Source organism: Streptomyces sp. NPDC088794, from assembly GCF_044750545.1.
GTDB lineage: Bacteria > Actinomycetota > Actinomycetes > Streptomycetales > Streptomycetaceae > Streptomyces.
The window spans coordinates 1-57671 of sequence record NZ_JBIVKB010000003.1; the positions used below are offsets into that span (position 1 = coordinate 1).

The window sequence follows — 57671 nt, forward strand, 5'->3', positions numbered from 1 at the left end:
TCGGTCCGGCCGCACTCACTCGCCTGCGCTCGGCGAGAGCCGTCGCCCGGGAGATCGTCTGGCTCCAGGCCGCCGAGACCACCGGGGGCATACCCGCAGCCCGCGCCGGTGGCCGCGACCTACCGAGCCTGGTCCTGGACCTCGACGCCACCCTCGTCACCTGCCACTCGGAGAAGGAACAGGCAGCGCCGACCTACAAACGCGGCTACGGCTACCACCCGCTGCTGTGCTTCCTGGACAACACCGGCGAAGCCCTGGCCGGGGTGCTGCGGCCGGGCAATGCCGGCGCCAACACCGCCGCCGACCACATTGCAGTCCTGGACGCTGCCTTGGCCCAGATCCCCGACGCCCACCGCCACGGCACCGACATCCTCATCCGCGCTGACAGCGCCGAAGGCGCGAAAGTCTTACTCGCCCACGTCCGAGCGCTGCGCGAGCGGGGAATCCACACCTTCTTCTCCGTCGGATAGGCCGTCACTGAACCAGTCCGCCGCGCAATCCGTGCCCTGCCCGACCACCTGTGGCACCCCGCGCTGGAGCAGGACGGCACTCTGCGCACCGGCGCCGAAGTGGCAGAACTGACCGGAACGGTGGACCTGGCCGACCACCCGGACGGCACCCGGATCATCGTCCGGCGCGAGCGCCCACATCCCGGCGCCCAGTTGTCCTTGTTCGATCTCGACGAGGGCATGCTCCACCAGGTCTTCCTCACCGACACCCCCCAGGGCGAAGGCTCCCTGCAGCATCTGGAGGTCCGCCACCGTGCGCACGCCCGCGTCGAGGACCGCATCCGCTGCGGCAAGAACACTGGTCTCGGCCGCTTCCCTCCCGCCACTTCGCCATCAATGCTGCCTGGCTCGAGCTGGCTCTGACCGCCGTCGACCTACTCGCGTGGACCCAAGTTCTGCTACTGGATGGCGAATTGGCCTCCGCCGAGCCGAAGAAGCTCCGCTACCGGCTGCTGCACGCAGCCGCCCGCATCACCGCATCCCGCGGAGCCTTCCGCGCCCGCGGCAATCGACGAACGACGGCCCGTTGATCCTCGTCACACCCCGGCCGAGCCCGTAAACCATGATCCAGCACCCGCCCCCGAGCACCGCCAACTACCCCGCCACCAGGACATATACCCAGCGAAAGAGGAACCCCGCACTAGGACCTGAAGGTCTTCTTCACGGTGGTCTCCAAGGAGCCCGCCGAGGTCGTCACCGCAGACATCTCGGCGTTCATCACTGCGCGGAAGAAGCCACGACGAAGGACGAAGGTCGTCCGACTCGAGTACGGTGAAGCGGCGCTCTCAGCGCGGACAATCAAGCGTCGGCCAGCTCGGCGCCTGGCCTCTGGGGCGGTAGAAACTGGGCTTCTGTCTCAGGGCTCACGCACGTGGATGGTGCTTGGCGAATCGATGCCCTATTGGGTGAAATCCATCCTCAGCCGGGTCTGGACGAGCTTCGAGATCTTCCACACCCCGTCGACCTTCTGGAAGTCGCAGCGGTAGTGGCCGTAGCCCTTCACCGAACGGAACTTCACGTCCCCGAGCTGTGTCACCGCGGTCGCGGGGTCATCCTCTGCGGGGATGACCATGTCTTCCATGTTCACGACGATCGACGCACTCGCAAGGGAGTGTACGTCGGCGGTGTAGGAGAACAGGTGGTGGATCGCCTCGGCGTTGCCCACGCTGGCCCTGATCGTCTCCTCGATGGCTTCGGGGCCTTCCAGCTCCAGATAGAGCTCGCCCTTGGGGCCGTAGGCCGCGAAGTGGACGGTCGGAGTAAGGGCTTGCCGGGAAACAAGTCGTGGCTTCCAGCTGCGGGACTCGTTGTTCTGGTATGGGGGGACCGGAGGGGATCGAGGCCGTCCTGGCTGCGAAGTTCCAGGTGTTGTTGCCGCATCTGGACGAGCGCCAGCGTCGGCTGGCCATAGGGGCGGAGGCCCTGTCGCTGGGTCATGGTGGGATCAGGCTGGTCGCTGCCGCAGCGGGGGTTCAAGAAGGTACGGTCTCGCGCGGAGCGGCTGAACTGGACTCTGGTCAGCCTGTGTTGGGGCGGGTCCGTCGTCCTGGCGGGGGCCGGAAGAAGGCTGTGGACCTCGATCCCGGGCTGCGACCGGCGCTGCTTGCGCTGGTCGAACCCGACGAGCGGGGCGACCCGATGTCGCCGCTGCGGTGGACGACGAAGTCGACCCGGAAGCTGGCGGTGGAGCTGACCCGGCAGGGCCACCGGGTCTCCGCCGACACGGTCGCGGGCCTGCTGCGGGAGGAAGGCTTCAGTCTCCAGGCCAACGCCAAAACCATCGAGGGTGCTCAGCACCCGGACCGGGACGCCCAGTTCCGCTACCTCAACGAGCAGGCACGAGACCACAGGGATGCCGGTGACCCGGTGATCAGCGTGGACAGCAAGAAGAAGGAGCTGATCGGCCACTACAAGAACGCCGGGCACCAATGGCGGCCCGCGGGACAGCCCGTGAGGGTCAAGACGCACGACTTCCCCGGCCAGGCCGAGAAAGCGATTCCGTACGGAATCTATGACATGGCGGCGAACACCGGCTGGGTCAGTATCGGCACCGATCACGACACCGCGGCGTTCGCCGTCGCCTCGATCCGGCGCTGGTGGCAGGCCCGCGGCCGGCACGATTACCCCCGCGCCCGCCGGCTGCTGATCACCGCCGACGGCGGAGGCTCCAACGGCTACCGCACCCGCGGCTGGAAGACCCAGCTCGCCGACCTCGCTGCTCAGACCGGTCTTGAGATCACGGTGTGTCACCTGCCGCCCGGCACATCGAAGTGGAACAAGATCGAGCACCGGCTGTTCTCCCACATCACCATGAACTGGCGCGGCAGACCCCTGACCAGCCACGAAGTCATGCTCCAAACCATCGCCGCGACCACCAGCCGCACCGGCCTCACCGTCCGTGCCGAACTTGACAGCAGGGAGTACCCCACCGGCATCCGCGTCAGTGACAACGAGATCGCTGCCCTGCCCATCACCCGCCATCGCTTCCACGGCGACTGGAACTACACCCTCCATCCCCAGGGTCCGATGGACGCGGCGACCAACAACAGCACATCGGACAAGACCAGGGCGAAGACACCGACTCGCCTCACGCGGCGTTCGCTCCAGAACCCGGAACTGACGGGGATGACCCGCCGGCAGCTCAGCGACCTCATCGACGCGTTGACCCCAGCGATGGAGGTCCAACGCGAGCACGTGCTCCGCACACGTCGAGGCCACGAGCGCCTCGTGGCCCCCGGCGCAGGCGCCAAAGCCAAGCTCACCTCAGCCGACCGGGTCCTGGTCACCGTGCTCCATCTGCGAAAACTCGCGAACATGGACCTCCTGGGCCAGCTCTTCAACACCACCGCCATGACCATCAGCCGCGCAGCGAAAGACGTCCGCCCGCTCCTGGAAGCCCATGGTGTTCATATCCCCGCCTCAACGGCCCGTTTCCGCACGCAGGAAGACATCGCCAGGTTCCTCGATCTCGACACAACCAAGATCAAACCAACGTGTTGATTCCCGGCAAGCCCTAAGCTTGGCGTTTATGGTCCGTGGTCGAACATGGCCTCGAACTTGGTGATGGTTTCGGCTGACTGCCGGACGTGAGAGCGGCCTTCGTCTGATCCTGTGCTCCGTCACAGAGGCACTTGACCAGTACGAAGGCCGTAGCGATGAGTCTGCTGCAGCGGGATGTCCCGCGGGATGCGTTTGCCGAACTGTCATTCTTCCGGATGGAGTTCTATGCCTGCCTGACCCAGCGACCCGACGCCTTGTTCGAGCTGAGTGATGCCTTGCTGTGTGCTGACGGCCCGGTGAGGACGTTGGTCGAGCTGTCCCTGGCGCCTGAGCATCAGCGTGGGCATGGTGCGTTGTACGGCGGCCTGAACCGCGGGCAACTGGATCTGTCCCGGCTGCGCAGAGCACTGGCAGGTCTGCCGCTTCCCCGGACGGCGGAGGGGCGGTTGGTCCTGGCGGTCGATGTCAGCAACTGGCTGCGGCCGGATGCGAATACCAGCCCGGACCGGCTGTTCTGCCATACATACGGTCGGGGCAGGGGCTCCGCCCAGATGATCCCCGGATGGCCCTACTCCTTCGTCGCCGCTCTCGAGCCGGGTCGGACGTCGTGGACTGCCATGCTGGATGTGGTCCGGCTGTGTCCGTGGGACGACGCGATCGCCGTCACCGCCGTCCAAGTCCGGGAGGTGTTCCAGCGGCTGTGTGTGGCAGGCCAGTGGCAGATCGGTGACCCGCCCGTCCTGATCGTCGTCGATGCCGGCTATGACGTGACCCGCCTGGCTTTCCTGCTCGCGGACCTGCCGTTGGAACTGCTGGGCCGGATGCGTTCGGACCGCGTCCTGTACTTCCCACCCCCGCCGCAGCCGCCGGGCAAGCGCGGGCGCAAGCCCAAGCGCGGGGCGGAGTTCAAGTTCGAGGATCCCGACACCCAGCCGGTCCCGTCCGTCACCACGGCGACCGACACCACCCACTACGGGAAGGCCGTCGCCACCGCCTGGGACCGCCTGCACCCGCTGCTGGTCCGGCGCTCGGCCTGGGCCGACCACCCCGAAGGACAGCTTCCGGTCATCGAAGGCACCGTCATCCGCCTTCAGGTCGACCACCTCCGCGGAGACCGCAGCCCCAGACCCATCTGGCTGTGGTGGTCGGCCAACACCGCTACTGCCGGGGATGTGGACCGACTCTGGCAGGCATTCCTACGCCGATTCGATCTGGAACACACCTTCAGAATGTTCAAGCAGACGCTGGGCTGGACCGCTCCCAAACTCCGCGAGCCGGCCGCCGCCGACCGCTGGACCTGGCTCATCATTGCCGCCCACACCCAACTCCGCCTCGCCCGTCCCCTCGCAGAAGACCTCCGCAAACCCTGGGAACGGCCCGCACGCCAAGGGCGCCTCACACCCGCGCGGGTCCGCCGAGGATTTCGCCGCCTCCACAGGAAAACCCCTCAGCCGGCCAGTGCACCGAAACCCAGCACCGCAGGCCCCGGCCGGCCAACCGGCAAGAGGAACAAGCACCGTGCACGCGAGCACCCCGTCGGGAAACAGGACAAACCAAACCTCGCGGCAGCCACCACAAGCAGCACAGCTGCATAAACGCCAAGCTAAGAACTCCTAACGGAATGGTGTACGAGGGAGTTGGAAGGCTGTTCGTCCGTGCGGCCGGCCAGGACCTTTGCCGCCCACTCGGGGTCCTGGTTCTAGATCTGTGAGTGGCGCAGCCCAAGCCGCGGGAAGCCGGTCACGGGCTGTGCGGTGGAGTGTCAGTCCTCTACGCGACCGTCGGGCCGGTAAACGGGCACGCCGAAGCGGTCGGACATAGCCTCAAAAGCGCGCTGTTCGGTGGCGCGCTGTTCGGTGAAGTCGGGTGCGGCAGTCGGGCCGAAGCCGACTTCCGCGTGGGAGCCGTCCAGTAGGGGGAAGACGGTGTCGCAGAATTCATCCAGCTCAGCACCGTGTGTCTGGCCAGGGCCGGCGAGTTCGGTGGCCACCGCCGGGGGTATGAGTTCCACCACTCGGACCGGCGTTGCTTTGAGGGCGTGGCGGAGGTTCACGGTGTAGCTGTGCAGTGCGGCTTTGGCCGCGCTGTAGAGCGGGGCGAACGGCTGTGGGAAGAAGGCCCCGCCGGAGGTGACGTTGATCAGCGCGCTGGGACGACCGTGGGCCAGCATGTGTGGGACGAGCAACTGCCCGAGGTGGACCGGCGCGGCGAACAGGATGTCAATCTCGTTCTGCGCTTCGGCCCAGGGGGATCGGTCCGAGGCAATGCCCAGCCGTCGCTGGATACCGGCGTTGTTGATCAGCACATCCAGCTCCGGCATGGTCTGCCGGACGTGATCAGCCAGGCGCTGCCGTCCTTCAGGGGTGGCGATGTCGTTGGTGAGGGTTTCGATGCCTGGCAGGCGTTCGGCCACCGCGGTGAGCCGACCGGAGCTGCGGCCGGTGATCATGACGCGGTGTCCGGCGGCGAGGTGCCGTTCGGCCAAGCCGAGCCCGATGCCCGAGCCGCCGCCAGTGATGAGCACTGAACGCTTCCCTTGAGTTGCCATGTAAACCATCATGGATGACGTATGTTTACATGGCAACTCAAGGGAAGGGGGTTCCATGACGCAGCCCCTCAACGACGCTGAGATGGCGCGGTGGACCGCCTGGAAGCGAGCGAATGAGGTGGTACTCGCTGCGGTCGCACGAGAGATCCACAGTGCGGCCGGGCTGTCCGCAGCCGACTTTGCCGTCCTCTCGCGCGTGATCGAGAACGGCGATGGCCGCATGCCCCAGCAGGACCTCGGCGCCATGCTGAGCTGGAAACGCGCCCGCCTGTCGCGTCAGCTCTCCCGTATGGCCGCACGCGGACTCCTGCAGCGCGAAGACGGACATGGCAGGCGCGTGCTGATCACCGCAACGGACGACGGCCGGACCGCCCTCGCTGCGGCCCGCCCGGCCCACGCGCGGGCAGTCCGTCGCGCTCTGTTCGAGCACTCCCTCACGCCGGGCTCCGATGACTTCTGGAATGTCATCCGGGAGATCTCCTCAACTCCTGAGGGGACACCGTAGGCACCCGTCGCCGGGACTTCAGGCGCCGCCAACAAATGAGCGCGCATCCGAGGGTGAGGAAGGCTTGATGAATGTCGTCGCGTATCTCCCCGCGGATGCGTAGGCGGCGGAACCAGTACAGATGGGCGAACGCACGCTCGACGACCCAGCGTTGGGTGCCCAGGCCGGAGCCGTGCTCGGTGCCGCGGCGGGCGATCAGCGGCTTCACGCCGAGATCCCAGACCAGGCGGCGGTACTTGTCGTGGTCGTAGCCGCGGAACGGGGGTTCCATGATCCGGCCGCTCCTACGACGCCGCCGTGCGGTCACGGGCGTCCCGGTCCCGGACCTGTGCACGCCCGGCCGACACGCCCTGGCCACCGAGCACCTGCTGCTCTACACCCCGGTGACCCAACTCGACGCGGTGGCGGCCGTTTCCGCGGGAGCGGACCCCGAAGCCCAGCGCTGGCAGGGCAACCACATGGACCAGCTCGTACCGGACGCCGACATCAGACGGGCCCTGCTGCGCATGGGCCCCACCATCGCCGCCCCCGCCGGTTCATCAAGGCCAACCCTGAGCTGACCGAACCCTTCGAACCCAGCCCCGGGACGTCCGAGTTCATGGTCTGCGTACACCGCGACAGCGGACGCTACGCCGGATACCTCGAAATCCACCACGACACCGGTGAGATCGGCGGCATCCTCGCCCCCGACCACCGAGGCCAGGGCCTCGGCGCTGAACTGTTCCTGGCAGGCGCCGAGTTCGCCCACACCCACGCCGGTCTGCCGACCGTCCGGGCCGGCACCGCTACAGCAAACCTCGCATGCCGCCGCGCCCTGGAACACGCCGGCTTCACCCCAGCCCCCGGCCCCACCCGCCACACCCTCCCCGACGGCCGAGAACTCGACACCGTCTGGTACCAACACCAAGCCACCACATCAACCTGCACGAAACCCTGAAACACAAGCCGAGAGACGAAAGGGCGAAGAGGCAATTCCGCATGTCCTGACCACGGCCGGCGCCAGGTCGGCGGGGTATGCCAGGGCGCGATCGGCGTCGCCGAGTTCCGAGAGGTCTCGGCCCCTCGATGCCCACAGTGCATCTCTTTTCAGCCATGCCCCTATGACGTCCCTGCGCGGAAAGGTACTTCCGCACAGGAGCATGCACCTGACATCTTGCATCCACCATTCGTTTCGTACGGCCCCCCGCTGCCCTCAGCGCGGCCGGGCCGTCTCAGGAGGACGCATTGAGACCCCCCATATCCGGCCGCCCCAGACGCACGCTGGTGCTGGCGGCCACGCTCGGCGCCGTCCTCGCGTTCGGCGCCCCGGGCGCCCTCGCGGGCACGCTCCCCGTCGTCCCCTCCACGGCGTCGGCCGCCAAGGCCCCCGCTCCGGCCGCCGTGCCGGCTTCCCGTAGTGCGGCCTGGGTGGCCGGTACGCGTGCCTACCTCGTGATCACCGCCCCCGGTGACAACTCCGCAGTCCGTTCCGCGATCGAGGCCAACGGCGGCACCGTCTTCTCGAACTTCGACGCCATCGGCGTGATCGTCGCCCACTCGGCGTCCAGCGGGTTCGCCGCCGCCATGCGCAGCGTCGCCGGCGTGCAGCAGGTCGGCGCCACGCGCACCTCGGACGTCCCGGCCGCCGCCTACAACCCGGCGATCCCGGCCAGTCCGGCTCAGGCCTCGACCCCGGCCGGAGAACCCGTCCGGGCCGACATGAGCCAGATCAAGGCCGACCAGGCCTGGGCCGTGAACCCGGGCTCCGCCTCGGTCAAGGTCGGCATCCTGGACACCGGTGTCGACGACCAACACCAGGACCTCGCGCCCAACTTCGACGCGGCCGACTCTGTCTCCTGCGCCTACGGCAAGCCCGACACCCGTGCCGGAGCCTGGCGGGACGTCGACACGCACGGCACCCACGTAGCGGGCACCATCGCCGCGGCCAAGAACGGCAAGGGCGTCGTCGGCGTGGCCCCCGGGGTGTCGATCGCCGCGGTCCGGGTCGCCGAGCCGGGCAACGCCTTCTTCTTCGCCGAGAACACCATCTGCGGCTTCGTCTGGGCCGGTGACCACGGCTTCAAGGTCACCAACAACAGCTATTACACGGACCCTTGGCAGTTCAACTGCCCGGACAACATCGACCAGGCCGCCATCATCGAGGGCGTCAAGCGCGCCCAGGAGTACGCCGAGGGCAAGGGCTCCCTCCAGGTCGCCGCCGCGGGCAACGAGAACTACGACCTCGCCCACAAGACGACCGACTCCGCGAGCCCGAACGACTCGACGCCGGTCACCCGCACCATCACCAACGCCTGCCTCGACATCCCGACCGAGCTGCCGGGCGTGGTCACAGTCGCGGCCAACGGCACCGGCGTCACCAAGGCCTCGTTCTCCAACTACGGGCAGGGCGTCATCGACGTCGCGGCGCCGGGCAGCAACGTGTACTCCACCGTCCCCGGCGGCGGCTACGGCAGCAAGAGCGGCACCTCGATGGCCACCCCGCACGTGGTCGGCGTGGCGGCACTCCTCGCCAGCGCCGACCCGGGCATCACCCCGGCGCAGCTCCGCGCCAAGCTGGCCGCCCAGGCCAACGACATCGCCTGCCCCTCGGACAGCCGCTGCACGGGCACGACGGCCAACAACTCGTTCTTCGGCGAGGGACAGGTCGACGCCCTCAAGGCCGTCGGGACCACCCCGCCGGCGGGCACGTACTTCGAGAACCTCACGGACTTCGCCATCAACGACAACGCGACCGTGGAGAGCCCGATCGCCGTCACCGGCGTGACCGGCAACGCCCCGGCCACCCTCAAGGTGGGTGTGGACATCAAGCACACCTACACCGGGGACCTGAAGGTCGACCTGGTAGCGCCGGACGGCACCGTCTACACGCTGCACAACCACACCGGCGGCAGCGCCGACAACATCGCCCAGACCTACACCGTCAACGCCTCCTCGGAGATCGCGAACGGCACCTGGAAACTGCGCGTCAACGACAACGCCGCCTCCGACACAGGCAAGATCGACGCCTGGAACCTGACCTTCTAGCGCAGGGCCCGGCAACGCCCGCGTACAGCACGCACTGCGCCGGCGACAGCTCCCCGACCGCGGTCGCGGACAAGGCGGGCTACGGTCTGTTCGGCCAGGGCCGCGAACTGCTGGGCGGCAGAGGGCATATGGGCCCCGACGGCGGCGTACGCCCCCGTCGGGGCCACCCTGCCGGAGGCGTCCCCAGGAGGCCCCGAGGAGTGCCGGCCGGCCCGTTCCGCATCTCTTCGTCGTGCTCATGGGTCCAGCGGGTGAAACTGGGCGTGGACATGAGCAGGTGCAGCTCGGCATAGGCCAGAGCAATCGGTTCGGGTTCGTTGTCAGCGGACAGCCTGGTCCGCCACCACGGGAGGGCGACGGGCCTGTCCCGTCTCGAAGGATCTGGCCTCCGTCTCAAGTGACCTGGTCTGATGCGTCGTTGATCCCGGTTGATCCGGTTCGTCATCCTGATCACCGCACTACTCTGTCGAGCCATGAACGCAGACCGCTGGTTGGCGGACACCCGGACCTCGTACGACACGGTCGCGGCCGACTATGCCGACCAACTGCGCGAGGCCCTGGCCGGGGCCCCGTATCTGCGGGCGGCGCTGGCGCTGTTCGCCGACTTGGTGCACGCCGCCGGCGGCGGACCGGTGGCGGACGTGGGCTGTGGGCCCGGACACGTCACCGCTCACCTCCACGAGCTGGGTGTGGACGCTTTCGGCATCGACCTCTCCCCCGGCATGATCGACATCGCCCGGCGCGACCACCCCCGCCTGCGGTTCGAGGTGGGCTCGATGACCGACCTCGACCTCGCCGATGCTTCAGTCATCGGCCTGCTCGCGTTCTGGTCGTTGATTCACGTCCCCGACGAAGCCGTCCCCACGGTCTTCGGCCATTTCCGGCGCGTATTGCCTCCCGGGGGACCACTGCTGATCGGCTTTCACGTCGGCAACCAGTCAAACCTGAAGACGCAGGGCTACGGCGGCCACCCGATGAACGTCCACGTTCACCGCCGCCGGCCCGACCAAGTGGCGGCCTGGCTGCGCGACGCCGGGTTCACCATTGAGGCCCACATGCTGATCGACCCCGACGAGAGCGTCCCAGGTGCGGTCCTCTTCGCGCGCCGTAAGGCCTAGCCACATCAGCCGGTTGTCATGCGGGGCTCACACAGCTTCTGAGCTTGTTCTTTAACCTCTGGTGCTTCTCATGGCCTGCGACATGTACGGTCCGTGGTGACAGGTGGGCTGTACCCACGACTTGCGGATGCGTTCCCGGCACTTGCTACCGAGATCGTGAACTGCTGCGTGCTGAGGGTGAACCGCTGGCCGAGGTGCTCGCTGACCTGCCCTACTACGGCCCGTGCACCGGTACCTCAACCTGCTGACCGCGCCGCCCGGTTCGTCGGGTTCCTCCAGGCGGGGAGATCGGGCACATCCGAGTACGCGACCTCGACGTCGGCCGTCAGCTCAAGCAGTTCCTCGACTCGACGGGTGGCCTGTGACAGCAGGGCGAAGCCCGCCAAGTAGTGAGCCGGTCAGGTCGCCTGAGTAGGTCGCTCGAGCGCTGCGCTCGAGTAGGTCAGAATCTGTCCTATAGGGCCTCTAGTCTGCGGTTTATGCAGAAATACGAGGACGGCGTCGAGATCCTTGTCCCCGCGAGCCCGGTCGAGCTTGAGGCCTGGCTCGACACGCATCACGGGGAACGAACCGCGCTCTGGGTGAAGATCGCCAAGAAGCGTACCGGCATCCCGTCGCTCACCTGGGAAGAGATGGTCGACACGGTGCTCTGCTTTGGCTGCATCGACGGTCAGCGGCGGGGCTTCGACGACTCGTACTTTCTGCAGCGCACGACACCCCGCAGCCCCCGCTCCGCCTGGTCGCAGGTGAACGTCGACAAGGCCGAGGCGCTGATCGCGGCGGGTCGGATGCGCCCCCGCGGCCTTGCCGAGGTCGAGGCGGCGCGGGCAGACGGCCGCTGGGCGAGGGCATATGCCTCGCCGAAGAACGCCACCGCACCACCGGATCTCATCGAAGCTCTCGATGCGAACCCGGCAGCGCGGGCGTTCTACGACACGCTCGGCAAGTCCGACCAGTTCGCGCTGTACCTCGCTCTGGTCACCGCCCGTACCGAGAAGACGCGGCTGGCCCGCTTGGAGCGGATGCTGGCGTCGATGGCAAGGTCTGAACGGCCGTCATGATCGACCGCTCGGTCGCGCGAAGAGTTCGCGATTCGACAACCCGAACCGTCTTCGGGAACTTCACCTAATCCCAATCACCCCGAAAGCAATAAGGGAACACGATGGCCAATTCTACCGATTTCCCCAAACCCACCATTATTCTGGTCAACGGCGTGGAACTCGAAGTCTTCGAAGCAGGACGAGAAAACAAGGGAAAGCCCATCGTGCTCTGCCACGGCTGGCCTGAGCACGCGTACTCCTGGCGCCACCTGATGCCCGTCCTCGTCGAAGCCGGCTACCACGTCATCGCACCGAACCAGCGGGGTTTCGGTAACTCATCCTGCCCGGCCGAAGTGACGGACTACGACATCGACCACCTGTCGGACGACCTCGTCGCGCTCCTTGACCACTACGGATACGACGATGCCACCTTCGTCGGCCATGACTGGGGTGCATTTGTCGTCTGGTCGCTGGCCCTGCTGCACCCCAACCGTGTGAACAAGGTGATCAACCTGTCCTTGCCTTACCAGGTGCGCGGTGAAACGCCGTGGATCGAGGTCATGGAACAGTTCCTCGGCGGCGACTTCTACTTCGTCCACTTCAATCGACAGCCGGGCGTTGCGGACACCGTGTTCGATGCGAACACAAGCCAGTTCATCCGCAACCTTTACCGGAAGAACGTGCCCCCGGCGCCCCCTGAGCCAGGCATGGCGTTTATCAACCTCGCCCTGGCGGAAGCACCGCTCGGTGAGCCTGTCATGAGCGACAGCGACCTGGCCGTCTACATCTCCGGGTTCGAAACGTCGGGATTCACGGGCGGCATCAACTGGTACCGGAACCTCGACCGCAACTGGCACCTGCTGGCGGACGTGGACCCGATCATCCAGCAGCCCGCCCTCATGCTCTACGGCGACCGGGACTTGGCGGTCCCGAGGTCCGAGACCCTGACAGAGTTCGTGCCCAACGTAGATGTGGTCGGCCTGGACTGCGGTCACTGGATTCAGGAGGAAATGCCTGAGGAAACAAACCAAGCGATTTCAAAATGGCTGGAACAGCAGGATGCCACCGTCTGAGCTTGATTCTGTCGGGGATCTTGGAGTTTCCCGGTGCGCCGACGTGATCCGTGGGCCTGCTCGGAGTGTTCCGAGAGCCCGTGCAGTTGTTGAGGTGTCCGTTGTCGCTCCGTCCTCGTTTCGGTGAGCAAGTCACGCTTCTGAGCGTGTTCTTCACGGCCTGAGGCCGAATTAGGCCTCGAACTAGGCCACTCACCTGGGTGTTCACCGGGACGCTGGGGCGGCCTTCGTCTGATCATGTGCGCTGGCAGGCGTTCCTGAGAAGGGTCGACATCGAGCACCTCTTCAGGCTGATGAAACAGACCCTCGGGCGGACGCGGCCGAAGCTTCGCACCCCCGAGGCCGGCGAGCGCTGGACCTAGCTGGTCATCGCCACGCACACCCAGATTCGCCTTCCGCGCGGGGCCGCCGCCGACTTGCGGCGGCCGTGGGAGAAGCCCGCCGAGCCCGGCCGGCTGACCCCGGCCCGAATCCGCCGGGGGTTCAGAAACCTCCGCCCACATCTCACCTGCCCGGCCCGTGCACCGAAACCCTCAACACTCGTACCAGGCAGGCCACTTGGCTCGAAGAACCAGCGGCCCGCCACCCGCAACGACGTGGGCAAGACCGTGAAACGACCCGAGAGCATCGCCGAACGAAACCGACTCAGACCATAAAGAGCAAGCTGAGCACTGCTATGCGGCCCTTCACGTCTCCCTGCCGCCGCGTCGGTAGGCTCGGGGTGGTCTGGGTAACTGGTGTGCGGAGACGCGGAGTTGAGTGGCAGGATGTGGCTGTGTGAGCGACTCCAGCGCATTCATGACCATCGCCAAGTCAGCCGCGCCGCTCTATGTGACCACCCTCGCCGCTTCGGCGGGCTCGCTCGTCGACACCGCGCTCCTGGGCCGCCACGCCACCCTCTCACTGGCCGCGTTCGCCGTGACAGTGGCCGTTTTCAGCCCGGCTACTGCCACCGTGGCGGGTGCGCTCCGCGGGGTGATGCCGTTCATCGCGCCGCACCGCAACGACCCCGGGAACCTGCTGCCGTTGGTGCGCAGCGGTATGTGGCTGTCATTCGCTGTGGGCGGAGTGTGTGCCGCAGCGGTGGCGGCAGTGCCGCTGCTCGGCACAGTGTTCGGAGTTCGGCCCGGCGTCCTCTCCCAGCTGGGTACATTCCCGTGGATGCTGGCGGGCAGCGTACTGCTGATCGCGGTCGGCCAGTCGGCGACGTCCGTGCTGGTCGCCCTGGGCCAATCCGCTCAGGTGATGCGGTCCGGTCTGGTGGGCACTGCGGCGTCGGTGACACTGTCTGTGCTGCTCGTCGGAGGCCCAGGACCGCTGCCGAGCTATGGGCTGACCGGTGCGGGCCTGGCCATGCTCGCCTCCAGCCTGGTCAGTACCAGCCTCAACCAGTACGCACTGCGCCGCCACACGGTGCTGGCGGGAGGACGGATACGGCCCGGGCGGCCGGAGCTGGGCCAGATACTGCGTCTGGCCCAGGTGGGACTCCCACTTGGCGGGACTGTACTCGTCAAGTTCTCGGTGCTCGGAGTACTGACCTTCGCGGCCGCCCGGATCAGTACCGACAGCGCCGCCGTGCACAGCGTGTCGGAATCACTGGTGAACGTCATCTTCACCGCGGCGGTCACGGTCGGCCAGGCCACGGTCCCGCTGATCGCCGCATACTCCGAGGCACAGGACACCGTGCGCATCCGGCGCAGCGTGTGGGCCGGGATTCGGGTGGCCCTGTGCGCAGTCGCCGTACTCGGAACCGTCCTGCTCGTGCTGCGAGACCCGATAGTGGGCCTGTTCACCAAGACCCCGGCACTGGAGAACCAGGTGATCCGGCTGTTGCCACTGATCCTGGCAGTAGTGGTCACCGACGCTCTTCAAGCAGTGGCAGGCTTCGGCCTCGTCGGACTCAAACGCACCGGGCCAAGTCTGGTGTCCACGGCGCTGTGGTTCGGGATCCTGGCCGCCCTGTCCGTGCCAATCGCCGACACAGCCGGGTTGCCCGTTCTGTGGACCGCCCTGGCTTGTGCGAATGTGCTCCAGGCCGTCAGCAAGTTGGTGTCTTTCCTTCGCCTCAGCGCCCAGATCGGCACGCCCGTCTCATCGACAGCGCCGGGCGGGAACGCCATCGCTGCACCACGACCGGGGCCAAGGCACTGAACGCCTCCGGGCCTTTTGAACGCCCCGGTGTCGAGACGGTGCTACCGGTCGGTCACGTGGTTCAAAGGCGGCATGCCGGCCCTCGTTGGTAGCGGTCGTGGATGAGCACGCTCGTACTGGTCGTGCCAAGCAGCGATCGTGAAACACAGCGCGATGGCTGCTACAAGGAGTTGGACCGCACCCGCGAACGGATGTGCCGAGTACAGGAAGAAAACGGCGATCACGAGCACGCCCAATGTGAACCCGCCGAGCCAGAGGACCGGAACCCAGTCCATCGGGGATGCCGCGGCTTGCTCGTCCACACGGCCCCACCCATGGATGACCGACGTCAGCCCCAGCAGAAAGGCGACCGGGATTTCGATGAGCAGCGCGATCAGGCTCATGCAGCCACCCGCGAACCCGTCGCCTCGCGAGCCTGCCCTCGAACTACAAGTGAAGGCACTCGCTCGTACGAGTGTTCCGGGGACGTGAACTCCTACCAGCTTCCTCAACGCCTCAACCCCCACGGCGCAAGAGGTGGTTGGAAAGGGCCATCGCAGTACGCAGCGGCCCGGCCCCTGCCCGGGCCGGACGAGGAAACCGCGCAGCGGGAGAGGCAGACCATGACGGGAGTCTTCCAGCCGAACCGCCGTGTCAGGTCAGGACCAGCCAACGCCGGCCGTCGATGAGTTCCCGTGCCGCGTCGAGGTGACCGGCGTGGCACGCAGTCTCGGTGATGACGTGCAGCAGGACGTCGCGCAGGGTGTGCAGATGCGGCTCGCCGAACAGGTCGTGAGGCCACCACGCCAGGGCGGCATCGGCGGCAGTGGCGGTGATGACGGCGTCGGCAAGCTCTGCCTCCTGCCGGTATGAGTCGAGGACAGCGGCAGCCCGTGTTTCCGGATCCACCTTCCAGGCTTCGTCGCCGCTCGTCAGAGCGTGGATGGTCGTTTCGTCCCCGGCGACAACAGCGCGGAACCAGAACCGCTCGACGTCCAGCGCAAGGTGCTGGACCATTCCCAGGCAGTGCCATCCGGATGGCAGCACCGGCCGTCGCAGAGCCTCTTCGTCGAGCCCGTCAAGGGTGCCCAGGACATGGCGGCGCTGCCCGTCCAAAACCCGGAGAAGTGTTCTGACCTCCCTGCCGGGAGCCGTTTCGTATGCACTTTCGGTCACGACACCCAGGATTCCCCAACACCGCTGGAGTCGCAGGACGTTCCCTGATCGTCCGGGACACCACGCCGTCCAGGACACAGCCCGCACCCGCCGTCGAACTGCCCGGGAGACGGCTCTCACATCCGTTGTCTGCGGGGCTCGGTGCGAGGGCCGGTGTCCGGCCTCGTGCGAGGTCAGCCGTCAGCCGGTCCGTTCTAGGTGAGGGTCCAGGTGGCGGTGTCGGTATGTGTCGCGCCTTGAATGGAGGCCGTCACAGTGACGGTGTTGACGCCTGGACGCAGCTGTACCCCGGTCCATCTGAAGATGCGGTCCGTGGTGCTCCGCTTGCCGAGTGAGGTGCCGTTGAGCGTTGCGGTCACCTCCGTGGCGTTCGAGTAGACCTTCAGTTCCGTCGACGCTGTGGTTCGAGTGGTCCAGCGGCGGCTGGTGATGTGAAGGGTGGGTGTGGCAGCCCAGTTGGCCTTGTACCAGTAGAAGGCGTCCTTGCGGATCGACCGGTCGCGGGTGACCAGCCCCTTGTCGTTGATCCCTGGTTGGCCGCCCTCGTTGCGCCCGTCGGAAGCGAAGTCGAACATGTTCCAGACGAAGGACCCCCAGACGAAGGGCCGTTCGGCGAGCTGCTTCCAGGACGCTTCGTGCAGCAGCGCCTGGTACTCCTCAGGGTGGAAGGAGCCGCCCGGGGTGGGCGCCGGCGGGTTGAGCGCGTGCTGGGTGGTGTTCGCGCCCGCCCCGTACTCCGAGACGGCGAAGGTGCGTTGCGGCTCGGCCCCGTGCAGGCTGTCGGCCCAGCTTCCAAGGTCGTTGTACGAGCCTCCGTACCAGCCGAAGTACTTGTTGTAGGCGGTGGTGTCCGCGTGTCCCGCGACCTGGGCGTCGTTGCCGAGGTGGTTCGCGTAGGCGCTGATGCGCTCCGGGTCCTCGACTGCGACGAGCGCAGCGAGTTCGTCCAGCAGCGCGTTCGTGGCGGTGTTGTCACTGCGCTGCTCATTGCCGATCCCCCAGAAGACGATCGAGGGGTGGTTGTAGTTCTGGCGGATCAACTCGCGCAACTGGTTCTTCGTGCTCGCCGTGAACGCCGCCGAGTTCGTGATCGCGTCCACCAGCGGGATCTCGGCCCACACGACCACGCCTGCGGCGTCCGCGAGGTTGTAGTCCTTCTGATCGTGCTGGTAGTGCGCCATGCGAACCGCGGTGGCGCCGAGTTCCTTGATGAGGGCGAAGTCCTGCGCGTGGTCCGCGTCGCTCACGGCCCAGCCGACGCCGGCGCGATCCTGGTGCAGGTTGACGCCGTGCAGGCTCAGGTGGCGGCCGTTGAGCGTGAAGCCGGAGGCCGCGTCGAGGCTGAAACTGCGCAGCCCGAGTGGCTCGGTCACCACGTCCGTGACCGTGCCCGCGGTCGCGTCGCGGACCTCGACATGGGCGCTGTACTGGTACGGGTCCGCCACGCCGTTCCACAGGCGGGGGTTGGTGATGGTGATCGTCTGGAGGACGTCCAGGCCGGAGTTGGCCGCGATGGGCTGCGGCGCGCTGCTCCGGTCGGCCACGATCGTGCCGGTCGTGTCGGTGACGACGGCGCGCACCACCAGCGAGCGGCTGGTGCTGTTGTTGTTGAAGACGGTCGCCTTCACGTCGACGGTGGCGGAGGCTGCAGTCACGCTGCGCTGGCGCAGATAGGCGCCCGGGCCCGCGTAGTCGAGCATCCGCAGCGCGAGCTTGTCGACCGCGTACAGGCTGACGTTCCGGTAGATGCCGCCCTCGAACGTGTAGTCGGCGCTGAGGGGCGCGACATCGGGGTTGTTCGCGTTGGTCACCCTCACCGCCAGGACGCTCTCGCGACCCGGCGTGATCTGGGCGGTGGCACCGAACCGGAAACGCGAATAACCACCCTCGTGCCGACCGAGGAGGGTGCCGTCGATCCAGACGTCAGCGACCTGGTTGACCCCCGCGAACTGAAGGAAGAGCATCTTCCCGGACAAGTCCGTGGGAACAGTGACGCGCCTGCGGTACCAGCCGACACCCCGGTAGTAGTTGCCGCCCCCGTCCGCGCCGTCCTGGCCGTTCCAGGTGTGCGGGACGCTGAGGGGGGTCCATGAGGTGTCGTCGAAGGCGGGCGCCTGCGCACCTGCCACGTCGCCTTGATGGAAGCGCCACCCGGAGTTGAGGCTCAGCCATGTACGCAGGGCGGGCGGGGTGTACGTCTGCGCGGCCACCGGCGCGGCAGCGGCCGCGCCCCCGGCGGCGAAGGTGGCCAGCGCGCCTCCCGCCACGGTGCCGAGTACCTGGCGACGGCTGAGAAACTCGTTCATGGCGTGCCTTCCCGAGAGTGGGCGGCTGCGGCCCGGACAGCACGTGCCTCCGCACCGCGCACGGTGGTCCGAGCCTCTATTACGAGGTCATATACGTGAACTTTGAGCTACGGCGTGATCCGCCTGTGAGGAAGCTAGAGGAAGAGGATCTGATGAACAACCCGGTGTAACAGACGAATTGGCCAATGACGCGAGAAGAGACCGGAACCGAACTGTGTCTACGTAGATGAACACGGAATCTCTGGCAGCCGAGCTCCGCGATGGAGCGCGACGGTGGGTCCGCGCCCGCCGGAACTAGCCCGATCGGCAGGCGGGGCGCGGGACGATGTCATCCGATGAGCGCCGGGGCCAGTATTCGGACCAGGACCGCTTCTGGTTAGCGCCTCCGTTGCACGCCCGCAACTGCAAGCCTGCCGTTCGCGGTCTTCCCGCCCACCGCGTCCAGGCACAGGCCGGAGGGCTGGGCGAAGATGCTGCTGTCGCTCTTCACGGTCCACTTCTGGGATGTACCGCCGTGGCAGTTCTCGAAGACGTCGAGGCACTCGGTGGCACCCATCGTGTACGGCTCACCGTTGGAAGTCGGAGAGATCTGACGGCTGAGGCCACCTTGCACTCCCGGCTCTACTCCTTGGTCCGGGGCTGTACACGGTGCCGCCGTCGGTGTCGATGCACTTGCCAGAGTCGGCACTGACCAGCGCGCCGATACCGCCCGTCCCGGAGGTCGGGACCGCCGAGGTGAAGGTGACTTCGCAGGCGGCCGCCTTGCGGAGGGTTTCGGCGGAGAAGCCGAAGCCTCCACTGATCTGCACACCTGGACCAAACAGCCCGGGCCCATCACCGAGGCGGATGACCGCTGGTACGAGAAGCTGGGCACTTCGAGCTGGCCTGAAGAGGCCTGGTGCGACCCGTGGGTCTTTCCAGGCCCGGACGGGCACGGCTGGCACATGCTCGTCACTACCCGGGCCAACCATGGTGCTGCCGACGACCGCGGCGTCATCGCCCACGTCACCTCACCGGATATGCGCACTTGGACAGTTCAGCCACCGCTCCGCGCTGTGGGTGCCGGATTCACCCACCTCGAAGTCCCGCAGCTGTCCACCGTCCAAGGAGAGCGGACACTGCTCATTTCCTGCGACACGCCACGGCTGTCCGCAGCCAGACGCCGAGCGGGACAGCGTGGCGGGATCTGGAGCATCCGGGCACCCTCTGTTCTGGGCCCTTATCCGACAAAGGAGGCCCGTCTCGTCGTGGCCGAGTCCCTCCACAGAGGACGCGTCATCCAGGACCGGACCGGTCGAACGGTGATGCTCGCCTTCAACACCACCGACCCCGCCGGCGTGTTCCTGGGCTCGATCTGCGACCCCTTCCTGGTGGGCCGCTCTCCCGAGCACCCCGGCATCGTCCCTCTCAGCCCGAGCGAAGGAACTCCCCGATGAACATATCCCCGCTGCCCCGGCCAGCAGCCTCCCGAGGGCAAGAACGGGACTGATCATCATGGCCCTGCCGACAGGCAAGGCCACCTCCCTCCGGCCGCGACGCGATGCCCCGGGCAAACACCCGCGTGTTCCAGGGATACAGCCCGGCCGGACCACTCCATGGGGCCTGATCCGGCGCGGCGTTCGGTTGCTGAATCACGGGCAGCCTGATGGCTCACCGGGTTTCGGGGAAGCGTTCAGGGCCGGGAGGCTTCCTGTACGAACAACGTCGGCGTACCACTGCGCGCTTGCCTTCGGGATCCGTCTGCCGGTCGGGTAGTCGACGTAGACGGCACCGAATCGCTTGCTGTAGCCGTAGCTCCATTCGAAGTTGTCGAGCAGGGACCACAGGAAGTAGCCGCGGACGTCGACGCCCGCGGCGATCGCTTGCCGCACGGCTGACAGGTGGGCGTGCAGGTAGGCGATTCGCTCCGGGTCCGTCACCTCGCCTTGCGGGTTGACGTAGTCGTCGAACGCGGCTCCGTTCTCGGTGATCATCAACGGCATGGCGGGATGGTCCGTCTTGAGTCGCAGCAACAGGTCGTAGAGCCCAGTGGGGTCCACTGCCCAGCCCATAGCGGTGGTTTCGCCCGCGGGACGGTGGAAGGTAACCCGGTCGGCCCCCGGCCAGGGGCTGTGGTCGCTCACCCCGTGCCCGTCCGCGTTGTGAGCGGCATCGCTGGTGGCCGTGGAGACGAGGGTGGGCGTGTAGTAGTTGACGCCCAGGAAGTCCAGCGGCTGGTGAATGGTGGCCGTGTCGCCGTTGTGCAGGAACGACCAGTCGGTCAGGTGGGCCGTGTCGTCGAGGAGGTCCTGTGGATAGTGGCCTTCGAGGATCGGGCCGGTGAATACGCGGTTGGCCAGAGCGTCGATCCGGCGGGCGGCGTCGGTGTCCTCGGCGGATTGGGTGAGTGCACGCACGTGATGGATGTTGAGCGTGATGGATGTCCGCGCGTCGGAGGGCAGTTCGGTGCGCAGAGCCTGAACGGCTTTGCCGTGGGCGAGGTTGAGATGGTGCGCGGCGCGCAGGGCGGCGACCGGATCGGTGCGTCCGGGAGCGTGGACACCGGAGCCGTATCCGAGGAAGGCACTGCACCAGGGCTCGTTGAGGGTGGTCCAGGTCTTCACCCGGTCCCCCAGCGCGTGGGCGGCCAAGGCCGCGTAGTCGGCGAAGTGGTCGCTGGTGACGCGCTCCGGCCAGCCACCCGCGTCCTCCAGCTCTTGCGGCAGGTCCCAGTGGTAGAGCGTGACGACCGGTTCGATGCCGTTCTCCAGCAGGGCGTCGGTCAGGGCTCGGTAGAAGTCGAGCCCTTTCCGAGAGGCGGGGCCGCGGCCGGTCGGCTGCACCCGAGGCCACGAGAGGGAGAACCGGTAGGCGCTCACGCCGAGATCGGCCATGATCGCGACGTCCTCCCGCCAGCGGTGGTAGTGGTCGGTGGCCACGTCACCGGTGTCGCCGTTGCGCACCCGGCCCGGGATGCGCGAGTAGGTGTCCCAGATGGACGGGGTGCGCCCGTCGAGGGAGGCGGCCCCTTCGATCTGGTAGGCAGCGGTCGCTGTGCCCCAGGTGAATCCCTGCGGGAATCGGTTGAGGTCGGAGGTGTCCGGGGTAGGCGCGACGCGTCGGGTAGCGGTGGTCACGTGACTCCTTCCAGAGATGGTGCTGCGCGGGAGGCGCGAAGCTCGACGGCGGATGGCGAAGGTCCTGTGTGAGACAGGGGCTGGAGGGGTGTTCAGCCTTTGACGGCGCCCTGCATGATGCCGCCGACGATCTGGCGTCCGAAGACGATGAACATCGCAAGGAGGGGCAGTGTGCCGAGCAGCGCGCCTGCCATGATCAGAGACTGGTCGCGGACGTATCCTGCGCTCAGCTGTGTGAGGGCGACGGGCACTGTCGGATTGGTCATGTCGAGGACGATGAACGGCCAGAAGAAGTCGTTCCAGGCGTGCACGAACGTGATCATGAAGAGTACGGCCATGGGCGCGCGGGCGATGGGCAGCACGATGCTCCAGAAGATGCGCAGGGAGTGTGCACCGTCCACGCGGCCGGCCTCGACGAGTTCGTCGGGGAGCGCCTCGGTCAGGTACTGCCGCATGAAGAACACCCCGACGGCACTGACGAGCGTGGGGAAGATGACAGCGGGCAGCTTCTGCCCCCAGCCCAGCTCCGCCATCATCATGAACAGCGGGACGACGCCGAGTTGGGGTGGCACCATCATGGTGCCGATCACGAGCATGAGCAGAATGTTGCGGCCCTTGAAGCGGAGTTTGGCGAACGCGAAACCCGCCAGGGTGGCGAAGAGGACGGTGGACAGGGAGATCACCCCGGCCACGATCATGCTGTTGAGCATGGCCTTGCCCAACGCCGCGTCCTGCCAGGCTTTGGCGAGATTGTCCAGCAGGTGGGGGCCGGGCAGGAAGGGCGGTGGTGTCTGGGTGACGCGCGTGTTGTCGGTCGACGCCGCCACCATCGTCCAGTACAGCGGGAAGAGGGAGAACAGCGCTGCGATTCCCAGCAGGATGTAGGCGACGGGGCCCGCATGATGCTGGCGTCCGGCACCCGGGTGCCGGAAGAGTCGCCGGCCCTGTCCACGGGAGGTGGTGTTCCTGCGGGCCTTCGGTGCGGTCTTGGACGGCGCGTCCGCTGTACGGACCGGGATGCTGTCTGTGGTCATGATGATCTCCCGGTCACGCCCTGCGCGCGAGGACGCGCCTGACGACTTGTTGGACAACGAACACGGCGATGAGCAGGAGGAACATCGCCCAGGCGACGGTGGCGGCCCGGCCCATCTGGTAGTTCTTCCAGCCCTCCTCGTACAGCAGCAGTCCCAGCGTCTGGTACTGGTTGTCGGCTCCGCCGGTGATGCCGTTCGGGCCCTGGCCGAAGATCAGAGGTTCACCGAAGAGCTGTGTGGCGCCGATCGTGGACAGGACGATGGTGAACACGATGGTGGAGCGGATGCCGGGGACGGTGACCTTGAGGAACTGCTGCCAGCGTGAGGCCCCGTCGATCGCCGCAGCCTCGTAGCGGTCGCGGGGGATCGCCTGCATCGCCGCCAGGTACAGCAGGGCGTTGTAACCGGTCCAGCGCCAGATGACGATCGAGGAGATCGCCGTCTGCGCCGCCCACTTGTTGTTCTCCCAGTCGATGTTGTCCACGCCGACCAGGTTCAGCATCCAGTTGATCATGCCGAAGTCGCGTTCGAAGAGCATGGTGAACACCAGGGCGGCGGCGCCCACGGAGGTGGCGTAGGGCGTCAGGGCGGCTACGCGGAAGAACGTGGAGCCGCGCAGTTGGTAGTTGAGCAGGTGGGCGAGTCCCAGAGCCATCATCAGCTGCGGCACGGTCGACAGCACGCCGATGGTGAAGGTATTGAACAGTGCGTTCCAGAAGCGGTCGTCCTCCCACAGCGCCGTGTAGTTGTCGAAGCCGACCCACTGCATGACGTTCAGAGTCGACAGTTCGACGCGGTGCAGGGAGATCCACGAGGTGTAGATGAGCGGATAGAAGCTGAAGGCGGCGAAGACGATGAAGAAGGGGGCGACGAAGGCGTAGGGGGCGCCGCGCACGTCGAGGCGGTGCAGCAGCGTGCGCCGCCGAGCCCGGTCCTCGCCGGTGCCGTTCCCGGTCGGCACGGTGTGGACGGGGGGTCCGTCAGAGGGTGTTGAGGTGGAGATGGCCACCGGAAGGCGTCCTTCCTGGAGGGTGTGAGGAGCGGGCGCGGGCCGGGCCCGGCGGCCCAGGCGGGCCGTGCGTGAGACGCCGGGCGGCGCCACGGGTGGGCTGCGGTGTCCCAGGTCAGCCGGCGGCCTTCTCGATGCGCTCGTCAGTGGTCTTCCACGCCTCGTTCGGGCTCTTGTTCTGGGCTTCGATCAAGGTCAGGCCCTGCGAGAAGATGTCCTTGATGGTGCCGTCCTTGCGGCCCAGCACCTGCTCGTCGGGGATCTCTTTGGCTGCGGCGCCGAAGATCTGGCCGATGGGTGCGCCGCTGAAGTAGTCGGACTTGGCGTCCACGACGTCGGGCATCGCCAGGGCGGTCTGCGACGAGGGGAAGTTGCCGATCTTCTTGAAGAGGTAGGCCTGCTGTTCGGGGGCGGTGAGCCAGGCCACCAGCTCCTGCGCCTCCTTCTTCACGGGGCTCTTCTCCATGACGCCGAGGAACGATCCGCCCCAGTTCGCGCCCTGAGGTGCCTTGGCGACGTCCCACTTGCCCTTGTTCTTCGGTCCTGCCTTCTCGCTGATGTGGGCGAGCATCCACGCCGGGCAGACGGTGGTGGCGAAGGTGCTGTTGGCCAGGCCGGGGTCCCAACCGGGCTGGAACTGGCGGAGCTTGGCGGTGAGACCGGAGGTGGCCGCCTTGGAGGCCAGCTTCCAGGCGTCCTTCACGACAGGGTTGGAGGCATAGATCAACGTGCCCTGCTTGTCGTAGAACTGCTGGGAGTGGCCGTAGATCATGGCGTTGAACAGTCCGCTGGAGCTGTCCATGAACGCGACCTTGTCGTCCTTGGATCCCTGCTTGAACTGCCTGCCCACATCTACGTACTTGGACCAGTCGCCCTCCCACAGCTTGGCGACCTCGTCACGATCGGTCGGCAGACCCGCCTGCTCGAAGAGGTCCTTGCGGTAGCAGACCGCCATCGGGCCGATGTCGGTGCCGAGACCGATGACCTTCTTGTCCGTGGTGGTGACCTGGCTCTGCTTCCACGGCAGGAAGTGGTCCGTGCCGGACACGCCGGCCAGGTCGACGAAGTTGCTCTTCTGGGTGTCGGCCAGTTCCTTGGCTCGACCTATTTCTATGCCCTGGATGTCCTTGAGCCCGCTGCCCGCGGCCAGATGGGTCTGCAGCGCCGTGTAGTAGGTCTGTTCGTCACCGGCGACGTCGGCCTTGATGACGACGTCCGGGTGCTGCTTCATGTACTTGTCGAGCAGTCCGGTCTCCTTGAAGCCCATGACGCCGAACAGCCCCATGGTGATGGTGACCTTGCCGTCCTTCTTGCCTCCGCCCGTCCCGCCGCTGTCGCTGCTCCCGCAGCCCACGACCAGGCCGAGAGCCGACACGACCGATACGGCGGCCACGGCTCGTGTACGCGACCTTCTTTGGGCCTTGTTCATCCAGTCCTCCTAGCGGCGGCGCTGACGCACCGGAGCTCGAGCCCCACGGTCCGCTCCGAGGGCCCGATATGTCATAGTGGGTACGTTCCCAACATGTGGTGGGAACGTACCCACCCAGGGTCCCGAAGCGTGACGGCCCCCTACGACTCCTGTCAAGAAGGTGGATCCGCTTCGTTGCGGAACGATGTCCTGCCGACCCGCCGGAACCCCTCCGGGAGCCTCACGAGGGTCTGACACAATGCGCAGGTGAAAGCCGGTGGGACAGCTCGCGAGCGAGGAGATGCCATGGGGGGCAGGCAACGCCCGACCATCAAGACCGTGGCCGCCCGCGCCGGCGTCGGACGCACCACGGTTTCACGAGTCATCAACGGCTCCGAACTCGTCAGCGAGAAAGCCAGAGCAGCCGTACTCGCCGCCATCGCCGAGCTGAACTACGTCCCGAACTCCGTAGCCCGGGGACTCGTGACGAGCCGAACCAACTCGGTCGCCCTCGTCATTCCCGAGTCGGAGAGCCGACTGGGCGCCGAGCCCTACTTCTCGGCAGTCATCCGCGGGGTCAGCACCGCGCTGGCCGAGACCCGCACGCAACTGCAACTCGTCCTCGTACGCGATCAGGCCGAACGGGACCAGCTCACCGAGTCGGTGGCGGAGCGACGGGTGGACGGCGTACTCCTCGTTTCGGTCCACGAACACGACCCGCTGCCGGCAATGCTGGAGGAGATGGGACTGCCCACGGTGCTCGCCGGGCGCCGCTCGCCCGAGGAGTCGCTCAGTCACGTGCACTCCGACAATGCAGGCGGGGCCGCGGCCGCCGTCGAGCACCTGCTCAGTCGAGGCCGCCGGATGATCGGCACGATCAGCGGTCCTCTGGACATGGACGTGGCCCGTAGCCGGCTTCAGGGCTGGCGTGAATCACTCAAGGCGGCGGGCCACGAGGTCCCCGAGCGGCTCGTGGCCTCATCCGACTTCACCGAGGAGGGCGGCGCAGCCGCCATGCGTTCACTCCTTGAACAAGTCCCCTCGCTTGACGCCGTATTCGTCGCCTCGGACGTCATGGCTGCGGGTGCGCTCGCGGAGCTGCGGCGGCAGGGGCGGCGCGTTCCCGACGACGTCGCGGTGGTCGGATTCGACGACTCCATCATCGCCCGGCACACCAGCCCACCCCTCACCAGCGTGCGCCAACCGGTCGAGGAGATCGGCACCACGATCGCCCGCATTCTCCTGACGGAGATCGACGACCCCGAAGAGCCCCGTCGGCATGTCATCCTCCCCACCGAACTGGTGGTGCGCGAGTCGTCATAGGCGGGGCACGTCCCCCGAGGTTCGGGGCGTTCGGGGCGAGGCACGTCGAATTCGGAGTTCACTCACTCGTATCCACATCCGGCACTCGTGCCGATGACACGGGCATAACTGAGTCGACTGGAGCGGGCTCTGCCGAGCGACGCATCTCAAGAGACTCCCTCCGCCGCGCCGATGCCTTACCACACGGTGACCGAGCGCAGCAGCAAGGCAACCGGGCTGACTGGACAGGCGGGTTCTGTACGTTCGGCGGCGCTTGGTGAGCCCGCTACTGCGGCGCCGGTCCTACCATTCGGGCCAGCAGCGCCAGCAATCCGGTGACGGCCGCCCTCGAACGACCAGCTACGTTGATCCCGATGCCCTCGTCTGCAAACGCGACGCCTGCGGATCGGTCGCCGAGGCGTTGACGAGGACTACACGGTATGCCGTAGTGACCATCAAGAGATTTCGCTGAACCGCGCCAGGTGGCGCGAGCAACAGGCTCCAGGATCGCCGCATCGCCCGATTGGAAGCACAACTGCTGGACCACACCGACGGCGGTTGAGCGCCGTGCTCGCCTCATGCCTCGGCACCCGCTTCCGGCGTCCGGACGGGGGCCGTCGCTCTCCCCGTCCGCATGCCTTGAGGATACGGCCCCCGGACGTGGACGAAAGCGCCCAGCCGCTCACTGGTGCCGGGATTGCGCAGTTGCGTGATCAACTGCTCCAGCTCACGACGCCTCCGCCCGTAAGCCGCCTGGTCAGCGAGCAATGTGCGAAGTTCCACGAAGGCTCGTCGCTGCGTCCCTTCATCACAGCGGTCAAGGCCGTCTTCCACGTGGAGTGCAGCGAGCCCAAGCGCGCGGGCTGTCCGATCGCCAAGCGCCTCGGCCTCGACTTGATGCGCATGCTGCTTGACCCGGGCAACCGGCGCAGTTCTTGCCGAAGTGCGGCAGGGTGTCAGCTGCCGGTGCCGGTCCAGTTCGCCGCCACATGGCCGAGCCGGATCCGCTGCGGATGGTCGCCCACCGGCACCGAGAGGACCTTCTGTCCGGTGGCGAAATCGATCGCGGTGATCTGGTCGGCGCCGCTCTCGGAGATGACGCAGTCCTTGCCGTCGCCGCTGACCGTGGCCCAGTAAGGCTTGGAGGCACTGACCAGGGGGCCCTCCTGGAGGGTGGCCCGGTCAACCACTGTCGCGTAGTCGTCCATCGTGCCGGCCACGCACAACTTGACCCCATCCGGGCTCATCGAGAGGCCGTGGTGGCGCGAGTCGTTGACGAACGTGGTGCGGTCGTCGCTGGTCGCAGGGTTCTTCGGCAGGGTCTTCGTCCGGGTGATCCGGTCCGAGGCGAGGTCGTACTCGAAGAAGCCGTTGAAGAACGAGACCTGGAAATACAGTTTGGACTCGTCCGGCGAGAACACCGCCGGGCGCACGGCGTCCGAGTAGTCCGTGAGTCCGATGGCGTCCAGCCGCTGTCGCATGTCGATGATCCTGACCTGCTTGTAGGTGGTCGCGTCGACGACGGTGATATGCCGGTCGCCCTTGGTGAAGTCCTGCCACGGCGCATCCTGCGAGGTGTTCACGTCGCCGATCGCCATGTTGTAGATGTACTTGCCGTCCTTGGTGAAGATGTTCTCGTGCGGCTTGTCGCCGGTCTTGAACGACCCGAGCTGCTTACCGGTGACGATGTCCAGGACGTGTACGGTGTTCGAGATCGACGCCGAGACCGCGACCCGCTTCCCATCAGGCGAGACGGCCATGTGGTCCGAACGGTAACCGGACACCGGGAAACGCCAGTTGATGTTCCCGGTGGCCAGGTCGATGGAGACGACGTCGGCGAAGCTCGGCCGCGAGACGACCACCGACGCGCCGTCCGGCGTGGTGTACATGTCGTCCACGAACTGGTCGTGGCCCTCGCCCACCCCGTTACGGATGGCCATGAAGTAGATCCACTTGATCAGATCAGCGTTGATCTCCGCCATCCGGGCGTCCTTGTCGGGGATCACGTTGATCCGGCCGACCTTGGCGAAGTCACCGCTGGACTTGACGACGTCGGCGGTGCCGTCCCAGTTGTTGCCGACGAAGAGGACTTCCCGCAGCGCGGCGGTCGAGGTGTCGGCGGCGGTGGCCGCGGTCGCCGGGGCGGCGACGGTCAGGACGAGGGCGGCGGCTACGGAGCAAAGGTGCCTCGATCTGAAGGCAGGCATGCTGCTCTCTCCTCTGGGTGGCTGAAGGCGTGGGGGCAGGGCGGAAGAGCCGCCCGAAACTGAACACCGTTGCGTTCAGATTGACTTACTGGAAAGTAAGGACGAGGAGCCCTACGCCACAAGACTCTGTACACGACAAATTTGGCGGCGGGGAGCACGGCCGACGAGAGTGGGCCGGTGACGGGCAGGCTCCAGAGCACCGACCGGCCATTACGCCGGCGAGTCGGCCGAACAGCGGAAGGCCGAGCGCCGGGGAAGACTCCTCAACGCGGCGCTGCGGTTGTTCGGCGGCGGGCCCGGATACCGCGGGACCACGCCCTGCTCGCCGCCGAAGACTCCCTCCTGCGCGACGACGACCTCGGCCCAGTAGCTCCCGCGTCAGCGGCCCCGCCGCCGACACCGTCGCCAGCCACAGCGCACGCACGCCCACCGACGTCGCCGACGCATCGGCACCGAGCCACAGCACCAGGACGCCCTGATCCGCTGGGACCCCGAGAAATACCGGTCCGTCCACGCCCTGCTGGCGATGCGGCGTTCGAAATCGTGCGCCAGACCCGGGCTTCGCGTCAGGTGGGCGCGTCCAGCGCGCCGCGATCACCCGATCGGGACTCCCGGCCGAGGCCGGAAGCGGATTTCTCACAGCACGCTGTCGAGGCAGGTCCCCGCAGAACTGTCGACGTGCGGACGCACACGGTCGAGAAGGGCTGCGATCCGCCCGAGCACACCGATCGAGTTCACGTCATCGCGTACGACGACCTCGACACGAGCGCGGGCCTCAACTCTCCCTACGGAACGGATAGTTACAGCCCGATCTGTCGGCCCCTGGGAGCTGGAGCCGTCCGGCTTGCCCACGCCCACGGAAGGAAGACGTCCGCCCCTCGAAACCCGTGCTCTCCTCGATGCCGTGCGTTGAACCAAGTCCTCGCAACACACGCGAATTGACAATCCATCAGCTCGTCTACGGCGCTGTGAAAAGCGCCGGGATGCGTGGGCCCAGCCACGATTTGCGGCCCCAGAAAATGACCTTGGCGGGGTGTCGGTGACCGTGGGCACGCCGTCCGCGAAGGTGACGGCGAAGCGGTCGCGGCCGGTCCGCACCAGATAACACGCCCGGTGGTCGGCCGCGCCGGCGCTCACGACACGCGGCATGGCCAGTCGCATGAAGGGCAGCGTGAACGCGACCACCTCCCGGTCGACCATGTGCGGCCCACGCACCGCGGCCGCGATGTCGTAACCGTGCCCGAGCAGGTGCGTGAGCAGGTACGAGCCCAAGGTGGCCAGATCCATCGGCCCCATCGGCGTGAGCACCCCTTCCCGCGGGCTGCGGCCGGCCGCGGCCGCGACGAAGGCCCGCGCCTGGGCCGCGATCTCTGCACCGAGGACCGCAAGATCTCGCTGCGGGAAGGCGGCCAGGGAGGCGCGGTTGGCCGCCGCCAGTCCGGCCGGCGACCCGTCACCGTAGGGACGGTTCTTGCCCGCCCCGATGTCCGCCATCAGCTCCCCCGCCAGCGCGAGGTGCGCCGCTGCCTCTCCCACCGTCCACTCGGCGCCCGGCAACGGCGTCCGCGGGTCGGCACCCGACCCCAGCAGCACCGCGATCCGGTCGGCGGTGGCCACAATGGCATCCTCGGGTGTCATGAACGCGATCATGTACACGCCCGGACGACCTGACCAGTGCCTACCGGGCCCGCTCAGTCAGCAGCAGTCCCGTTCGTATGCCCCCGCAGCGGGCTGCGGCCGTTCCTGTTGGTGGCCACCGCCGACACCACCGACACCGTGGACCCGCTGCCCCAACTGGCCGAACTGGCCCGCCGCGAGGGCGCGTGCTTCCACGTCGACGCGGCCTGCGGAGGCTTCTTCCGGCTCACCAAACGCGGCTCGGAGCGATTCGTCGATATGGAGGATGCCGACTCGATCATCCTCGACCCGCACAAGACGCTGTTCATGTCGTTCGGCACCGGCGTCCTGGTCGTCCGCGACCCCACCTCCCCGCGTGCCGCGCACGACGGCACCGGCAGCTACCTCTAGGACATACAAGCGGCGGGCAGTGTGCCGGACTCCGGTCATCTCGGGCCCGAAGTAACCCACGAGATCCGCGATCCGCTGGCTTGTCTTCACCTGCATCTGCACGGCGCGGACGCCTTCCGGGAGGCCCTGGAAGAGAAGCTCGATCTGGCGGCACACGTCCACGACACCCTGTCCGGCATCACCGAACTGGAGGTCCCGCAACGCCCCGACCCGTCCACCGTCATCTTCCGCGTCCGTCCCACCGACGAGAGCCCGGGCGCCGCCGAACGGGCCGACGAGGCAGGTCGCCGTCTGCTGGAGCGGATCAAGGCCCACCGGCGCGTCGTGCTCTCCAGCACGGTCGTCCACGACCGAGACACCCTGCGCGTCTGCGTGGTCTCCCACCGCACCCACCACGAGCGCATCACCGAGGCATTGGAGATCATCACTACCTAGGCCAGGCGCGGCAGATAGCCGCACGCACGTTCCGCGTCCCGTGGCCTATCAGAAAAGGCACGACAACTCCCCGTACATACACAGCAGTTGGGCCTGACCATCTGGGGCATCGGTCAAGCGAGTTGAGGTTCAGGGAGGGCCGATCGATGCACGTGGCCAAGGGAGCCGCGAGTACGTTTCGCGTTGTGATCCAGAGGCGACTCTCGCGGAGACACGCAGGTCAACCAAGAATGGCACAGTTGACCGCGTCCATCAGTGCCGCGCCCGTCCGGTGCGCCTGCCTGCTGAGGGTGGACGTGGCGAAGAAGAAGGCGGCCGTGCGACGGCCGGTGGGATCAGTGACGTTGTAGGTCGCATAGCCCGGGACGACGCCGACGTGGTCCCAGACCGTGCCGCAGGAGGTCTTCGCCGTCTCGATGCCCAACCCGTAGCCGAGCTCTTCCGGATCCCCCGGTCCGCCTTCCGGCACGGTGGTGCGCATCTCTGTCAGTTGGGCGGCGGGCAGCAGGCGGCCCGACATCAGCGCGCCGTAGAAACGGGACCACTCACCGGCGGTCGACACGATCGCGGCATCCGCTCCGCTGGCGGTGACGTAGTCGCCGGTGACGTCCACATGGTCGTCGTGCTGCGGTCCGGCGTAGTTCCTGAACTCCTCGGGGACGTCCGGCGGCATGTGGGCGGCGTCAGGTTCGTAACCGTGCGCGTGCCGGTGGTGCCAGGCGGCGCCGGTGGCGTAGAAGGTGTGCCGGAGCCCCAGGGGTCTAGCGATCCGGTCCCGCACCAGCGCCGCGAGGCTCCTACCGGTGACTTTCTCCAGAACCGCGCCAATCGCGATGTAGTTGGTGTTGCTGTACGACCACTCGGTGCCGGGCTCGAACAGTGCCGGGTGTCCGCTCACCAGGTTCAGGATCTCCGTCGACGTCCATACGTGCGAGTCCCGGCCGGTGAGGGCCGGTGCGAGGGCCGGATCCTCGGTGTAGTCGAACAATCCGCTGGTGTGGTTGAGCAGCATGCGCAGGGTGATCGCTCCGCCGTTGCGCACCTGGCCGGGCAGCCATTTGTCGACCGGGTCGGTGAGGGCAAGTCTGTGCTCGGCGACCAGTTGCAGGACGAGGGTGGCCATCACCGTCTTGGTGTTGGACGCTTCTCGCACCTCGTCGTCCGCTCTGAGCAGATGGTCCTCCTTCGTCCAGGCGGCCTGCTCGGAGATCTCGATGGGCCTGCCGTGACCGTCGTCCACCCGCACGATCACTCCTGGCACTCCTTCGTCCACCAACTTCCGCGCCAACTGCTGCAGTTGAGCGCGCGTGGAAGCGGTGCCGTCCCGTTGGACCGCCGCAGTCTCGCGAATCACCTCCGCGCTCGCCGGGGTCGCAGCGAGGGGCACGACAAGGGCCGCGGACACCACGACTGTCGCCACTGCGCGAAATCTCGTCCGTTGCGAGCGTCGTCGATAACACACGTTCACACGCAATTCACGCTCCTTCGAGAATCCGGGAAGGCCGTCGAGCACCATCGCGGTACGAGAAGAAGTACACGGAACTCCACCCGCCGAGTCGTCGCCCGTTCCTGGGGCGAAGCCGACTCCGGCGGATCCTGCACAGTCCTGGGAGACTAGCCGAGGGCGGGGTGAAAGAGATGAGTATCGGCCCAACCGTGTTCTCCTGGGTGTCGTCCGCGAAACGGCCGACAGCAGGCCGTCGACGCACTGGCATACAAGAGCGGCTACGCCACGAACCTCGCCGACGCCCACGAGTTGCTCGACGACGACGCGACGCGTACGAGAAGGCGATCTTGGACCGCTGCCCCTCCCCCGTCGGCCTGTTCATCATCGACATCGCCCACCGATCGCGGCTTCCCGCCGCAGGTTGATTAAGACCGCCCCGGTTGGGCCTGGTGGCGTACGAGCGCTCCAGCCCGGCACGGCCCATCGGCCGGGCTATGCCTGGAGGCGTAGCCCGGTGAGCAGTTCGGAGGTGTGCCACACACGGGCGGCTTCTTGCGTGCTGGTGAGGCGGCTGTAGAGGTTTTGCTCGGCAGGCGGGCCGCCCAGGTGGAGCGGCCCGCTGGGCCCGTAGAACCGACCGGGCCGGGCGTCCGGGGACGTGGCGGCGTACAAGGCGGGGAAGTTCGCACTCTCGACCGTTCCGAGGAGGATGCCCCGAGCGGACAGGAAACGGATCACACGGACACCGAGGGTGTCCCTGTCCCTCCCCACCTCGGGCCGGGCGGCCAGCAGGCTCGTCGGTGCGATTCCAGGGTGACAGATGTTGCTGGTGATGCCCCAACCGCCTGCCTCGCTGCGCCGGTTGAGTTCCAGGGCGAACAGTCCGAACGCGATCTTCGACTGGCTGTAGGCGCGCCGGCCGTTGTAGGAGCGTTCCCAGTTCAGGTCGTCCCAGTTGATGGCGTTCTGGTTCGCCGCGATGCTGACCTGGGACGTGACCCGGGCCTGACCGGCCCGCAGCAGCGGCAGCAGATGGGCCACCAGGGCGAAGTGCCCCAGGTGGTTGGTGCCGAACTGCAGCTCGAATCCTTCGGCGGTGGTCTGCCGGTCCGGCGGAGTCATGACACCGGCGTTGTTGATCAGGAGGTGGACGGGCCGGCCCTCCCCGATCAGCGTCTTGCCGAACGTCTCGACCGAGGCGAGCGAGGACAGATCAAGGTTTCGCAGCGACACCTGCCCACTGGGTACCTGCTGACGGATCTTCGCGAGCGCCGCCTCGCCCTTCAGGGGATTGCGTACCGGGAGCACCACCTCCGCGCCTGCAGCGGCCAGCCATGCCGCCATGCCCAGCCCGATACCGTCACTGGCACCGGTCACCACAGCGCGTTTGCCGGACAGGTCCGGGACGGGAATGTCGATGGAATCACGCAGCATGCGTACTCACTCCAGAGGTCGTGTCGTTTCCTCCACTGTCACGGTCGCCGCCGTCGTTATGCAGGGCCTGTCAATCCCCCGCTACGGCAACGAGTCCGCAGTTGAAGGCGTGCGAAGGGGGGATTACCAGGCCGTGGATACCGACTGGCATGGGCGGTAGAAATGATGATCCAGGAACCAGAAGGCGAATGAGGAACAGATGGCGATCGACCGGACTGGGCTGGCGGAATTCCTCAGGAATCGCCGGGAGGCGTTGCAGCCCGAAGACGTCGGTCTCCCGCGCGGGAAGCGGCGCCGGACGAGCGGGCTGCGGCGGGAGGAAGTCGCGATTCTGTGCCACATGTCGACCGACTACTACGCGCGGATCGAGCGCGAACGCGGCCCTCAGCCGTCCGAGCGGATGATCGCATCCATCGCACAGGGCCTCCACCTGTCCCTGGACGAACGCGACCATCTGTTCCGGCTCGCCGGACACACCCCGCCGCCTCGCGGAACGGACAGCGACCACATCAGCCCCGGCCTGCTGCGCATCCTCGACCGCCTTGAGGACACGCCCGCGGAGATCGTCACCGAGCTCGGCGAGACCCTGCGCCAGACACCGCTGGCCGTCGCGCTCACCGGCGACCTCACCCAGTACGAGGGGCCGGCCCGCAGCCTCGGCTACCGCTGGTTCACCGACCCCGCCACCCGGGCGCTTTACGCCCCCGACCACCACCCCTTCCTGACCCGTATGTTCGCCTCGGGCCTGCGTGGGGCGGCCACACTGCGTGGACCCCACTCCCGCGCGGCTGGACTCGCCGAACTGCTGCTGGCCCAGAGCGAGGAGTTCCGGCAGGCGTGGCAGGCCCACGAGGTCGGCATCCGCCCCCACGAAACCAAGCGCTTCATCCACCCCCAGGTCGGAGCGATGGAACTGACCTGCCAGACGCTGCTGGACCCCGACCAGTCACATCTCCTGCTCGTCTACACCGCCGTTCCCGGCAGCGAGAGTTACGAACGGCTGCAGCTGCTGTCCGTCATCGGAGCGCAGCCGCCCCGCTGAACGTCAGCGCTGAAGAAGCACAGGGAACTGGGACACCTGGCTCACGCACACGGCAGCATTCTCCGGTCCAGCAACGCGCCGCCCCTCGCGGCTGCTCGCCCTCCGCCGCTCTTCGTACCGCGTCGCGCGCCAGCACCGTCCGGCGGGGGTTCGGGTGACTGCCGCTGGTCACCTTGGGCGCCGTGTCAAGATCCACGCCGATGCCGCATCCGCCGGCAACCACGACCACGGCACCCTCGTCAGTGCTCCGGTGCACGGCGACGGCAGCTCTGGTCCCGCCCCGGTTTCGCGTCACGCGGCCGGACGGCGTTGGCGACTTCGACTTCGCCGGGCAGCGCGAGGAGATCCTCGCCGCGATCAACCACTCCCCCGCCGATGCCGGTCACGCGTGACGTGTGACAGGGGCACGGCCGGTCCGGTCCGGGTAGTGCTTGCGGAGATCGGAGTTGGTCATCCGGTCGAGCATGCGGTCGGGAAGGACGCCGGAGGCGCGGACGAGGAAGCCCGACATCGCGCCGATGGTGTAGCGGGCGCGGGGCCGACGGGTGGTCGCGGCCTTCGCGATCGTCCGGGCGGCGGTCTCGGAGGTCACGCCTGCCTTGGTGAACGCGGCGACGTGGGAGGGGATCGCCTGGGTCAAGGCGCCGTAGCGGGCGGTCTGGTCCGCGGTCATGGCAGCGCTGAGGCGGGCCAGGGTCGTCAGACCGAGGCCCGCCATCTCGGTTTTGACACCGCCCGGTTCGACGACGACCACCTGTACGTCGTGCGGGGCCAGTTCGTTGCGCAGTGCGTCGCTGACCGCCTCCAGAGCGAACTTGCTGGCGGCGTAGGCGCCGTAACCGGCCATGGAGACCTTGCCGTTGAGCGAGCTGATGTTGACGATGCGGCCGCGGCTGCGCACCAGCGCGGGAAGCAGTGCCTGGGTGAGGGCTACATGCCCGAAGACGTTCACCTCGAACAGGCGCCGCCATTCGTCGAGCGGGATCATCTCGATCGGTCCGGCCATGGGGAGGCCTGCGTTGTTGATCAGGGCCCGCAAGGTGCGGGCCTGCGCGTCGCCGTCGATGCGTGCCGCCAGCGCCGCGATGTGGTCCTGACGGGTGATGTCGAGGATCACCGGCTCTATGCCGGTGTCGAGGAGGGCCTCGCCGTCGCTGTCACGGCGGACGCCGGCGAGAACGTGAAAGCCGCGGCGGGCCATCTCCCGTGCGGTGGCGGCGCCCATTCCGGTCGACGCCCCCGTGACGACTATGAGTTCTTGAGTTTCAGATGACTTTGTCACCTCAATGAGCCTGCCGCATCGAGATGACGATGTCAACCGACTCAGATGACTGCGTCATCACGAATGGACTAGGATGCACGCATGATCAGCCGTGCCGAATCGGCCGCCGCCACTCGCCGCGCCCTGCTCGACGCCGCGGCCGGCCTGCTGGACCGTGGCGGCCTCGAAGCGGTGACCCTCCGCGCGGTCGGCGCGGAAGCCGGAGTGACCCGCGGGGCGCCCTATCGGCATTTCCCCGACAAGGAGAGCCTGCTGATTGCGATCGGCACGCAGGCCTGGGACCGGCTGGGCGACCTGACGCGGGACCTGCGCGCCGATCCCGCTCTGCCGGCCGCGGAAAAACTGCGCGCCGGAGTCATCGCGCTCATCGACATCGGCCGCTCCCAGCCGCACCTCTACAAGCTGATGTTCAGCAATCCCTCCAGCGACCCCACCGCGCTGGCCCGCGCGGCCGAGCCCAGCCAGGCCGAGTTCCTCGCCATCGTCGCCGACCTGGTCGGCGAGCAGGACGCCCGGAGGTACGCCGCACTGCTCATCAGCGCCGCGAACGGCGTCGCCGACATGGAGGCGAGCGGCCAACTGCCCAACGAGAAATGGGGCGAGGTCCGCGCCGAGGATCTCATCGACACGCTCGTCACGATGATCGCCGGCACGGGCCGGAACTCCTGACCGGGCAGGCCGGTCAGACGATGGTGAGGGCCGCTGCACGGTGGGGAGGCCCGTCCTCGTGGAACCACGGCAAGTGCGTAACCGCTCGATGTCGTCCTACCCGCTGGCCTCCCAGGCTGGCCGGCGGGATCCATCTCCCCGGGCGACGTCGCGGGGGATTTCGCGCCCAGCGGCGTGCTGGGTGCGGCTCAGGACGGACGGCGTCACCTCCACGGATGTACGAGCGTGACGGAACCACCGCTGACAGACGGGCCTTCGCGTCAGGCTCCCTGGCCGTTCGCGTGGTGCGCGGGTGACAATCGCCCGCATGACCGAGTCCTCCGGTGGCCCGTCCACCTTCCGTGACCTGTCCGCCTTCGTCGCCTGCCCACGCGTCAACTCCCTTGCCCTCTCAGTCGATGGCACTCGTCTCGTCGCCGCCGTGCAGTCGTTGTCCGAGGACGGGACGCGGTTCGTGTCCGGTCTGTGGGAGATCGATCCGACCGGGGAGCGCGACGCGCTGCGGCTGACCCGGTCCGACAAGGGTGAGTCGGGGCCGGTGTTCGGTCCGGACGGGACGCTGTACTTCCTGTCCGAACGAGAGGCTGCGGACGGCGATGAGGGCGCCGCGCTGTGGGCGTTGCCGCCGCGTGGGGAGGCCGTTGCCGTCGCCCGGCATCCAGGCGGGATCGCCGCGGTCACCGTGGCGCGCAGTTCCGGCGCACTGTGCCACACCGCGGGGCTGCTGCCGGGGGCCGCTGACGCCGAGGCACACGGAAAACTGCGCGCGGCTCGAAGGGACGCGAAGGTCACCGCGATCCTGTACGAAGCTGGTCCGACCCGTGCCTGGGACCACGACCTCGGCCCGGCGGAGCCGCACACCTTCGTCCGTGCAGGTGTCGACGCGGAGCCGGTCGTCGCCGGTGGGCAGGGGATCGGACTGGAGGATCCTGGGGATGCCGCGTTGTCGCCGGACGGCACACGGGTCGCGTTCAGGCGGTTCGTGCCCGGGCGCGTCCCGGCCGAGCATCGCACCGCCGTGGTGGTGGCCGACGCGGTCAGCGGTGAGGAGATCCACATCGTCGGTGATCTGGAGCACCTCTATGAGACGCCGCGGTTCACCCACGACGGCTCGGCACTCGTGTGTTGCCGGATGCGCTACCCGACCTACGACGACCCCTGGGAAGCAACTCTCGTACGGATCGACCTGGCCGACGGAACGGTGCAGGATCTCCTGCCCGCGTTCGACAACTGGCCCGGGGGCGTGGCTTGTTCACCGGTGGACGACACGCTCTTCTTCACATCCGACGAGCAGGGGCATGCGCCCGTCTTCCGGCGCGACCCGGACGGCTGTGTCACGCGCCTTACTGTTTCAGGTGTGTACGGCTCGCTGGCCGTGAGCCCCGACGGGCGGACGCTCTACGCCCTGCGCCACGCGGTCGACGCGCCGCCGACGCCCGTCCGGATCGACGCCGACGTCGCCGACCAGATTCCCGACGAGCTGCCCGCCCCGGGCCGTGTCGGGGACCTGCCAGGCACACTCACCGAGGTGCGCGCGGAGGCAGAGGACGGATTCGTGCTGCGTGGCTGGCTCGTGCTGCCCCCGGGCGCGTCCGCCGAGCAGCCCGCTCCCCTGCTTGTCGCCGTCCACGGCGGACCGCAGTCCAGTTGGAACGGCTGGACCTGGCGCTGGAATCCGTGGCCGTTCGCCGCGCGCGGCTATGCGGTTCTGCTGCCGGATCCGGCCCTGTCGACCGGGTACGGACAGATCAACCACCGGCGCGGCTGGGGGCAGTGGGGCGGTCGTCCCTACACCGATGTGATGGCGCTGACCGACGCGACCGAGGCCCGCAACGACATTGATGCCTCACGTTCGGCGCTGGCCGGCGGCTCGTACGGCGGATACATGGCCAACCGGGTGGCTACCAGCACGGACCGCTTCAAGGCGATCATCAGCCATGCAGGTCTGTGGGATTTGCGGGCGTTCCAGGGCGACACCGATGTGCCCTGGTACTTCCAGCAGATCTTCGGCGACCCGCTGACCCGCCCCGAGCGCTACGAGGCCGACTCGCCGCACTGGGACGTCGCGAAGATCCGCACTCCGGTGCTGGTCATCCACGGCGCGAAGGACTATCGCGTGCCCGTCGGGCAGGGCGCCACGCTCTTCCAGGAACTGCAGCGGCACGACGTTCCCGCTAAGTACCTCTACTTCCCGGACGAGAACCACTGGATCCTCAAGCCGAATCACACGCGCCTGTGGTACGAGACGTTCCTCAACTTCCTCGACCACCACGTCCTCGGCGCCGAATGGCAGCAGCCCGGCCTGCTGTGACACGGCCGAGCCCGCCAGCCCTCCGCTCAGGAGGCGTTGACCTCCAGCAGTGAGGCAAGTACGGCTGGACGATCCGCGGTGTGAGGGGCTGGCGGGACCATCGGTTATCGATCCGTGCTCTTTCCTCGGCGGAGAGTCGGTCGAAGCAGGTCTCCTCCACGGCCATGAACGTCATCCGATCGAGCGCGGGGGCTGTGAGATGGCGAGCGTGGAGGAACCAGCCCTTCTTCTCAGTCGGGCTGCCACGACGGCCGCTTGCAGGTCCGTATGAACGTCCTTTTGACCGAAGGGCGCCGGTGCGGACGAGGGCGAAGAGACAGGAACGGCAGTAGCCGCCGGGGCCGATGGTCTGGCGCCCGCGCCACATCCGTGGCGAGAACCGCCACCGCGGCGGCTAGCGGGCGTCTGAAAAGCCTGTCCTCGGGCTTGTCTCATGTTGGTCGACCCACTGTGTCCTGCTACTCCTATGACCTTGCCGTAGCGCTGCTTGGGGCCGCCGGTCACGCTGGGCGTACTTCGTTCAGCCGGGCGATCTGTGCGGTCGTGCTCTTTGCGATGGTGGTGGCGAGCTTCTTCGCCTCGCCCGCGTGGCCCTGGGTTCGTTCCCCGGTACACAACAGGGTGGATTGGGTGAAGTGGGCGCGCAGCGCGTCAGTGAGTATCCGGTCGAACGCCTTGCCGGTCGTGGCACCCGCCTTTTCGATGGTGGGGAGGCTGACCATGCCGGGCATGTTGTGCCCTTCGTGGGGGTTGGTGTCGGGGACTCCCGCGAGCTTCAGCAGCTCGCGCAGGCGGTTTTGGTCCTGGTGAAGTCGTGTCCCTGTCTTGGCCGCAAGCGCCGTCAACTCTGGACTCGCCGCGTGGGAGGGTGCGAGATCGGTCAGTTTCTGCGCGCGCTCCGCCATGGGGATCATCAGCTGGATCCATGCGATGTCGGTGGGGCTGAAGGATTCCGTCGGCGCTGCGCCGGCCTTCGGTGACGTGCTGGTCGTCGGCTGCGTGGTGCAGCCGACGACCAGCAGCGCCATGGCCGTGGCGCATGCCAGACGCAGGGTCAGAACGTGCCGGCGGAGTTGCACTTGGCCTTCTGGGTGATGCAGTCCTTCACGCGGTGTCCCTGGGCGGCGTTGTCCCACGCGTTGAAGAAGTCGCCGTGGATCGATGAGGCCATGCCCGAGGCCAGTCGGAAGCCTGCCGCGCTGCCGCTGGTCGGGTAGCTGACCACGAAGGAGAGGTTGGGGATGGCGACGGGGTAGGCGCCGCTGCACTTGCCGTCGTAGGTGTTGGCGACGTGCGACTTGTGGTCGGGACTGTCCAGGTTCTTTCCGTCCCAGCAGTCAGGGAAAACGAGCTGATGGGTGAGGTGTGCCGTTGGGGCGCAGACCGGCCAGTTGCCGTCGGTGCTGCGGCCGATCTCACCGCCTGCGCCGGCGCACCAGTACTGGCCGGGAGAACCCGCCGGAGTGGGTGTCTGCGCCTTGGCGTCGCCCGAGATCATGCGGAATCCCTCAGGGAAGGGCAGGGTCGCCGAGGGGTCGGGCAGCCGGGAACCGTAGTAGACGATCATGTTCTCGGGCTCGATGGCTGTGTTGCCCTGGTACAGGGTGGGGATCCAGTACGCCGAGAGGTCCTCGGCCGGTGCGCAGGTGGTCGCGGTGTTGCTGCGCAGGGACTGGGCCGTGGAGAACGCGTCGGTGCTCTCGTTGCCGAAGAAGCTGTGCATGTGGGACGCGCCGGCGAGGTTCGGCAGCACGATGGGGTCGTCCTGCTTGGAATGGCTGTAGTCGCAGGTGGCGTTGAACTCCGGAACCCGGACGACGTTGCCGGGCACGGCTGCCGGCGTCATCGCACGGAACTGTGCCACCTGGGCGTCCCACTTGGCCTGGTCGATGGGGACCCATCCCGCGGCCGGCCCGCTTCCTTCGCCGACGAAGGAGAACCAGTTGATGTTGACGAAGTCGCCGGGCTCGGTGCTGCGCAGCACGGCGAACACGGTCTGTGCGCCGGTGGGGTGGGTGGTGACGTCAGTGGTCCTGGTCGCCCAGTTCTGCCAGCCGCCGGTCGGGGCGACCTGTATGACGGCGAGCAGTGGTCCGGTCGCGCCGGCGGTGCGCAGTTCGATGGTGCCCGAGCCGACCGCGGAGGCGACCCGGGCCGACACGGTCAACCGGCCGGCGGTGCCGAGGTCGACGTTGTCGAAACGCATCCAGTCGCCGTTGGCGAGGAAGGCCGCGTTCTGGCCGCCTCCCGCGTCCGCGGTCGCCTCCAACGTGACGCCCGACTGGGCGGTGTAGGACTCGGCCTGGACGGTGACCGTGGCGGCCCGCGCCTGCTGGGCCGAGACGGTCAGGCTCAGGGCAGCGGCCAATGCGACCACCAACGTTCCTACTAACAGCGTGTACAGACGTGCGGGATATCTGTGCATCTCACTTCCTTCACGAGCGTCGGGGGTGAAGAGCCGGCGAGCAGTGGTCAGTCGGGGCTCGCGGACGTCAGCGGGCGTCTACTGGAAGACCCGGACGTAGTCGACGAGCATCCTGGCCGGGAAGGGCGTGCTGGAGTCGGTCGGGCCGGGCCAGTCCCCGCCGACCGCCAGGTTGAGGATCATGTAGTGCGGGTGGTCGAAGATCCACGGCCCGCGGGTCTGCTCCACCTGGGCCTTGTCCAGGGCGAGAACGGTCCGGCCGTCGAGGCTGAAGGTGATGCCCTTGCTGTTCCAGTCGGCGGCCCAGGTGTGGAAGTCGTCGGAGAAGTCGGCGCCTGAGGGCAGCTTGTACGGGGAGCCGATTCCGCCTCCGCCGTTGTAGGCCGGTGCGTGGACCGTCGAGTACGCGGTCTTCACGTCCTTGCCGAGGACTTCCATGATGTCGACCTCGCCGTTGTACGGCCACGGCCGGCCGGTGAGGAAGTCGGCGCCCATCATCCAGAAGGCGGGCCACAGTCCGTTGCCCTTGGGCACCTTGATACGGGCTTCGACGCGTCCGTAGGTGAACTGGAAGGTCGCGCCGGTGTTCATGCGCGCGGAGGTGTACTGGCACGTGGTGCTGCCGCTCAGGGGGTCTGGCGGGCACGACGATCCCGCGGTGACCTCCTTGCGCGCCTCCATCACCAGATGTCCCGCGCCGTCCAGCGCCGCGTTGCGGTGGTCGGTGTAGTACTCCAGCTCGTTGTTCGGCCCGGTCCCCGGATCGGCCCGCCACTTCGAGGCGTCCGGTGTGTTGCCCGCGGCGCCGTCGAAGTCGTCGCTCCACACCAGCCGCGGCGGGTTCGCCGGGTCGCTCGGCAGGGGCGGGGCCGGATTCGGAGCGCCGCCGGTGCCGTACACCTGGAACTCCCACAGCGAGTAGCCGTAGGGGGTGGCGCGTTCTGTGCCGTACATCCGCACGTAGCGGCCGGTGCCGGAGACGGCCAGCGTCTGTTTGAATCCCGTGCCGGACGTCGTCGAGTAGACGGGCGTCCAGTCCTGTCCGTTCGGCGAGACCTGGATCTGGAAGGACTTGGCGTAGGCGGGATCCCACTGCAGGACCACCTTGTCGATCTGCGCAGTCGCGCCCAGGTCGACGGAGATCCAGCCCGGATCGGTCCATCCCGTGGTGGAGCTGGTCGCCCAGCGCGAGGCCGGATCGCGGTCGAAGGCCCTGGCCGGTGTGCACTCCCAGCAGTTCTGGTCGCTCTGGGAAGAGGAGGCCGCGCCGGTCCTGCCGTAGGAGAGTAGGGTGCCGGCATCTCCGGGACCACCGGAGCCGTCGGTGCCGTACACCTGGAACTCCCACAGGGAGTAGCCGTACTGGGTGCCGCGCTGCGTGCCGTACATCCGGACGTAGCGGCCCGTGCCGGTCACGGCGAGGCTCTGGGTGCCGCCTGTGCCCGTAGCCGTCTCATGGACCGCCGTCCAGTCCTGCGCGTTGCTCGACACCTCGATCCTGAACGCCTTGCCGTACGCGGCCTCCCAGTTGAGGACGACGCGGCTGATCGTCGTGCCGGCCCCGAGGTCGATCTGGATCCACTGCGGATCGGCGAAACCGCTGGACCACCGGGTCCCGGGGTCGCCGTCGACGGCGTTGCGAGCGTCGAAAGCTCCCTCGGTGCTTGAGGCGGTGGCGGGCTTGCCTTGCGAGACCAGGACCTCTGCCGCCTGAGCGGGCGGGGCCGGCAGCGCGACGAATGCGATGAGTGAAGCGGCGACTGCCCAGAACAGGGCAAATCTACGCACGAGTGTTTGCACCTGTGACTCCTCAAGTGGGGTTTGAGGCGAGGGAGCGTTCCCTGAGGGGAGAATGGATGGGGCGTCATACACTGTCAAGGCCCTCAACCACAGCGAAAAAATGGGTGACTTGATCGATTGCCGCGTTGAGGGAGCGGTTCCTCAGCTAAGGTCGATCAAGGCGAACGGACACCCTGTTCCGCAAAGTGAACCGGATCGCCGAGCAGACTCATGCCGCCCGGCCTGCGGATACGCTTCTGGCATCGCCGTGACGCAGAGCCGGAGGTCGCCTTCGATGACAGAACCCTTCCCGGACACGCGCCTGGGCAGCGGCACGGAGGACGGCCCGGCATGAAACGCCCCACTCTCGAAGTGGTCGCCGCCCGGGCGGGTGTGTCCAAGTCGAGTGTCTCCCGCGTCATCAACGGCGAGGCGACCGTCGCACCGCAGATCCGAGACGTCGTCATGCGCGCTGTACGCGAACTCGGGTACGTGCCGAACGGGGCGGCACGCAATCTCGTCACGCGCCGCACGGACACCCTCGCCCTGGTCGTCTCCGACCCCCCGCAGGGAGTCGTCTCCGACGATCCCCTCTTCTCGGCCGTCGTCCGCGCGGTCAGCCGAGAGCTGGAAGCCGCGGGCAAACGACTCGTGCTCATGCTCGCGGAATCGGACAAGAGCCGAACCAGAGTGGAGCAGTACATCGCCGGCGGGCATGTGGACGGCGTGCTCCTCGTCGCCCTGCACGGTACGGATCCCCTGCCGGCCGCGCTGGCCAGGCAGGGGCTTCCTCTCGTCTCCTTCAACCGCACGTCCGCGCAGGACGTCCCGTACGTGGCCCTGGACAACGCCGGCGGGGCGGCGCTGGCCGTACGTCACCTTCTGGAGCGCGGTCGGCGCAGGATCGCAACCATCACCGGCCCGCTCGAACTCCACGAGGCGCGCGAACGCCTCGACGGCTACCGCCGGACGCTGCGCGACGCCGGCCGCCGCCCCATCGTGGCGCTGGGCGACTTCACCAGAGTCTCCGGTGCCGAAGCCATGCAGCAGCTCCTGGACGACGAGCCCGACCTCGACGCGGTCTTCACCGCCAACGACCTCATGGCGATCGGAGCCCTGCGCACTCTCCGCCAGGCCGGACGCCGCGTCCCCGAAGACGTGGCCGTCGTCGGCTTCGACGACATAGAGGCCGCCTCGTACACGACCCCAGCGCTCACCTCGGTCCGCAGCCCGATGGCCGACCAGGCGACCGCCGCCGTCCACCTGCTCCTCGGTCTCATCAACGGCGGCCCGACGGAACCGGTGATCATGCCGAACGAACTCGTGGTACGCGAATCGACCTGATACCCCCTGCTCCGAGACCGAGCACGGGGCCGTCAGCAAGCCCAGCCGTACCAAGCGACATGAGAATCGTCGACATCCCCGCCAGGACAGTCATGCCGCCCCAACAAACACTCTGGGTGATCTCGCTGTTAATGGATACGTGGCGGGTCTTACGTGCGGGAGCCGGCGGCACCCGACAGGCAGCTGCCAGTTCTTCCCTGGGCCGATCCGGCCTCGCGCTCCGCGGCGGCGGTTGGGGTTCGTGGGCGCCTGCTGCTTGCCTGCGCGCGGCACCACGGCGACCGGCACTTCGGCCTCGGCCTTCTCGAACTGAAGCAGCACCGAGATGGTGGTGTCGGCGGTCAGGCAGAGCGTGGCGGGTGCGGCGGAGACGGAGCTCGCGGAGCCGGACCTGATCGGCTCCGCGAACCCGGACGGGGCGATGATCGGGGCACCGTACCCGAAGGCTCGTGACGCCCGAGGCCGTTGACGTCCTTGCCCCGGACGGACGGCGAGAGTGTCACTAGGTCCTGGGCGTGAACTTCCATTGACTGGCCGTACCCGAGCAACTCCCTGCGGTGAGCGTGCCGTTACCGCCCTTGAAGCACTTCTTCCCGGTCTGGATGTCGGAGATGGTCAGGTCGGGGTTGATCGACCACTGCTGCTTCGGCCCGCCGTCGCAGGCGGCCAGCTTGATGGCCGAACCGGACATCGTGGCGCACTTCCTGTTGCTCTCCATGAACGCGCCGTGGAAGCTGAAGGTCTGGCCGGCGCCGCCGGTGCACGCGGCGCTGCGCAGCGTGGTGCCGTTGGCCGAGCTGTTGCCGGGGTTGTCCAGGCACTGGCTGGTCGAGACGTTCTTGTACTGGCCCACCGTGGTGGTCGGCTTCGCCCCGCCGTAGCAGGCGCCGGTGTCGGTGTTGAAGATCGGCGTCCGGTCGACCTGCTCGTTGGCGGAGGGGTTGACGATCACGTTCTCAAGTACCGGGGTGGTGTCCGGGTTGTAGTGGGTGAGCGCGTCCTCGCAGTCGATGCTGTCGAAGGCGCTGCCGCCCTCCCCGCCGACCCAGAGGTCGAAGTGGTACAGCCCGGGACCGCCGTTGGGGCCCTCGTTGTTCCAGTCCTCGCCGCACTCCTGGCAGGAGTCCTCCATGATGAAGTATTTGCCGACCCGGGGGACGAAGATCTTGGTGCCGGCGGCGATCTCGTCGGTCGAAGAGGCGAAGGTGATGGGGTCGGAATAGGTGCCGGTGCCGCCCGCCTCGTCGTGGATCTTGGGGTAGGAGATGTCACCGCCCGGCGGGGTGTTGTCGTACCAACCGTAAAAGGTGAGGAAGGCCTGGCGGTTGGTGGCGGCGGCCTGCTTGCTCAGGCCGCTCGGGGCTTTCGGGGCCGAGGTGGCCGCGGCCGAGGTGGTGAGCAGGGCTCCGAGTACGGCCAGGACGACCGTACAGAGGGCCGCCGCACGGCGGAAGGTGGGCGGTCGGGTCATGTCTGTCTCCCGTGTGGGGGGCGTGGACAGGTCGAGAGAGAAGCTTTGTTAGGAAAGTTTCCTAACAAAGCTTGAGCCGAGTGTTGCTCCGAACATGCCAACCGTCAAGAGAGCGGGCGGCAGGAAAGGGCGGCGGAGCCGCACCCCTTCGTGCGAAGGCCCGGCCCCCCTTTGCGGACATGGTCTTGGGTACGCCGTTCGGGCATGCCCGGCAATATCGACAGCAGCGGCCGGGCGTCCACCGGTTGCCGGCTATGAGCGCGACAGGGCCACGGTCGTCGTGACCCGGGTCAGCGCCGGTGCCCGCGGCGTCGAACCGAACCCGAACCGTACGGGAGGGTCGACGGCCGCCAGAGCGCCGAGATCCGTGTCCTCGAGGACGCCGGAAGCCGAACTGATCGCGTGGAGATCCTGCGCGCCGTACCACTCCCTGCGGTTCCCGCCCGCACTGCCGCGTGTGCGGACGCCGGGCATCAGGAGGCGGACGGGGTGGTCGATCAGCGCGGCCCACGCCGGACGCCGGGCGAGGCGCGCGGGGACGGCACGCAGCAGCCGGCCCACGAGAGGGCGTGCGCCGGTCGTGAAGCGCAGCCGGAGCGGTCCCGCGCTGACGCGCCAGGTGTCCGCGGTGATGTCGACGTCGACAGGTACGACGTGCACCGCGTCGAAGACATAGGTGCCGGCGATGAACTCGGCGATCCGCTCGCTGGGGGCCAACAGCACCCGTTCGCCGTCTCCCTTTTCCACCATCACGTCACTGAACGCGTCGAACGGCGAGCGGGGCCAATGCCCGACCACGAACCGGGTGCCGGAGGTGGTACCCAGGCCCGCGATCCAGCCGTCGAACGAGAAACATGGCGACTTGCTCATACCGCGGTGCTCCGCCTCTCGGTCCGGTCCTCGGACGTCGGCAACTCGGCGGCGACACCGCCACGCCGTCTTCCGGCAGGTGCTCACCGGCCCGTGGGAGCCAACTCGTGCGCGGCGCATGAGGGTGGACGCCAGGAGTCCAGAGTACGGCTGGACCTCTGTCCGGCCGGGGTCGAAACAGAGCGTTCTCCCTCAAGAACCCGGAAGCCGAGGGCCGTGCGTGAAGTAGCCGAGGGGGCGCGTCGTGTTCGGGTACGAGTGGCCAGGAATTCTTTCCGGACTCGGGATTCCTTTCTCCCGGGCTCAGGATTTCCTCCCCTGGCTCAGGTCGGGAAGGTCGTGTCCGCAGATCTTCTCGGTGGCCTTCTGCGTCGCGTCCCACCGCTTCTCGGTCGGCCCGTAGTCGATGACCAGGCCGGGCCGCGGCTTCTTCTCGGCGACGTAGTGGCCCACCGCGGTGCCGGCGGAAGCCCACTGCGTCAGTGCCGCGGAAAGGCGGCCGACGGCCTGTGCGCGGATCAGGGTCAGTCGGGCGGCGAAGTCCTCGTAGGTTCGCGCGACGTCGGCCCGCAGGGCGGCACCTTGCCTGGTCCTGTCGCCGATGGCCAGGGACATGGCGATCAACTGACCGTACGCCGCTGCGTCCACCCCCTGACAGACCTCGGAAGTAATCGCTGCACCAGGGGACGCCGCTTCTGTCGCCGTGGCGCCGGAGGGCGTCCTGCCGGCGGAGGAAGAGAGGGGCGCCGTCTGTGGCGTCCCCGCCTGCCCGGTCCGGTGGGACCCGCCCTCCGAACAACCGGCCACGGCGAGCACCAGCACCGCGACAAGGGGGACGACCGTCTTCGAACTCACATGATCCTCGATTCGCCTCGTGCGTCCCGATTCCCACCCGTTTCCGGTACGTACGGGACGGTCCATCGGCTGTTCCACCGCACCGCCGAAGTCCGCTCGGTCCCCCGGCGTCCGTGCGGCGTACGTGGCCGGATCGCCGAACTGGTTCCGAACCGCTCACGCGAGCACGAGCAGAACGGCGGCTTCTGTCCTGTCCCACCCTGCGCCGACCACGCGTGACTTCATCGTGACGCGTGCGGCCCGGGACCCCTCCCGAGCCGCACGCGACCACGTCATGGCTGACCTGCATGTGCCCAAGACGGCCGACCGGATACTCGTCCGCTTGGGAACCTCACCAAGAGGCTCTGACAAAGGCGTTGGACGTGCCGGTGGGTGATCAGGCGGGTGGCGAGTCCGAGGAGGGCTTCGTGAATGTCGTGGCGCCGCTGCCGTGTTCCTGCCTGATTCGGCGATGACGGGCGGACGCCACGAGCCCGGAGCAGGCGACGGTCCTTGTCGTGGTCGTCGCCGCGATCGGCGAACAGGACATCGGGTCTGCGTCAGGGCCGGCCGACGACGCCGACCACGGCTGGAACCTTGTCCGGCAGGGGCAGCAACTGCGTGCCGTCGTTACGGTTTCCGCCGGGCAGCGACACCTGAATGGGATGCCCTGGCCGTCTGTAAGGCCGTCGTGATTGCTGCCCGGCACCTTCACTGGCTCTTCGCAGTTGAGGGTGTAGTCCGGTCGGCGCGTCGGTGGCCGGGTAGGGGTCGAGGTCTCCCGAGGATGGAGGTGACTATGATCTCGGGCTCGAAGTGCTCGGGCAGCGTTTGGAGCCCGATCGGGCGATTCTCCGGTGCCGGGTTGTCGAGCCCGTCAGATGGTGTCGTCGCTGCGTCTGCCAGGGCGCGGCCAGGGGCACGGTGGTCCGGCGGTTGGCGCACGAGCCGTTCGGGTAGCGGCCCACGGTGTTGGAGGTCAGCCTCCGCCGATACCGGTGTAACGCCGCCTCCGACGACCGGAACACGGACCGACGACGCGCCGCGAGCCGTCAGTCGCCGACGCCGCCGTCGATCATCTCGCGCAGGATGTCCGCGTGGCCCGCGTGCCGGCCGGTCTCCAGGATCACGTGCAGGTACACCCACCGCAACGTCAGCTCGCTGCCCGGCGGTGCGTAGTCGAGGCTGTGCTGGGCGGCGATCTCGCGGGAGCGGTCGCACTCCGCCTGGTAGGCGCCGATGACGTCGTCGAGCTTCTCGTTCGGCTCCAGTCGCAGGTCGGCCTCCGGGTCTGCGTCGGTCCACGGCGGCGTGGGCAGCTCCGCGGCGGGGATCTGCCCGATCTGCTCGGCGAACCCGCCCAGTTCCACCCACCGCAGGTGTTTGATCAGGCCGCCGAGGTTGGTGCCGGTCGGCACCGGGCTGCGCCGGGCGTCCTCCTCCGACACCCCGCGGGCCTTGCGCACGACGGCGTCGCGCAGGTAATCCAGGAACGTCTCGAGCTGCTCGCGCTCGCTGGCGGCGACTACGCTGCCGAGGATTTCACTGGGTCTGGTCATGGCCCGAACGTAGCACTCGGGCCGACCCTCGCACCGGGGGCTAGTTGTGGCCTGAAGCCGCCGGTCTCGAGCAGGCTACGGGCGATGTAGTTGGTCAGGTTCCTGAACCCGAGTGCGGAGCCGCGCAGATGCTCGAGCCGACCGTTGATGGCTTCGGTCGGGCCGTTGCTGGTGCCGGGCCGGTCGAAGTAGGAGAGCACGTCGGCGGCGCGCTTCTTCAGCGTTCTGCCGAGCTTCGCGACCTCGACCAGCGCCTTCGGGACACCGGTGCCGAGGTCGTTGATCAGCTTGGCCATCGCCTCACGTCCTCGGCTGCGGTCCTCCTCGCGGTAAGCCGCGATCATGCGCTGGTAGACGCCCCAGGTCGCTTCGACCTCAACATGGCCCTCGCCGGCGAACAGCTGGTTGAGTCGGTCGATCTGTCGGTCGGTGAGCAGCCCGGCACCGGTGTGCAGGTTCCGCCGCGACTTGTAGAGCGGGTCGTCCTTGAAGCCACGGTGGCCGTGGATCGCGAGTTGCACACGGCGGCGGCACTGGTCGAGGGCATCGCCGGCCAGACGGACGACGTGGAAGGGGTCCATCACCGCGACCGCGTCGGGGACCTCTTCTGCAGCGGCGGTCTTGAAGCCGGTGAAGCCATCCATCGCGACCACCTCGACCGCGTCGCGCCACGCGGAGGGGCGTTCGGCGAGCCAGGTCTTGAACGCGGACTTGGAGCGGCCCTCGACCATGTCGAGCAGCCGTGCTGGGCCGGTGCCGTCACGGACCGGGGTGAGGTCGATGAGCACGGTGACGTACTTGTCGCCACGCCTGGTGTGGCGCCACACGTGCTCGTCGACACCGATGACGGCGACTCCGTCGAACCTGTTCTCATCATCAATCAGGACCCGCTTGCCTTCGGCCAGGACGGCGTCGTTGGCGGTGTTCCACGCGGCCCCGAGGCCCTCCGCGACCCGAGCGACGGTGAGGTGTTGGACCACGATGCCTTCCAGCGCCCACCGCAGGCCGGTGCGGGTCAGCTTCGCCCGGGGCTCGGCCGCGCGGCTGGTGTTTTGGCGCCACACGTGTCCGCAGCCGATGCACTTGTAGCGGCGGATCGAGACCAACAGCGTGGTCGGTCGCCAGCCCAGCGGCACGTGGGCCAATCGTCTGGCCACGGTGTCGCGCGGCGTGCCTTGGCAGCCGCAGCGTCGGCACCAACCCTCGCTGCCGTCGTCGGCGTCAAGAACGCGGCAGGCGACAACAGCGCGGTCGGGCTCGAGGTGCTGGCCGACGACTTCAAGTCCGAGGTCATCGAGCGGCAGAACTTGGTCAGGTCGAGGCGCGCGAAGGTAGCGTCAGGCAAGTCGAGGTCTTCTGGATGGTGGCGTAGGAACCTCCATCTTCAGGGGACCTCGACGTCTACCCAGCCAGCGCCCCGCCGGCGGCCGTCACACCCTCAACTGTGAAGAGCCCCTTTACTTCGCCAAACGGCACCTGGCCAATCCCTATCTGCTGCGGCTGCTGGGCGATGTGCGCGGCCGACGGCTGCTGGACGCAGAATGCGGAAACGGGTACTTCAGCCGCATCCTCGCCGGGCGCGGAGCACAGGTGACAGCAGTCGAACCGACGGAGCTGATGTGTGCCTTCGCCCGTGAGAGAGAGGCCGCGCTGCGGCAGGGAATCACCTACGTCCAGGCAGATCTGACACGGCCGCCCGACCTGGGTGCCCCCTTCGACGCCGTGCTGTGCAGCATGGTCCTGATGGCGATCCCCGACTGGAAGCCTGCGATGCGTGCCTGCGTGGAAGCGGTGCGCCTGGTCGGCGTACCTCAACGAACTCGCCCTCCTCGGCTGCCGCCTGCGTGAGGTCGCCGAGCCAGGACTCGACCCTGCCGTAGCAGCAGCGGCTCAGTCCACTACCCCGGCGATCGACACCCCAGCGATCGACAGCTACGTCCGTCTGCCCAACCTCGATGTGTTCAATCGAGCACGCTGTCGGTCGACGAGATGGTTTCGCCGACGTCGCGTTCGCGACCGCCACGTCCCTGCGCCGGCCCATGAACACCGAGTTGGACGTCTCCCCGCGCACCTGCCTTCGCACGTTCCACAGTGCGACGACCGCCGAGCCCAGTTCTCCGAGCACGTGAGAAGAGCCTCTTCAGTCAGCACGCCGACCAGATCCTCGCGGGACGGCAACGTCGGGCGACCGGAGGCCTCGACGCGGTGGGGAACTCGGGACGGCAGCCGACAACGCACGCTCCCGGAGCGATGCCGGAAATTTGCTGCCGCCAAATCACACACGGCAACCGGGCAGCGGCGACAGAGCCTGGCGTGCCACAGGGGTTGACAGGAAACACGGGACCAACACAGCCTATGGCAACGTTGTCAGACCGGCTCGGCGCAGGGGACGCCAGAGCCTCGTTCGGCCTGTGCTTTTGATGGGACGTCACACATGACAGATCAGCCGAGTTCGCCGCGCCCACTTTCGCGGCGAACCGTCGTCACCACGGGTACCACCCTGCTGGCCGGATTCGGCCTCAGCTCGCTGCTCCCCGTGCCCAACGCCGCTGCCGCCCCCACCGGCACATCCGTCGACCGCTCCGCCCCGGACGGTCTGGCGCTCTACCGGCCCGTATCGGTCTCCTCGACGGACTACGCGGCCACGCAGGGCTCGTTCGTCGTGGACCGCCTCTCCCAACAGGGCGTGGCAGGCAGCGGCTGGCGCGCCGAAGGCGGCGATCCGCAGTGGATAGCCGTCGACCTCCAGTCGGTCTGCGAGGTCAGCCGTGTCCGTCTGACCTTCGAGGCGGACGCCTCCGACCCGGTGTACACGCCCCCCACCACCGGAAACGTACACAGCGGCACCACCGGCAAGGAGATCCAGTCGAGTTACGCACTGGTCTTCGTGGTGGAGACGTCCCTCGACAACAAGTCGTGGACGACGGTCTACCGCACTTCCGCGGGCACCGGCGGGAGCGTGGACATCCAGGTCTCACGCCCCGCGAAGGCACGCTGGGTGCGCATGACCTCACAGAAGCGCTCCAGCCCGCTGCCGCTGGGGCTGAACGGCTTCGAGGTGTACGGAACGGCCGACGCCCACCGCCCCGCGGCCACCGGCTGGACCGACTGGGACTCCCGTCACGAGGATGCGCCGCACCTCACGGTCGCCGACGACGGCACCGTCGCCGTGGAGTCGGGCTGGCGCCTCACCATGGACGACTGGGCGGGCACCGACGGCGCCGGGTTGTCGAGGACGACGGTCGACACGCGCGGTTGGCTGCCGGCCACGGTTCCCGGCACGGTTCTGGGCTCGCTCGTGGAACAGGGCAAACTGCCCGATCCCGTGGCGGGCCTGAACAACCTGCACATCCCCGAGGCCCTGTCGCGCCACTCCTGGTGGTACAAGCGTGACTTCGCTCTGCCCCGCGGGCTGCGGACCGGCGCAGGACGCCACGTGTGGCTGGAGTTCGACGGCGTCAATCACAAGGCCGACGTCTGGCTGAACGGCACTCGCGTCGGCGACCTGACGTATCCCTTCGCCCGTGCCGCGCTCGACGTCACCCGACAGCTGTCGGCGAGCGGTGAGAACGCCCTCGCGGTGAAGATCACACCCATGCCGGTTCCCGGCAGTCCGGGCGACAAGGGACCCCAGGGCGAGTCCTGGGTGGACGCGGGCGCGGGACAGATGAACCTCAACTCCCCCACGTATCTCGCGTCTTCGGGCTGGGACTGGATGCCCGCCGTGCGCGACCGGGCGGCCGGCATCTGGAACCACGTCCGGCTGCGCTCCACCGGGCACCTCGTCATCGGTGACCCGCGCGTGGACACGGTCCTGCCCGCCCTGCCGGACGTCTCGACCGCGGAGGTGACCGTGGTCGTGCCCGTCCGCAACGCCGACACCGCCGACCACCAGGCCACCGTCACGGCGGCGTTCGACGGGGTCCGGGTGTCGAGGAGCGTCACCGTGAAGGCCGGCGAAAGCGTCGATGTCGTCTTCACCCCGACGGCCTTCAAGCAGCTGAAGGTGCGCAAGCCCAAGCTGTGGTGGCCCAACGGACTGGGCGAACCACATCTGTACGAGCTCATCCTCACCGCGTCCTTGGGCGGTCAGGAGAGCGACCGGCGCACGAGCCGGTTCGGCATGCGCCAGTTCGGCTACGAATACGACACACCGCTCCCGTTCACCTCGACGGGCGACGCCTACACGCAGAGCGTCACCTTCGCCCGGCAGCAGGCCCGGCACGTCCGCGTCAAGTGCCTCACCAGAGCCACATCCTGGGGCAGTTCCCTGTGGACGCTCGCGGTGGGCGACAGCCTGCGGCCCGGTACCGACCTGGCCCTGCACGCTCCGGCCGAGGCCTCCAGCACCGACCAGGACAGCAACGGCGCGGCCAACGTCACCGACGGCAACGAGAACACCCGCTGGTCCTCCGCCTTCGAGGACGACCAGTGGATCCGCGTCGACCTGGGCTCCACCCAGTCCTTCGACCGGGTCGACCTCACCTGGGAACAGGCCTACGCGAAGACGTTCATCGTCCAGGTGTCCGCGAACGGCTCGGACTGGACCGACGTGCAGTCGGTGGACAACGGAGCGGTACCGCTGCCGTTCAGCAACGGCAACGCCAGCCTCCAGGTCGAGGACCTCGACCGCCGGACGGCACGCTACGTCCGGCTCAACCTCGGTCTGCGCAACACCAGTTGGGGTAACTCGCTGTGGACGTTCAGCGTCATCGACCGCAGTGACCCCGGCACCGACCTCGCCCTGCGCCAGAAGGCCACGGCCTCCACGGAGGAGTCCGACCACCCGGCCGCGCACGCCACCGACGGCGACCCGGGCACCCGCTGGTCCTCCGCCTACGAAGACGACCAGTGGATCCAGGTGGATCTCGGCTCCCGTCGCGACTTCGACCGGGTCGCGATCGTGTGGGAGACCGCCTACCCGAAGACCTACGTCATCCAGGTCTCCGACGACGGCGAGCAGTGGACGGACGTCAAGTCCGTCTGGAACACACCGGACCCGCTGAAGATCAGCGTCAACGGCGTTCGCGTACTGGCCCGCGGTGGGAACTGGGGCTGGGACGAACTCCTGCGCAGGATGCCGGCGGAGCGTATGGACGCCGCCGTGCGCATGCACCGGGACATGAACTTCACCATGATCCGCAACTGGGTGGGCAGCAGCGACCGGGAGGAGTTCTTCGCCGCCTGCGACCGGCACGGCATCCTGGTGTGGAACGACTTCCCGAACGCATGGGGCATGGACCCGCCGGACCACGAGGCCTTCAACTCCCTCGCCCGCGACACCGTGCTGCGCTACCGCATCCATCCGAGCGTGGTGATCTGGTGCGGCGCCAACGAGGGCAACCCGCCGGCCGCGATCGACAAGGGGATGCGCGAGGCGGTCGAGCAGCAGGCACCCGGCCTGCTGTACCAGAACAACTCCGCCGGAGGCATCATCACCGGTGGCGGTCCCTACGGTTGGGTGGAACCGGAGAAGTACTTCGATCCCTCGACCTACGGCAGCAAGGACTTCGGCTTCCACACGGAGATCGGCATGCCCGTCGTCTCCACCGCGGCGAGCACACGGAACATGACGGGCGACGAACCGGAGTGGCCGATCAAGGGCGCGTGGTACTACCACGACTGGAGCGAGCGCGGTAATCAGGCACCCCAGAACTACAAGGCGGCCATCGAGACGCGTCTGGGCACCGCCCTCGGCCTGGACGACTTCGCCAAGAAGGCGCAGTTCGTCAACTACGAGAACACCCGAGCCATGTTCGAGGCGTGGAACGCCAACCTGTGGGACAACGCGTCCGGCCTCATGCTGTGGATGTCCCACCCGGCCTGGCACAGCACCGTCTGGCAGACATACGACTACGACTTCGACGTCAACGGCACCTACTACGGGGCGCGTTCGGCCTGCGAACCGCTCCACGTGCAGGCGGATCCCGTCAATTGGCAGGTCATCGCGGTGAATCACACCTCGACCGATCTGCCCCGCGCCACGGTCACCGCGCGGCTGTTCGACCTGTCCGGCCGGCAGCTCGGCAAGTCGAGGTCAGCGTGGGTGGACGTCGCTCGGGCCACCAAGTCCGAGGCGTTCGCCGCCCCTTGGACGGACGACCTCCCGGAGCTGCACCTGCTGCACCTCACTCTGGAGGACGCCCAGGGCCGCGAGGTGTCGCGCAACACCTACTGGCGCTATCGCAGCGCTTCGGCGCTCCAGGCGCTCAACAAGGCGAAGCAGGTGAAGCTCACCGGCGGCATCACCGGACTGTCCCGTTCCGGAGATCGCCGGGAGCTGACGGCGACGATTCGCAACCAAGGATCCGCGGTGGCCGCCATGGTCCGGCTGTCACTGCTGGAGGACACGCACGGCCACCGGGTGCTGCCCACGCTGTACAGCGACAACTACCTGTGGTTGTTGCCCGGCGAATCCCGCACCGTACGTCTGTCCTGGCCCGCGGCGGCGTCCGCCGCACGGCATCCGGTGCTGACGGCCGAGGCCTACAACAGCCCGGTCGCGACGCTGCGCGGCTGAGGACCCTCGTCCCGGTCCGGCAGCCGACGGCGCCGGACCGGGACGAAGAACCGCGTCATGGGGTTGCGCCGAGAACACGACAACGTCCTACAGGCGGACGAGTCTCAGCGTCCGACTCGCCTCCTGCCATTTCCCGCCCTTCATACCGCTTTGCCCCTCGAATCTGCTATGGCAGCCGCTGATCCGCCCCTCCTACCACCGAGGTCACGACAGTCCGGTCGCACTGCGGCTGCGTCCTGAGCAACTCGGCCTGATCAAGCCGGTGTCGGGTCACAACCTCGCACAGACGGCGCTTGTCTGACCTGTCAGGAGCAAAACACAGCTACCTGCACAAGGGGGAAATATGAGATTCAAGCGTTCTGCACTCGGCGGTGCCGCCGTGGCGGCAATGGCGGTCGCGACCACGACCGCGCTGGCCGGGCCGGCCTCCGCAGCCCCGAACACCACCCCGCAGAAGGTCTGCGGGAGCAGCTACAAGACCGTCAACTCGACGCCCGTCGGCACGCAGGGCACGGTCTACCTGACCTACAACGCCTCCAACGGCAAGAACTGCGTCGCCACCATCCGCAACAACCCGGGGGTGGGCAAGGACATGGGCGCTTACGTCTACATTCCCGACACCGACGAATACGCCCAGGACGAGGGCGTGTACACGTCGTACGCCGGGCCGGGCTATGTGTACGGCAAGGGACACTGCGTCGACTGGGGTGGCCACATCGACAACGTGTACACCTACGTGACGGGCTCCAACTGTGCCGCGCTGAAGGAACACCGGGTCACCACCGTCCGCTGACCCGGACGCGACCGCGGTCCCGGTGGGTTCCCGTCGGAGGGGAACCCACCGGGACCGTCCGTTCGACCCGGCACGACAGCAGCCCGTCGCGGGTCCGGCTGCGCAGCGTCACGGACAGCAAGCATCAGGGGGCGACTTCCGGACAGTACCGCGTCATCGCCCCGGACCTGCGAGGCCTCGGCGCCAGTACACGAGCCGCCGAGGGTGCGACGCAGCCACCCTCGCCGCCGACGCCCAAGGGCTGCTCGACGCACTCGGCGAACCCTCAGCAGCAGCGGCAAGGCCCGCTGCTCCCCAGCGCGCTCATGGAGCTACCCTGCCCCGCCCGGCATGCGCACCTGCCACTGTGCCCGCGGGACGCGTGGGTCGACCTGCATGAACAGGTCCCGTTTGCCACGGTCAACGGGATCATGAGCGACGCTCAACCTGCACGTTTGGTGACTGACGAGACGTCAAGAAGCTTGGCTGCCTGCACCTTTGGAGGTATGGGCTTAGTAAAACCACGCACCGAGACGATTGTGTGACCAGGCCCACCGGTGCTTCTGTCTGTTAGGAAACATTCCTAACGAATGACGGAGGCCCCACACCGCCATGTCATCGATCCGTATGCGCCTCGCTGTGGCAGCCGCCGCAGCCCTCGCGCTCGCCGTCCCACTCGCCGTCGGCAACGCCGATGCCGCACCGACCTCCACAACGGCCAAGGCGGCCCCGGTCACCGCCACTTCGTACACCCCCGCCCAGGTCCTGGCCGGCGTCCAGAAGAACTCGACGGCCGCGAACCAGGTCAACAGCAAGCCCCACATCAACACCATGACGCGGTCTCAGAACGTAAACGTGTACCAGGTCGCCCCAGGTGTCTACTCCTACACCTCCGGCATGGCCATCGACACCGACGGCAGCGACCCCGATCCCGATCCCGACCA

General features: G+C 67.7%; 44 protein-coding genes and 8 pseudogenes (1 of these 52 running past the window's edge). 27 read left to right on the top strand and 25 right to left on the bottom strand.

The window, feature by feature from the left end:
* A pseudogene (locus tag ACIP6U_RS09010) lies at positions 1 to 1039 on the top strand (IS1380 family transposase); the annotation flags it as partial.
* A 368-nt stretch (positions 1040 to 1407) separates the two neighbouring features.
* Here the strand turns inward: ACIP6U_RS09010 and ACIP6U_RS09015 are convergent.
* Complete coding sequence (locus tag ACIP6U_RS09015) at positions 1408 to 1722, bottom strand: nuclear transport factor 2 family protein (RefSeq protein WP_401715504.1); 315 nt, start codon at positions 1720 to 1722, stop codon at positions 1408 to 1410.
* A 104-nt stretch (positions 1723 to 1826) separates the two neighbouring features.
* Here ACIP6U_RS09015 and ACIP6U_RS09020 point away from each other — a divergent pair, with 104 nt between their 5' ends.
* Positions 1827 to 3509 carry an ISAzo13 family transposase gene (locus ACIP6U_RS09020; protein ID WP_401714446.1) on the top strand — a complete coding sequence of 561 codons (1683 nt, stop codon included), beginning with the start codon at positions 1827 to 1829 and terminating at the stop codon, positions 3507 to 3509.
* 155 nt (positions 3510 to 3664) lie between these two features.
* Positions 3665 to 5104, top strand: coding sequence for an NF041680 family putative transposase (locus tag ACIP6U_RS09025; RefSeq protein ID WP_401714447.1), 1440 nt, complete (start codon positions 3665 to 3667; stop codon positions 5102 to 5104).
* A 167-nt stretch (positions 5105 to 5271) separates the two neighbouring features.
* Here the strand turns inward: ACIP6U_RS09025 and ACIP6U_RS09030 are convergent, their stop codons facing one another.
* A complete protein-coding gene (locus ACIP6U_RS09030; protein ID WP_401714448.1) occupies positions 5272 to 6057 on the bottom strand; it encodes an SDR family NAD(P)-dependent oxidoreductase in 786 nt (261 codons plus the stop codon).
* 55 nt (positions 6058 to 6112) lie between these two features.
* Here ACIP6U_RS09030 and ACIP6U_RS09035 point away from each other — a divergent pair, with 55 nt between their 5' ends.
* Entirely contained in the window at positions 6113 to 6562 is a 450-nt protein-coding gene (locus ACIP6U_RS09035; protein ID WP_401714449.1) for a MarR family winged helix-turn-helix transcriptional regulator, read from the top strand.
* Here the strand turns inward: ACIP6U_RS09035 and ACIP6U_RS09040 are convergent.
* Positions 6522 to 6818 (bottom strand): annotated as a pseudogene (locus ACIP6U_RS09040) (hypothetical protein); the annotation flags it as partial. The gene ACIP6U_RS09035 and the pseudogene ACIP6U_RS09040 overlap by 41 nt on opposite strands.
* 13 nt (positions 6819 to 6831) lie before the next feature.
* Here ACIP6U_RS09040 and ACIP6U_RS09045 point away from each other — a divergent pair.
* The 8 genes and pseudogenes from ACIP6U_RS09045 (at position 6832) to ACIP6U_RS09080 (ending at position 14968) form a co-directional block, all read left to right on the top strand.
* Positions 6832 to 7122, top strand: coding sequence for a hypothetical protein (locus tag ACIP6U_RS09045; RefSeq protein WP_401714450.1), 291 nt, complete (start codon positions 6832 to 6834; stop codon positions 7120 to 7122).
* A 38-nt stretch (positions 7123 to 7160) separates the two neighbouring features.
* Positions 7161 to 7499 carry a GNAT family N-acetyltransferase gene (locus ACIP6U_RS09050; protein ID WP_401714451.1) on the top strand — a complete coding sequence of 113 codons (339 nt, stop codon included), beginning with the start codon at positions 7161 to 7163 and terminating at the stop codon, positions 7497 to 7499.
* 326 nt (positions 7500 to 7825) lie between these two features.
* A complete protein-coding gene (locus ACIP6U_RS09055; RefSeq protein WP_401715506.1) occupies positions 7826 to 9586 on the top strand; it encodes a S8 family peptidase in 1761 nt (586 codons plus the stop codon).
* A gap of 473 nt (positions 9587 to 10059) precedes the next feature.
* Positions 10060 to 10704: a class I SAM-dependent DNA methyltransferase gene (locus ACIP6U_RS09060; RefSeq protein ID WP_401714452.1), complete on the top strand. Its 645-nt coding sequence runs from the start codon at positions 10060 to 10062 to the stop codon at positions 10702 to 10704.
* A 479-nt stretch (positions 10705 to 11183) separates the two neighbouring features.
* Complete coding sequence (locus ACIP6U_RS09065) at positions 11184 to 11765, top strand: YdeI family protein (protein WP_401714453.1); 582 nt, start codon at positions 11184 to 11186, stop codon at positions 11763 to 11765.
* Positions 11766 to 11866: 101 nt separating this feature from the next.
* Positions 11867 to 12817 carry an alpha/beta fold hydrolase gene (locus ACIP6U_RS09070; protein WP_401714454.1) on the top strand — a complete coding sequence of 317 codons (951 nt, stop codon included), beginning with the start codon at positions 11867 to 11869 and terminating at the stop codon, positions 12815 to 12817.
* 236 nt (positions 12818 to 13053) lie between these two features.
* Positions 13054 to 13473: pseudogene (locus tag ACIP6U_RS09075) on the top strand (transposase); the annotation flags it as partial.
* Positions 13474 to 13594: 121 nt separating this feature from the next.
* Positions 13595 to 14968, top strand: a complete 1374-nt coding sequence (locus tag ACIP6U_RS09080; protein WP_401714455.1) for an MATE family efflux transporter — start codon at positions 13595 to 13597, stop codon at positions 14966 to 14968.
* A 41-nt stretch (positions 14969 to 15009) separates the two neighbouring features.
* Here ACIP6U_RS09080 and ACIP6U_RS09085 read toward each other — a convergent pair whose 3' ends face one another.
* The 4 genes from ACIP6U_RS09085 to ACIP6U_RS09100 all read right to left on the bottom strand — a co-directional run bounded on the left by ACIP6U_RS09085 (position 15010) and on the right by ACIP6U_RS09100 (position 18985).
* Positions 15010 to 15351, bottom strand: a complete 342-nt coding sequence (locus ACIP6U_RS09085; RefSeq protein ID WP_401714456.1) for a DUF6234 family protein — start codon at positions 15349 to 15351, stop codon at positions 15010 to 15012.
* A gap of 250 nt (positions 15352 to 15601) precedes the next feature.
* Positions 15602 to 16123, bottom strand: coding sequence for a DUF664 domain-containing protein (locus ACIP6U_RS09090; RefSeq protein ID WP_401714457.1), 522 nt, complete (start codon positions 16121 to 16123; stop codon positions 15602 to 15604).
* 194 nt (positions 16124 to 16317) lie between these two features.
* A complete protein-coding gene (locus ACIP6U_RS09095) occupies positions 16318 to 18429 on the bottom strand; it encodes a glycoside hydrolase family 2 TIM barrel-domain containing protein (RefSeq protein ID WP_401714458.1) in 2112 nt (703 codons plus the stop codon).
* Positions 18430 to 18805: 376 nt separating this feature from the next.
* Positions 18806 to 18985 (bottom strand): ricin-type beta-trefoil lectin domain protein, encoded by a 180-nt coding sequence (locus ACIP6U_RS09100; RefSeq protein WP_401714459.1) that lies wholly within the window; start codon positions 18983 to 18985, stop codon positions 18806 to 18808.
* A 691-nt stretch (positions 18986 to 19676) separates the two neighbouring features.
* Between ACIP6U_RS09100 and ACIP6U_RS09105 the strand changes: the two genes are divergently transcribed.
* On the top strand, positions 19677 to 19865 hold the full coding sequence (locus ACIP6U_RS09105) for a hypothetical protein (protein ID WP_401714460.1): 189 nt from the start codon (positions 19677 to 19679) through the stop codon (positions 19863 to 19865).
* Between the two features lie 195 nt (positions 19866 to 20060).
* Here ACIP6U_RS09105 and ACIP6U_RS09110 read toward each other — a convergent pair whose 3' ends face one another.
* From ACIP6U_RS09110 to ACIP6U_RS09125, 4 genes are all read right to left on the bottom strand, one after another.
* Positions 20061 to 21545, bottom strand: coding sequence for a GH1 family beta-glucosidase (locus tag ACIP6U_RS09110; protein WP_401714461.1), 1485 nt, complete (start codon positions 21543 to 21545; stop codon positions 20061 to 20063).
* Between the two features lie 92 nt (positions 21546 to 21637).
* Entirely contained in the window at positions 21638 to 22579 is a 942-nt protein-coding gene (locus ACIP6U_RS09115; RefSeq protein ID WP_401714462.1) for a carbohydrate ABC transporter permease, read from the bottom strand.
* Positions 22580 to 22592: 13 nt separating this feature from the next.
* Positions 22593 to 23540 carry a carbohydrate ABC transporter permease gene (locus ACIP6U_RS09120; protein WP_401714463.1) on the bottom strand — a complete coding sequence of 316 codons (948 nt, stop codon included), beginning with the start codon at positions 23538 to 23540 and terminating at the stop codon, positions 22593 to 22595.
* Positions 23541 to 23703: 163 nt separating this feature from the next.
* Positions 23704 to 25017 carry an extracellular solute-binding protein gene (locus ACIP6U_RS09125; protein WP_401714464.1) on the bottom strand — a complete coding sequence of 438 codons (1314 nt, stop codon included), beginning with the start codon at positions 25015 to 25017 and terminating at the stop codon, positions 23704 to 23706.
* A 285-nt stretch (positions 25018 to 25302) separates the two neighbouring features.
* Between ACIP6U_RS09125 and ACIP6U_RS09130 the strand changes: the two genes are divergently transcribed.
* Complete coding sequence (locus ACIP6U_RS09130; protein WP_401714465.1) at positions 25303 to 26319, top strand: LacI family DNA-binding transcriptional regulator; 1017 nt, start codon at positions 25303 to 25305, stop codon at positions 26317 to 26319.
* A gap of 935 nt (positions 26320 to 27254) precedes the next feature.
* Here the strand turns inward: ACIP6U_RS09130 and ACIP6U_RS09135 are convergent.
* Positions 27255 to 28505 (bottom strand): YncE family protein, encoded by a 1251-nt coding sequence (locus ACIP6U_RS09135; protein WP_401714466.1) that lies wholly within the window; start codon positions 28503 to 28505, stop codon positions 27255 to 27257.
* 193 nt (positions 28506 to 28698) lie between these two features.
* Between ACIP6U_RS09135 and ACIP6U_RS09140 the strand changes: the two are divergent.
* Positions 28699 to 28821 (top strand): annotated as a pseudogene (locus ACIP6U_RS09140) (TetR/AcrR family transcriptional regulator); the annotation flags it as partial.
* A pseudogene (locus ACIP6U_RS09145) lies at positions 28818 to 29025 on the top strand (tetratricopeptide repeat protein); the annotation flags it as partial. The pseudogenes ACIP6U_RS09140 and ACIP6U_RS09145, both read left to right, overlap by 4 nt.
* 116 nt (positions 29026 to 29141) lie before the next feature.
* Here ACIP6U_RS09145 and ACIP6U_RS09150 read toward each other — a convergent pair.
* Positions 29142 to 30155, bottom strand: coding sequence for a maleylpyruvate isomerase family mycothiol-dependent enzyme (locus ACIP6U_RS09150; protein WP_401715507.1), 1014 nt, complete (start codon positions 30153 to 30155; stop codon positions 29142 to 29144).
* A 24-nt stretch (positions 30156 to 30179) separates the two neighbouring features.
* Between ACIP6U_RS09150 and ACIP6U_RS09155 the strand changes: the two genes are divergently transcribed.
* Positions 30180 to 30533, top strand: a complete 354-nt coding sequence (locus ACIP6U_RS09155) for a pyridoxal-dependent decarboxylase (protein WP_401714467.1) — start codon at positions 30180 to 30182, stop codon at positions 30531 to 30533.
* A gap of 21 nt (positions 30534 to 30554) precedes the next feature.
* Entirely contained in the window at positions 30555 to 30968 is a 414-nt protein-coding gene (locus ACIP6U_RS09160; protein WP_401714468.1) for a hypothetical protein, read from the top strand.
* Between the two features lie 220 nt (positions 30969 to 31188).
* Here ACIP6U_RS09160 and ACIP6U_RS09165 read toward each other — a convergent pair whose 3' ends face one another.
* Both ACIP6U_RS09165 and ACIP6U_RS09170 read right to left on the bottom strand, forming a co-directional pair.
* Positions 31189 to 32388 carry a serine hydrolase domain-containing protein gene (locus tag ACIP6U_RS09165; protein ID WP_401714469.1) on the bottom strand — a complete coding sequence of 400 codons (1200 nt, stop codon included), beginning with the start codon at positions 32386 to 32388 and terminating at the stop codon, positions 31189 to 31191.
* A gap of 519 nt (positions 32389 to 32907) precedes the next feature.
* A complete protein-coding gene (locus ACIP6U_RS09170; RefSeq protein ID WP_401714470.1) occupies positions 32908 to 33849 on the bottom strand; it encodes an SDR family oxidoreductase in 942 nt (313 codons plus the stop codon).
* 199 nt (positions 33850 to 34048) lie between these two features.
* Here ACIP6U_RS09170 and ACIP6U_RS09175 point away from each other — a divergent pair, with 199 nt between their 5' ends.
* On the top strand, positions 34049 to 34891 hold the full coding sequence (locus ACIP6U_RS09175) for a helix-turn-helix transcriptional regulator (RefSeq protein WP_401714471.1): 843 nt from the start codon (positions 34049 to 34051) through the stop codon (positions 34889 to 34891).
* A gap of 382 nt (positions 34892 to 35273) precedes the next feature.
* Here the strand turns inward: ACIP6U_RS09175 and ACIP6U_RS09180 are convergent, their stop codons facing one another.
* On the bottom strand, positions 35274 to 36173 hold the full coding sequence (locus ACIP6U_RS09180; protein WP_401714472.1) for an SDR family oxidoreductase: 900 nt from the start codon (positions 36171 to 36173) through the stop codon (positions 35274 to 35276).
* Between the two features lie 81 nt (positions 36174 to 36254).
* On the opposite strand from ACIP6U_RS09180, the gene ACIP6U_RS09185 reads away from it, so the two are divergent.
* The gene (locus ACIP6U_RS09185) at positions 36255 to 36842 is read left to right on the top strand and encodes a TetR/AcrR family transcriptional regulator (protein ID WP_401714473.1); all 588 of its coding nucleotides are present in this window, start codon (positions 36255 to 36257) and stop codon (positions 36840 to 36842) included.
* Between the two features lie 307 nt (positions 36843 to 37149).
* Positions 37150 to 39153 (top strand): prolyl oligopeptidase family serine peptidase, encoded by a 2004-nt coding sequence (locus ACIP6U_RS09190; protein ID WP_401714474.1) that lies wholly within the window; start codon positions 37150 to 37152, stop codon positions 39151 to 39153.
* A gap of 500 nt (positions 39154 to 39653) precedes the next feature.
* Here ACIP6U_RS09190 and ACIP6U_RS09195 read toward each other — a convergent pair whose 3' ends face one another.
* The 3 genes from ACIP6U_RS09195 to ACIP6U_RS09205 form a co-directional block, all read right to left on the bottom strand.
* On the bottom strand, positions 39654 to 40181 hold the full coding sequence (locus tag ACIP6U_RS09195) for a DUF305 domain-containing protein (protein WP_401714475.1): 528 nt from the start codon (positions 40179 to 40181) through the stop codon (positions 39654 to 39656).
* A 26-nt stretch (positions 40182 to 40207) separates the two neighbouring features.
* Positions 40208 to 41530: a DUF1996 domain-containing protein gene (locus tag ACIP6U_RS09200; protein WP_401714476.1), complete on the bottom strand. Its 1323-nt coding sequence runs from the start codon at positions 41528 to 41530 to the stop codon at positions 40208 to 40210.
* 126 nt (positions 41531 to 41656) lie between these two features.
* Positions 41657 to 43366 carry a discoidin domain-containing protein gene (locus ACIP6U_RS09205; RefSeq protein ID WP_401714477.1) on the bottom strand — a complete coding sequence of 570 codons (1710 nt, stop codon included), beginning with the start codon at positions 43364 to 43366 and terminating at the stop codon, positions 41657 to 41659.
* Between the two features lie 342 nt (positions 43367 to 43708).
* On the opposite strand from ACIP6U_RS09205, the gene ACIP6U_RS09210 reads away from it, so the two are divergent.
* Positions 43709 to 44701 carry a LacI family DNA-binding transcriptional regulator gene (locus tag ACIP6U_RS09210; protein ID WP_401714478.1) on the top strand — a complete coding sequence of 331 codons (993 nt, stop codon included), beginning with the start codon at positions 43709 to 43711 and terminating at the stop codon, positions 44699 to 44701.
* Between the two features lie 502 nt (positions 44702 to 45203).
* Here ACIP6U_RS09210 and ACIP6U_RS09215 read toward each other — a convergent pair.
* The 4 genes and pseudogenes from ACIP6U_RS09215 to ACIP6U_RS09230 all read right to left on the bottom strand — a co-directional run.
* On the bottom strand, positions 45204 to 46172 hold the full coding sequence (locus ACIP6U_RS09215) for a ricin-type beta-trefoil lectin domain protein (protein ID WP_401714479.1): 969 nt from the start codon (positions 46170 to 46172) through the stop codon (positions 45204 to 45206).
* Positions 46173 to 46424: 252 nt separating this feature from the next.
* Positions 46425 to 47042, bottom strand: coding sequence for a hypothetical protein (locus ACIP6U_RS09220; RefSeq protein ID WP_401714480.1), 618 nt, complete (start codon positions 47040 to 47042; stop codon positions 46425 to 46427).
* 303 nt (positions 47043 to 47345) lie between these two features.
* Positions 47346 to 47690, bottom strand: coding sequence for a hypothetical protein (locus tag ACIP6U_RS09225; RefSeq protein ID WP_401714481.1), 345 nt, complete (start codon positions 47688 to 47690; stop codon positions 47346 to 47348).
* 662 nt (positions 47691 to 48352) lie between these two features.
* A pseudogene (locus ACIP6U_RS09230) lies at positions 48353 to 48579 on the bottom strand (IS5/IS1182 family transposase); the annotation flags it as partial.
* Positions 48580 to 48677: 98 nt separating this feature from the next.
* On the opposite strand from ACIP6U_RS09230, the pseudogene ACIP6U_RS09235 reads away from it, so the two are divergent.
* Positions 48678 to 48833, top strand: a pseudogene (locus tag ACIP6U_RS09235) (ISL3 family transposase); the annotation flags it as partial.
* Positions 48834 to 48928: 95 nt separating this feature from the next.
* On the opposite strand, the gene ACIP6U_RS09240 reads toward ACIP6U_RS09235, so the two are convergent.
* Complete coding sequence (locus tag ACIP6U_RS09240; RefSeq protein WP_401714482.1) at positions 48929 to 49435, bottom strand: DinB family protein; 507 nt, start codon at positions 49433 to 49435, stop codon at positions 48929 to 48931.
* Positions 49432 to 50780 (bottom strand): annotated as a pseudogene (locus tag ACIP6U_RS09245) (ISL3 family transposase). The gene ACIP6U_RS09240 and the pseudogene ACIP6U_RS09245 overlap by 4 nt, the downstream one beginning before the upstream one ends.
* Positions 50781 to 50947: 167 nt before the next feature.
* Between ACIP6U_RS09245 and ACIP6U_RS09250 the strand changes: the two are divergent.
* From ACIP6U_RS09250 to ACIP6U_RS09265, 4 genes are all read left to right on the top strand, one after another.
* Positions 50948 to 51283: a class I SAM-dependent methyltransferase gene (locus tag ACIP6U_RS09250; protein ID WP_401714483.1), complete on the top strand. Its 336-nt coding sequence runs from the start codon at positions 50948 to 50950 to the stop codon at positions 51281 to 51283.
* 586 nt (positions 51284 to 51869) lie between these two features.
* Positions 51870 to 55955 carry a discoidin domain-containing protein gene (locus ACIP6U_RS09255; protein ID WP_401714484.1) on the top strand — a complete coding sequence of 1362 codons (4086 nt, stop codon included), beginning with the start codon at positions 51870 to 51872 and terminating at the stop codon, positions 55953 to 55955.
* Positions 55956 to 56298: 343 nt separating this feature from the next.
* Entirely contained in the window at positions 56299 to 56748 is a 450-nt protein-coding gene (locus ACIP6U_RS09260; protein WP_401714485.1) for a spore-associated protein, read from the top strand.
* 591 nt (positions 56749 to 57339) lie between these two features.
* Positions 57340 to 57671, top strand: partial view of a glycoside hydrolase family 75 protein gene (locus ACIP6U_RS09265; RefSeq protein WP_401714486.1) — the 5' end (the start) only. The gene runs 856 nt beyond the window's last position; 332 of the gene's 1188 nt are visible here — the first part of the coding sequence; the start codon lies at positions 57340 to 57342; its stop codon lies beyond the right edge, outside the window.

Coding starts and splice junctions, on each gene's coding strand:
- ACIP6U_RS09020 (WP_401714446.1), top strand. CDS start 1,827: ATGGGGGGACCGGAGGGGATCGAGGCCGTCCTGGCTGCGAAGTTCCAG.
- ACIP6U_RS09025 (WP_401714447.1), top strand. CDS start 3,665: ATGAGTCTGCTGCAGCGGGATGTCCCGCGGGATGCGTTTGCCGAACTG.
- ACIP6U_RS09030 (WP_401714448.1), bottom strand. CDS start 6,057: ATGGCAACTCAAGGGAAGCGTTCAGTGCTCATCACTGGCGGCGGCTCG.
- ACIP6U_RS09035 (WP_401714449.1), top strand. CDS start 6,113: ATGACGCAGCCCCTCAACGACGCTGAGATGGCGCGGTGGACCGCCTGG.
- ACIP6U_RS09045 (WP_401714450.1), top strand. CDS start 6,832: ATGATCCGGCCGCTCCTACGACGCCGCCGTGCGGTCACGGGCGTCCCG.
- ACIP6U_RS09050 (WP_401714451.1), top strand. CDS start 7,161: ATGGTCTGCGTACACCGCGACAGCGGACGCTACGCCGGATACCTCGAA.
- ACIP6U_RS09060 (WP_401714452.1), top strand. CDS start 10,060: ATGAACGCAGACCGCTGGTTGGCGGACACCCGGACCTCGTACGACACG.
- ACIP6U_RS09065 (WP_401714453.1), top strand. CDS start 11,184: ATGCAGAAATACGAGGACGGCGTCGAGATCCTTGTCCCCGCGAGCCCG.
- ACIP6U_RS09070 (WP_401714454.1), top strand. CDS start 11,867: ATGGCCAATTCTACCGATTTCCCCAAACCCACCATTATTCTGGTCAAC.
- ACIP6U_RS09085 (WP_401714456.1), bottom strand. CDS start 15,351: ATGAGCCTGATCGCGCTGCTCATCGAAATCCCGGTCGCCTTTCTGCTG.
- ACIP6U_RS09095 (WP_401714458.1), bottom strand. CDS start 18,429: ATGAACGAGTTTCTCAGCCGTCGCCAGGTACTCGGCACCGTGGCGGGA.
- ACIP6U_RS09100 (WP_401714459.1), bottom strand. CDS start 18,985: ATGGGTGCCACCGAGTGCCTCGACGTCTTCGAGAACTGCCACGGCGGT.
- ACIP6U_RS09115 (WP_401714462.1), bottom strand. CDS start 22,579: ATGACCACAGACAGCATCCCGGTCCGTACAGCGGACGCGCCGTCCAAG.
- ACIP6U_RS09125 (WP_401714464.1), bottom strand. CDS start 25,017: ATGAACAAGGCCCAAAGAAGGTCGCGTACACGAGCCGTGGCCGCCGTA.
- ACIP6U_RS09130 (WP_401714465.1), top strand. CDS start 25,303: ATGGGGGGCAGGCAACGCCCGACCATCAAGACCGTGGCCGCCCGCGCC.
- ACIP6U_RS09135 (WP_401714466.1), bottom strand. CDS start 28,505: ATGCCTGCCTTCAGATCGAGGCACCTTTGCTCCGTAGCCGCCGCCCTC.
- ACIP6U_RS09150 (WP_401715507.1), bottom strand. CDS start 30,155: ATGATCGCGTTCATGACACCCGAGGATGCCATTGTGGCCACCGCCGAC.
- ACIP6U_RS09170 (WP_401714470.1), bottom strand. CDS start 33,849: ATGCTGCGTGATTCCATCGACATTCCCGTCCCGGACCTGTCCGGCAAA.
- ACIP6U_RS09175 (WP_401714471.1), top strand. CDS start 34,049: ATGGCGATCGACCGGACTGGGCTGGCGGAATTCCTCAGGAATCGCCGG.
- ACIP6U_RS09185 (WP_401714473.1), top strand. CDS start 36,255: ATGATCAGCCGTGCCGAATCGGCCGCCGCCACTCGCCGCGCCCTGCTC.
- ACIP6U_RS09190 (WP_401714474.1), top strand. CDS start 37,150: ATGACCGAGTCCTCCGGTGGCCCGTCCACCTTCCGTGACCTGTCCGCC.
- ACIP6U_RS09195 (WP_401714475.1), bottom strand. CDS start 40,181: ATGGCGCTGCTGGTCGTCGGCTGCACCACGCAGCCGACGACCAGCACG.
- ACIP6U_RS09210 (WP_401714478.1), top strand. CDS start 43,709: ATGAAACGCCCCACTCTCGAAGTGGTCGCCGCCCGGGCGGGTGTGTCC.
- ACIP6U_RS09215 (WP_401714479.1), bottom strand. CDS start 46,172: ATGACCCGACCGCCCACCTTCCGCCGTGCGGCGGCCCTCTGTACGGTC.
- ACIP6U_RS09220 (WP_401714480.1), bottom strand. CDS start 47,042: ATGAGCAAGTCGCCATGTTTCTCGTTCGACGGCTGGATCGCGGGCCTG.
- ACIP6U_RS09240 (WP_401714482.1), bottom strand. CDS start 49,435: ATGACCAGACCCAGTGAAATCCTCGGCAGCGTAGTCGCCGCCAGCGAG.
- ACIP6U_RS09255 (WP_401714484.1), top strand. CDS start 51,870: ATGACAGATCAGCCGAGTTCGCCGCGCCCACTTTCGCGGCGAACCGTC.
- ACIP6U_RS09260 (WP_401714485.1), top strand. CDS start 56,299: ATGAGATTCAAGCGTTCTGCACTCGGCGGTGCCGCCGTGGCGGCAATG.